At 43.3% G+C, this 57,671-nt stretch carries 55 protein-coding genes, 4 tRNA genes and 6 pseudogenes (1 of these 65 running past the window's edge); 42 read left to right on the top strand and 23 right to left on the bottom strand.

The genetic code is table 11. The features are described from left to right. The first annotated feature begins 576 nt into the window (after window positions 1–576). The 7 genes from ACO6VG_RS20255 to ACO6VG_RS20225 all read left to right on the top strand — a co-directional run bounded on the left by ACO6VG_RS20255 (window position 577) and on the right by ACO6VG_RS20225 (window position 5,341). A complete protein-coding gene (locus ACO6VG_RS20255; RefSeq protein ID WP_422138118.1) occupies window positions 577–954 on the top strand; it encodes a hypothetical protein in 378 nt (125 codons plus the stop codon). 553 nt (window positions 955–1,507) lie between these two features. Further along, window positions 1,508–2,479: a hypothetical protein gene (locus ACO6VG_RS20250; protein ID WP_422133967.1), complete on the top strand. Its 972-nt coding sequence runs from the start codon at window positions 1,508–1,510 to the stop codon at window positions 2,477–2,479. Next, the gene (locus tag ACO6VG_RS20245) at window positions 2,476–2,961 is read left to right on the top strand and encodes a Panacea domain-containing protein (protein WP_422133966.1); all 486 of its coding nucleotides are present in this window, start codon (window positions 2,476–2,478) and stop codon (window positions 2,959–2,961) included. The genes ACO6VG_RS20250 and ACO6VG_RS20245 overlap by 4 nt, the downstream gene beginning before the upstream one ends. Before the next feature lie 53 nt (window positions 2,962–3,014). After that, complete coding sequence (locus tag ACO6VG_RS20240; protein ID WP_422413940.1) at window positions 3,015–4,037, top strand: class I SAM-dependent methyltransferase; 1,023 nt, start codon at window positions 3,015–3,017, stop codon at window positions 4,035–4,037. A gap of 134 nt (window positions 4,038–4,171) precedes the next feature. Next, a complete protein-coding gene (locus ACO6VG_RS20235; RefSeq protein ID WP_422133964.1) occupies window positions 4,172–4,426 on the top strand; it encodes a type II toxin-antitoxin system HicA family toxin in 255 nt (84 codons plus the stop codon). Next, window positions 4,423–4,755: a type II toxin-antitoxin system HicB family antitoxin gene (locus ACO6VG_RS20230; RefSeq protein ID WP_257282032.1), complete on the top strand. Its 333-nt coding sequence runs from the start codon at window positions 4,423–4,425 to the stop codon at window positions 4,753–4,755. The genes ACO6VG_RS20235 and ACO6VG_RS20230 overlap by 4 nt, the downstream gene beginning before the upstream one ends. Window positions 4,756–5,092: 337 nt before the next feature. Next, entirely contained in the window at window positions 5,093–5,341 is a 249-nt protein-coding gene (locus ACO6VG_RS20225) for a hypothetical protein (protein ID WP_422476334.1), read from the top strand. 91 nt (window positions 5,342–5,432) lie between these two features. On the opposite strand, the pseudogene ACO6VG_RS20220 reads toward ACO6VG_RS20225, so the two are convergent. Further along, window positions 5,433–5,621, bottom strand: a pseudogene (locus ACO6VG_RS20220) (RING finger domain-containing protein); the annotation flags it as partial. A gap of 112 nt (window positions 5,622–5,733) precedes the next feature. Next, complete coding sequence (ltrA, locus tag ACO6VG_RS20215) at window positions 5,734–6,951, bottom strand: group II intron reverse transcriptase/maturase (RefSeq protein ID WP_422133963.1); 1,218 nt, start codon at window positions 6,949–6,951, stop codon at window positions 5,734–5,736. Window positions 6,952–7,701: 750 nt separating this feature from the next. Between ltrA and ACO6VG_RS20210 the strand changes: the two genes are divergently transcribed. From ACO6VG_RS20210 to ACO6VG_RS20190, 5 genes are all read left to right on the top strand, one after another. Further along, window positions 7,702–8,340 carry an FMN-binding negative transcriptional regulator gene (locus ACO6VG_RS20210; protein ID WP_422475302.1) on the top strand — a complete coding sequence of 213 codons (639 nt, stop codon included), beginning with the start codon at window positions 7,702–7,704 and terminating at the stop codon, window positions 8,338–8,340. 58 nt (window positions 8,341–8,398) lie between these two features. After that, window positions 8,399–8,803, top strand: a complete 405-nt coding sequence (locus ACO6VG_RS20205; protein ID WP_422133961.1) for an ACT domain-containing protein — start codon at window positions 8,399–8,401, stop codon at window positions 8,801–8,803. A gap of 102 nt (window positions 8,804–8,905) precedes the next feature. Next, window positions 8,906–9,610 (top strand): aspartate/glutamate racemase family protein, encoded by a 705-nt coding sequence (locus tag ACO6VG_RS20200; RefSeq protein ID WP_422138106.1) that lies wholly within the window; start codon window positions 8,906–8,908, stop codon window positions 9,608–9,610. Window positions 9,611–9,613: 3 nt separating this feature from the next. After that, window positions 9,614–10,042, top strand: coding sequence for a hypothetical protein (locus ACO6VG_RS20195; RefSeq protein ID WP_422138105.1), 429 nt, complete (start codon window positions 9,614–9,616; stop codon window positions 10,040–10,042). Window positions 10,043–10,066: 24 nt separating this feature from the next. Further along, window positions 10,067–10,408, top strand: a complete 342-nt coding sequence (locus ACO6VG_RS20190) for a cupin domain-containing protein (protein ID WP_422133958.1) — start codon at window positions 10,067–10,069, stop codon at window positions 10,406–10,408. 261 nt (window positions 10,409–10,669) lie between these two features. Here the strand turns inward: ACO6VG_RS20190 and ACO6VG_RS20185 are convergent. Next, window positions 10,670–10,901 (bottom strand): annotated as a pseudogene (locus ACO6VG_RS20185) (transposase); the annotation flags it as partial. Window positions 10,902–10,968: 67 nt separating this feature from the next. After that, window positions 10,969–11,295, bottom strand: a complete 327-nt coding sequence (locus ACO6VG_RS20180; RefSeq protein WP_422475300.1) for a site-specific integrase — start codon at window positions 11,293–11,295, stop codon at window positions 10,969–10,971. A gap of 225 nt (window positions 11,296–11,520) precedes the next feature. On the opposite strand from ACO6VG_RS20180, the gene ACO6VG_RS20175 reads away from it, so the two are divergent. The 6 genes from ACO6VG_RS20175 (at window position 11,521) to ACO6VG_RS20150 (ending at window position 15,565) form a co-directional block, all read left to right on the top strand. Then, window positions 11,521–12,036 (top strand): GNAT family N-acetyltransferase, encoded by a 516-nt coding sequence (locus tag ACO6VG_RS20175; protein ID WP_422133956.1) that lies wholly within the window; start codon window positions 11,521–11,523, stop codon window positions 12,034–12,036. Between the two features lie 87 nt (window positions 12,037–12,123). Further along, on the top strand, window positions 12,124–12,660 hold the full coding sequence (locus ACO6VG_RS20170) for a hypothetical protein (RefSeq protein ID WP_422133955.1): 537 nt from the start codon (window positions 12,124–12,126) through the stop codon (window positions 12,658–12,660). A 199-nt stretch (window positions 12,661–12,859) separates the two neighbouring features. Continuing rightward, entirely contained in the window at window positions 12,860–13,045 is a 186-nt protein-coding gene (locus ACO6VG_RS20165; protein ID WP_422475298.1) for a type II toxin-antitoxin system mRNA interferase toxin, RelE/StbE family, read from the top strand. Window position 13,046: 1 nt separating this feature from the next. Continuing rightward, window positions 13,047–13,307: a helix-turn-helix domain-containing protein gene (locus ACO6VG_RS20160; protein ID WP_422138103.1), complete on the top strand. Its 261-nt coding sequence runs from the start codon at window positions 13,047–13,049 to the stop codon at window positions 13,305–13,307. Between the two features lie 171 nt (window positions 13,308–13,478). Beyond that, complete coding sequence (locus tag ACO6VG_RS20155) at window positions 13,479–13,997, top strand: GNAT family N-acetyltransferase (RefSeq protein WP_422133952.1); 519 nt, start codon at window positions 13,479–13,481, stop codon at window positions 13,995–13,997. A gap of 146 nt (window positions 13,998–14,143) precedes the next feature. Further along, window positions 14,144–15,565 (top strand): ATP-binding protein, encoded by a 1,422-nt coding sequence (locus ACO6VG_RS20150; protein WP_422133951.1) that lies wholly within the window; start codon window positions 14,144–14,146, stop codon window positions 15,563–15,565. A 289-nt stretch (window positions 15,566–15,854) separates the two neighbouring features. On the opposite strand, the gene ACO6VG_RS20145 is transcribed toward ACO6VG_RS20150, so the two are convergent. Genes ACO6VG_RS20145 through ACO6VG_RS20125 form a run of 5 tightly spaced genes read right to left on the bottom strand, consistent with a single transcriptional unit; the run spans window position 15,855 to window position 19,028 of the window. Next, window positions 15,855–16,085: a group II intron maturase-specific domain-containing protein gene (locus ACO6VG_RS20145; protein WP_422475295.1), complete on the bottom strand. Its 231-nt coding sequence runs from the start codon at window positions 16,083–16,085 to the stop codon at window positions 15,855–15,857. A gap of 55 nt (window positions 16,086–16,140) precedes the next feature. Further along, window positions 16,141–17,691, bottom strand: coding sequence for an IS66 family transposase (gene tnpC / locus ACO6VG_RS20140; RefSeq protein ID WP_422472703.1), 1,551 nt, complete (start codon window positions 17,689–17,691; stop codon window positions 16,141–16,143). 5 nt (window positions 17,692–17,696) lie between these two features. Next, window positions 17,697–18,080: an IS66 family insertion sequence element accessory protein TnpB gene (gene tnpB, locus ACO6VG_RS20135; protein WP_422452200.1), complete on the bottom strand. Its 384-nt coding sequence runs from the start codon at window positions 18,078–18,080 to the stop codon at window positions 17,697–17,699. 2 nt (window positions 18,081–18,082) lie between these two features. Then, window positions 18,083–18,391: an IS66 family insertion sequence element accessory protein TnpA gene (tnpA, locus tag ACO6VG_RS20130; RefSeq protein ID WP_422452199.1), complete on the bottom strand. Its 309-nt coding sequence runs from the start codon at window positions 18,389–18,391 to the stop codon at window positions 18,083–18,085. Window position 18,392: 1 nt separating this feature from the next. Beyond that, window positions 18,393–19,028 (bottom strand): reverse transcriptase domain-containing protein, encoded by a 636-nt coding sequence (locus ACO6VG_RS20125; protein WP_422475293.1) that lies wholly within the window; start codon window positions 19,026–19,028, stop codon window positions 18,393–18,395. A 258-nt stretch (window positions 19,029–19,286) separates the two neighbouring features. Between ACO6VG_RS20125 and ACO6VG_RS20120 the strand changes: the two genes are divergently transcribed. Beyond that, complete coding sequence (locus tag ACO6VG_RS20120) at window positions 19,287–19,553, top strand: hypothetical protein (RefSeq protein WP_422413476.1); 267 nt, start codon at window positions 19,287–19,289, stop codon at window positions 19,551–19,553. 25 nt (window positions 19,554–19,578) lie between these two features. On the opposite strand, the gene ACO6VG_RS20115 is transcribed toward ACO6VG_RS20120, so the two are convergent. Continuing rightward, a protein-coding gene (locus ACO6VG_RS20115) for an IS3 family transposase (protein WP_422475291.1) occupies window positions 19,579–21,140 on the bottom strand; the annotation gives its coding sequence in 2 pieces (ribosomal slippage) (window positions 19,579–20,678 and window positions 20,678–21,140; 1,563 coding nt in all). A 93-nt stretch (window positions 21,141–21,233) separates the two neighbouring features. Between ACO6VG_RS20115 and ACO6VG_RS20110 the strand changes: the two genes are divergently transcribed. Continuing rightward, window positions 21,234–21,617 (top strand): hypothetical protein, encoded by a 384-nt coding sequence (locus tag ACO6VG_RS20110; protein WP_422441838.1) that lies wholly within the window; start codon window positions 21,234–21,236, stop codon window positions 21,615–21,617. 45 nt (window positions 21,618–21,662) lie between these two features. Here the strand turns inward: ACO6VG_RS20110 and ACO6VG_RS20105 are convergent, their stop codons facing one another. The 7 genes and pseudogenes from ACO6VG_RS20105 to ACO6VG_RS20075 all read right to left on the bottom strand — a co-directional run bounded on the left by ACO6VG_RS20105 (window position 21,663) and on the right by ACO6VG_RS20075 (window position 25,630). After that, entirely contained in the window at window positions 21,663–22,064 is a 402-nt protein-coding gene (locus tag ACO6VG_RS20105; RefSeq protein ID WP_422133949.1) for a type II toxin-antitoxin system VapC family toxin, read from the bottom strand. Then, the gene (locus ACO6VG_RS20100) at window positions 22,061–22,303 is read right to left on the bottom strand and encodes a FitA-like ribbon-helix-helix domain-containing protein (RefSeq protein ID WP_422133948.1); all 243 of its coding nucleotides are present in this window, start codon (window positions 22,301–22,303) and stop codon (window positions 22,061–22,063) included. The genes ACO6VG_RS20105 and ACO6VG_RS20100 overlap by 4 nt, the downstream gene beginning before the upstream one ends. Before the next feature lie 144 nt (window positions 22,304–22,447). Continuing rightward, a pseudogene (locus ACO6VG_RS20095) lies at window positions 22,448–22,807 on the bottom strand (group II intron maturase-specific domain-containing protein); the annotation flags it as partial. A 257-nt stretch (window positions 22,808–23,064) separates the two neighbouring features. Further along, complete coding sequence (locus ACO6VG_RS20090; protein ID WP_422133947.1) at window positions 23,065–23,238, bottom strand: hypothetical protein; 174 nt, start codon at window positions 23,236–23,238, stop codon at window positions 23,065–23,067. 317 nt (window positions 23,239–23,555) lie between these two features. Then, window positions 23,556–24,179 carry a hypothetical protein gene (locus ACO6VG_RS20085; protein WP_422413857.1) on the bottom strand — a complete coding sequence of 208 codons (624 nt, stop codon included), beginning with the start codon at window positions 24,177–24,179 and terminating at the stop codon, window positions 23,556–23,558. A 93-nt stretch (window positions 24,180–24,272) separates the two neighbouring features. Then, window positions 24,273–24,779, bottom strand: a complete 507-nt coding sequence (locus ACO6VG_RS20080) for a helix-turn-helix domain-containing protein (RefSeq protein ID WP_422138098.1) — start codon at window positions 24,777–24,779, stop codon at window positions 24,273–24,275. 47 nt (window positions 24,780–24,826) lie between these two features. Then, on the bottom strand, window positions 24,827–25,630 hold the full coding sequence (locus tag ACO6VG_RS20075; protein WP_422138097.1) for a group II intron reverse transcriptase/maturase: 804 nt from the start codon (window positions 25,628–25,630) through the stop codon (window positions 24,827–24,829). Here ACO6VG_RS20075 and ACO6VG_RS20070 point away from each other — a divergent pair. The 3 genes and pseudogenes from ACO6VG_RS20070 (at window position 25,629) to ACO6VG_RS20060 (ending at window position 27,422) form a co-directional block, all read left to right on the top strand. Beyond that, complete coding sequence (locus ACO6VG_RS20070; protein ID WP_422133943.1) at window positions 25,629–25,781, top strand: IS66 family transposase; 153 nt, start codon at window positions 25,629–25,631, stop codon at window positions 25,779–25,781. The two genes, ACO6VG_RS20075 and ACO6VG_RS20070, sit on opposite strands and share 2 nt — an antisense overlap. Continuing rightward, window positions 25,711–26,190 (top strand): annotated as a pseudogene (locus tag ACO6VG_RS20065) (IS66 family transposase). The gene ACO6VG_RS20070 and the pseudogene ACO6VG_RS20065 overlap by 71 nt, the downstream one beginning before the upstream one ends. A 617-nt stretch (window positions 26,191–26,807) precedes the next feature. After that, window positions 26,808–27,422 carry a hypothetical protein gene (locus ACO6VG_RS20060; RefSeq protein ID WP_422413910.1) on the top strand — a complete coding sequence of 205 codons (615 nt, stop codon included), beginning with the start codon at window positions 26,808–26,810 and terminating at the stop codon, window positions 27,420–27,422. 212 nt (window positions 27,423–27,634) lie between these two features. Here the strand turns inward: ACO6VG_RS20060 and ACO6VG_RS20055 are convergent. The 3 genes and pseudogenes from ACO6VG_RS20055 to ACO6VG_RS20045 form a co-directional block, all read right to left on the bottom strand. Continuing rightward, window positions 27,635–28,228 (bottom strand): annotated as a pseudogene (locus ACO6VG_RS20055) (IS91 family transposase); the annotation flags it as partial. Window positions 28,229–28,407: 179 nt separating this feature from the next. Continuing rightward, window positions 28,408–28,530: a tyrosine-type recombinase/integrase gene (locus tag ACO6VG_RS20050; protein WP_422137113.1), complete on the bottom strand. Its 123-nt coding sequence runs from the start codon at window positions 28,528–28,530 to the stop codon at window positions 28,408–28,410. A gap of 124 nt (window positions 28,531–28,654) precedes the next feature. Next, a pseudogene (locus ACO6VG_RS20045) lies at window positions 28,655–28,798 on the bottom strand (integrase); the annotation flags it as partial. Between the two features lie 313 nt (window positions 28,799–29,111). Between ACO6VG_RS20045 and ACO6VG_RS20040 the strand changes: the two are divergent. The 3 genes from ACO6VG_RS20040 (at window position 29,112) to ACO6VG_RS20030 (ending at window position 32,831) form a co-directional block, all read left to right on the top strand. Continuing rightward, entirely contained in the window at window positions 29,112–29,834 is a 723-nt protein-coding gene (locus ACO6VG_RS20040; protein WP_422475289.1) for a hypothetical protein, read from the top strand. A gap of 528 nt (window positions 29,835–30,362) precedes the next feature. Further along, on the top strand, window positions 30,363–30,689 hold the full coding sequence (locus ACO6VG_RS20035; RefSeq protein WP_422138095.1) for a hypothetical protein: 327 nt from the start codon (window positions 30,363–30,365) through the stop codon (window positions 30,687–30,689). A 759-nt stretch (window positions 30,690–31,448) separates the two neighbouring features. After that, entirely contained in the window at window positions 31,449–32,831 is a 1,383-nt protein-coding gene (locus ACO6VG_RS20030; RefSeq protein ID WP_422413653.1) for a Fic family protein, read from the top strand. 409 nt (window positions 32,832–33,240) lie between these two features. Here the strand turns inward: ACO6VG_RS20030 and ACO6VG_RS20025 are convergent, their stop codons facing one another. Then, window positions 33,241–33,540 (bottom strand): hypothetical protein, encoded by a 300-nt coding sequence (locus ACO6VG_RS20025; RefSeq protein WP_422475287.1) that lies wholly within the window; start codon window positions 33,538–33,540, stop codon window positions 33,241–33,243. A 590-nt stretch (window positions 33,541–34,130) separates the two neighbouring features. Beyond that, on the bottom strand, window positions 34,131–34,349 hold the full coding sequence (locus ACO6VG_RS20020) for a hypothetical protein (RefSeq protein WP_422133938.1): 219 nt from the start codon (window positions 34,347–34,349) through the stop codon (window positions 34,131–34,133). 825 nt (window positions 34,350–35,174) lie between these two features. Between ACO6VG_RS20020 and ACO6VG_RS20015 the strand changes: the two genes are divergently transcribed. From ACO6VG_RS20015 to ACO6VG_RS19980, 8 genes are all read left to right on the top strand, one after another. After that, entirely contained in the window at window positions 35,175–38,141 is a 2,967-nt protein-coding gene (locus ACO6VG_RS20015) for a death domain-containing protein (protein ID WP_422475285.1), read from the top strand. 356 nt (window positions 38,142–38,497) lie between these two features. Then, the gene (locus tag ACO6VG_RS20010) at window positions 38,498–39,454 is read left to right on the top strand and encodes a hypothetical protein (RefSeq protein WP_422441834.1); all 957 of its coding nucleotides are present in this window, start codon (window positions 38,498–38,500) and stop codon (window positions 39,452–39,454) included. A 784-nt stretch (window positions 39,455–40,238) separates the two neighbouring features. Beyond that, on the top strand, window positions 40,239–43,154 hold the full coding sequence (locus tag ACO6VG_RS20005) for a hypothetical protein (RefSeq protein ID WP_422475283.1): 2,916 nt from the start codon (window positions 40,239–40,241) through the stop codon (window positions 43,152–43,154). Continuing rightward, window positions 43,151–43,396: a hypothetical protein gene (locus ACO6VG_RS20000; protein ID WP_422413639.1), complete on the top strand. Its 246-nt coding sequence runs from the start codon at window positions 43,151–43,153 to the stop codon at window positions 43,394–43,396. The genes ACO6VG_RS20005 and ACO6VG_RS20000 overlap by 4 nt, the downstream gene beginning before the upstream one ends. A gap of 389 nt (window positions 43,397–43,785) precedes the next feature. Further along, window positions 43,786–46,803, top strand: coding sequence for a hypothetical protein (locus ACO6VG_RS19995; protein WP_422475281.1), 3,018 nt, complete (start codon window positions 43,786–43,788; stop codon window positions 46,801–46,803). A gap of 211 nt (window positions 46,804–47,014) precedes the next feature. Continuing rightward, complete coding sequence (locus tag ACO6VG_RS19990) at window positions 47,015–48,142, top strand: hypothetical protein (protein WP_422475279.1); 1,128 nt, start codon at window positions 47,015–47,017, stop codon at window positions 48,140–48,142. Between the two features lie 163 nt (window positions 48,143–48,305). After that, window positions 48,306–49,409 (top strand): hypothetical protein, encoded by a 1,104-nt coding sequence (locus tag ACO6VG_RS19985; RefSeq protein ID WP_422475277.1) that lies wholly within the window; start codon window positions 48,306–48,308, stop codon window positions 49,407–49,409. Between the two features lie 170 nt (window positions 49,410–49,579). Further along, window positions 49,580–50,683 (top strand): hypothetical protein, encoded by a 1,104-nt coding sequence (locus ACO6VG_RS19980; RefSeq protein ID WP_422475275.1) that lies wholly within the window; start codon window positions 49,580–49,582, stop codon window positions 50,681–50,683. 91 nt (window positions 50,684–50,774) lie between these two features. Here ACO6VG_RS19980 and folD read toward each other — a convergent pair whose 3' ends face one another. Next, window positions 50,775–51,629 (bottom strand): bifunctional methylenetetrahydrofolate dehydrogenase/methenyltetrahydrofolate cyclohydrolase FolD, encoded by an 855-nt coding sequence (gene folD, locus ACO6VG_RS19975; RefSeq protein ID WP_422133929.1) that lies wholly within the window; start codon window positions 51,627–51,629, stop codon window positions 50,775–50,777. 359 nt (window positions 51,630–51,988) lie between these two features. Between folD and ACO6VG_RS19970 the strand changes: the two genes are divergently transcribed. The 8 genes from ACO6VG_RS19970 to lon all read left to right on the top strand — a co-directional run. Continuing rightward, window positions 51,989–52,065 (top strand) — tRNA-Pro (locus ACO6VG_RS19970). 54 nt (window positions 52,066–52,119) lie between these two features. Continuing rightward, window positions 52,120–52,196 (top strand) — tRNA-Arg (locus ACO6VG_RS19965). Between the two features lie 33 nt (window positions 52,197–52,229). Then, window positions 52,230–52,305, top strand: a tRNA-His gene (locus ACO6VG_RS19960). 70 nt (window positions 52,306–52,375) lie between these two features. Continuing rightward, window positions 52,376–52,460 (top strand) — tRNA-Leu (locus ACO6VG_RS19955). A gap of 230 nt (window positions 52,461–52,690) precedes the next feature. Further along, the gene (gene tig / locus ACO6VG_RS19950) at window positions 52,691–54,049 is read left to right on the top strand and encodes a trigger factor (RefSeq protein WP_422133928.1); all 1,359 of its coding nucleotides are present in this window, start codon (window positions 52,691–52,693) and stop codon (window positions 54,047–54,049) included. Window positions 54,050–54,213: 164 nt separating this feature from the next. Further along, entirely contained in the window at window positions 54,214–54,852 is a 639-nt protein-coding gene (gene clpP / locus ACO6VG_RS19945; RefSeq protein ID WP_422133927.1) for an ATP-dependent Clp endopeptidase proteolytic subunit ClpP, read from the top strand. Window positions 54,853–55,178: 326 nt separating this feature from the next. Further along, window positions 55,179–56,468 carry an ATP-dependent Clp protease ATP-binding subunit ClpX gene (gene clpX, locus ACO6VG_RS19940; RefSeq protein WP_422133926.1) on the top strand — a complete coding sequence of 430 codons (1,290 nt, stop codon included), beginning with the start codon at window positions 55,179–55,181 and terminating at the stop codon, window positions 56,466–56,468. Window positions 56,469–57,029: 561 nt separating this feature from the next. Further along, window positions 57,030–57,671: the beginning of an endopeptidase La gene (gene lon, locus ACO6VG_RS19935; RefSeq protein WP_422137112.1), read on the top strand. The gene runs 1,752 nt beyond the window's last position; only the first 642 of its 2,394 coding nucleotides appear in the window; the start codon lies at window positions 57,030–57,032; its stop codon lies off the right edge, out of view.

Raw genomic sequence — 57,671 nt, 5'->3', positions numbered from 1 at the left:
AAGAAAGCTGCTAAACCTCTGCATCATTCACCATTTGCCCTTGCGGGTGGGCTGCCATGCTAACAAGTCGCTGGTGTCGCCCCTAAAGGGGCTGGGACGCCGCTGTGCGGCGCCTCACAGCATGGCGTTATGTGCATAAGTTGCTTGAAATTTAAACAACAGCCCCAATAGATAGTTTTTAAGCATCTTAAGGGCTATTAGTATGTCAAAAATATATAGAAGTGTTAGTCATGTAGATGGCTGGCAAGGTTTACCCCAATATGAGATTAAAGGAAGCGAAATCTTTCGGTCCGTATCGCATGTGGACGGTTGGTTAGGTTTACCTCAATATGAAATTAAGGGTAATGAGATTTTCCGGTCAGTTTCACATGTGGATGGTTGGCTAGGTTTACCTCAATATGAAATTAAAGGGAATGAAATCCATCGGACAGTTTCCCACGAAGACGGCTGGTTAGGACTAGCCCAATACGAAATACGGTCCACATAGCCGCACATAACAAGGGCAGGCAACGGACCTCCGCCAATCGCCTCCGGCCGCTGCTGCCGGCGTTATGTGCCAAATCAAGTTAAGTTACTATGAATGAGATCCACTTTCTTAACATAGATCTAGATATCGAATCGTCGATTGATATATCTCCCATCATCGAGGAATGGGGGGAGCGTGTTTGCGTGTTTCGTAATGAAGAGATTGATGGTATTTATTATGGATCCTTTGAAACAGCCTGTAGCGGGATCGATGAGATAATTGCTGAGTATGTTTCTTTAATTGATGGTTTGTCCAAATCATCAAGAGATATCTGGGACAAAGCACTAAGGAGAGATTTTGACTTTGGCTATGAAAGTGGGACTACACCAAATAACTTTCATTCAAGAATAGAGTCAGATGCAATAAAAAAATTGGCTGGGGTCGGCGGTAGTGTTGTTGTTACTATTTATCCAGTACCCGGCACATAACAAGTGCAGGCAACGGACCGCCAATTTTGTCTGCCGATGCTGCAGGCGTTAGCCGGCAGCAGTGTGCAAGTTTTTTCTATTTTTTTAGTGGACGAGTCACGAACCAAAATCCATGCTAGCAACCAGCCTGTTCAAATCCAGTTCTGAGTAGTTCTCAGCAGTGCATGTCTTTGGGTTCTGTGTCAGTCGCTATGAAATCTGCGGTGTCTTGTTGGGCATGTCAGCGTGGGTTCACGGTGTTTATGAGTATTTGGTCCGGCGCACTAAACCAGTTAAAAGTTGTATCAGCATTGGCGTTACCTGCAAGTTTTCCAGCGGTAACTTTTATGCTCTTCAATCGGTGCTGCAGGTGCAGGTTTTACTGAAGCTCCTCTGCAATAATCAACATTGTCCCAGGCGGCAGGGCTGCCGGGCTAACAAATACAGGCAAAGGGATGGCTCACTGCGTTCGCCACCCTTGCTGCCAGCGTTAGGGCGCTACACCAGCTCAAGAACTAGTAAATACATTAAAACCAGTGTATATTCATCCAGTTAAATAGGAGGGTGTGCATTAGTGGTCGAACGAAGAAACAGAAGCAGTTTAAATGTTTTTGAACGGGCTGGAGCGTTCCTTGATGGAGCATTTTATAGCCTTGCGACCCCTATTGGTGCCTTTATCATGACATTGGGAGGCGCATTCCTTGGCTCTTATGACCACAGTAAGGCATGGGCTGTTGTGGACTCTAGTGCTAGTTTTATAGCGTATCTACTGACGAACCCTTACGCAGCTTTTATCGTTGGTTTTCCTCTAACGGTGTTCGGTGCCAAAGGTGTGTACGATGAAAAGAAACAACTGACCAAAGAAAACGATCAGTTGCGCCAAGAAAATATTAAGGTAAAAGATCTTGAGGCTGAATTGGAAGCCTCTCAAGAGGATGGACAAAGCCTTCGCTCTGATATTTACCGTGTCCATCAAGACCTTGTTGGAACATGGTTAAAAGGTGTGTCTAAACAAATTAACTTGGACTCCTATTCTAGGGTTTCAATTTACTATGAAAACCGAGAAAGCTTTTATCTGTTATCAAGGTATTCAATAAATCCTAAGCTTGCTAAAGTGCATAAACCAAAGTTTGGACTAAACGAGGGTGTTATTAGTCAGGCTTGGCAGCATGGCGAGCACTCTGAAGATAATAGCCCTGAGTTTGCTTCAGACAAAGATGGATACTTTGAGTATATGATGCAAAATTATAGCTATAGCCGTGAAATTCTTGAATCTATTAATATGAAAAGCTGTAGGTATTTTGCAGTGGCTATAACTGAAGCTGGAGATAACATTGGAGTGATACTTTTTGAAAGCGAAAGAAAAGATTCATTTCCTAATGAAGTTAAAATACAAATAAGGGATTATTGCAGTGATTATCAAAGCCATCTTTGTAACTTTGTAAAAGATGGTATTTTGTATGATAAATCAATTGATTCTAACAAAGCACCAGCGACAGTCGATAATGATGCTGATGTATTGAATATGTTGGGAGGCTTAAAGTGACTAGGTTACAGAATATAATTGCTTACTTTTGCACCCAATATCCACATAAAGGTGAGCTATCTAAAGCTAGGCTGACAAAACTAGTTTATTTGGCTGACTGGTTTAGTGCTTTAGCAGATGAAAAACAGTTAACATCAATTAAGTGGCTGTTTAATCACTATGGGCCATATGTTGATGATGTTTTCAATGCAGTAAAAACTGGCGATGGTTTTACAATTGCGCACGAAAAAACCATGTATGGCTCTGATAAGCTTTTGATTGGGTTTGATGGTAATATTGAGCCTGTTGAACTATCTCCTAGAGATAAGCAGATATTAGATGCTGTAATCACTAAAACAAAAACATTATATTTCAATGATTTTACAGACTATGTCTATTCAACTTTCCCTGTCGTATCTAAGGATAGATATTCCTATCTTGATCTCGTAGGTCTAGCTCAAAAATACAAGGTAGAAAGCACCCTAACAAATGGTTCCAGGTGACGCCTACGGCGCACCTGATGCAAGCGTTATGTGCCAAATCAAGTTAAGTTAATATGAATGAGATCCACTTTCTTAACATAGATCTAGATATCGAATCGTCGATTGATATATCTCCCATCATCAAGGAATGGGGAGAGCGTATTTGCGTGTTTCGTAATGAAGAGATTGATGGTATTTACTATGGATCCTTTGAAACAGCCTGTAGCGGGATCGATGAGATAATTGCTGAGTATGTTTCTTTAATTGATGGTTTGTCCAAATCATCAAGAGATATCTGGGACAAAGCACTAAGGAGAGATTTTGACTTTGGCTATGAAAGTGGCCCCACAGCATGGCGTTATACGGCAGAAAAAATCAAAGAGCTATACCACAAGAGAGTTTTTATAGTGAAGTTAGAAAACGTTGTTCCTTGGGGACGTACACTCGAAGAGTATGAATTGATGTTTTCTTTGAGTGATAAGGATAAAAGAAAGAAAATACTTGGCTGTGGGGATGGGCCAGCAAGCTTTAACATGGAAATCAAAAAGCTTGGAGGTAGTGTAGTTTCAGTTGATCCGATATATCAGTTTTCAAAGTCTCAGATAATCACAAGAATCAAAGAAGTTCGTTCCCTTATTATGGAACAAATATATCTAAATAAAAATGAATATGTTTGGAAAAATATCAAATCTCCTGAAATGTTAGAGTCAGTAAGAATGTCAGCAATGAATGCATTCCTTAGTGATTACGATAGTGGTAGACTTGATAGTAGGTATATTTATGCTTCATTGCCAAACTTACCTTTCCAAAACAATGAGTTTGATTTAGCAGTTTGCTCACATTTTCTATTTCTTTACAGTGAACACTTTTCTGAATCGCAGCATATCGAATCGATACTTGAATTAACTAGAATTGCAAGAGAAGTAAGAATTTATCCATTACTAACATTGGATGGTAAAGAATCAAAGCATTTGCCGGTAGTAATAGAACATTTAAGGAAAAATGGAATTGAAGCTTCTCTCAAAGAAGTCAGCTATGAGTTTCAAAAGGGAGCAACTCAGATGCTAATCGTGAGAAGCCGTATAACAAAGCCCTAGAGTACGTTCCTCCCTAAAGGGCTCCACCCGATGCTGCCTTCGGCGCGCGGCTCAGGGCGGCGTTATGCGCTTCGATTCATCATAAATCATAACGTTGATACCATTTTATGATACTATGCTCTATAGTGCCTTCTATGAATGCTAAACACCGTAAAACGCTCACAGCGATATTCAAAGATCCAACCCCAAAACAGTTGGAATGGAAGGCTATAGAAGCCCTCTTGATTGCTGTCGGAGCTGATATTATCGAGGGGCGCGGGTCACGTGTAAGATTCTATAAAGATGGGGAAATCGGAACTTTTCATAGACCGCACCCAAAAAAAGAGGCAAAGCCCTATCAGGTTAAAGATGCACGAGATTTTCTAACTAGAATTGGAGTTAAACCATGAACACAATGACATACAAAGGCTATGCAGCTAGCATAGAATACAGTGACGATGATGAATGCTTTATTGGTCATATCGCAGGCATTAAAGATCGAGTTGGTTTTCATGGTGAGTCAGTAACAGAATTAAAAGATGCTTTTCACGACGCAGTTGAAGATTATCTCGAAACTTGTGCCTCTGTGGGCAAAGAGCCTCAGAAACCATACTCTGGAAAATTGATGCTACGTATTCCACCAGAACTTCATGCAACCATTGCAACAGCAGCTCAGGTTAGCGGTCAAAGTATCAACCAATGGATTTCAAGAGCCTTAGTTCAAGCTTCTCGCATATAAACCAGCGCATAACAAGTGCGTGGTGTCGCCAGCAAGCTGGCTGGGACTGCCGCCTGCGGCGTCAGCCCCACACGCAGGCGTTATGCCTTTAATCCTCAACAGTGCTATTACCACTATTATCTCTGGTACATATTCTTACTCGATATTCTTACTCGCACACATCCATCTTTTGATTCAGTAGTTATTTGTGTAACAGAGTTGCCATGGTTTATTTGCTGCAAAGTTGCTGTTTGATCTTCTGAAGGTAAACTAATTTGAATAGGATCTCCCTCCTGTGTGCCATAAATGAAAATTCCTTCTCCACGCTGTTGAAGCTGAATAGAAATTCCACTGCTATGTGACAAATCTGGCATTGGAGGCATTGGAGGCATTAGAGGCATTGGAGGCATTGGAGGCATTGGAGGCATTGGAGGCATTGGAGGCATTGGAGGCATTAGAGGCATTGGAGGCATTGAGGGTATTGGAGGCATTGAGGGCGTTGCCGGTAAAAATTGTGCCGACATTGATAACCCATGTGCTCCAAATGTGTATGGAGCATATCGTTGACGACGTGAATGTCGTGGGTGACGTGATTCTTCATGGTTAGACATTACACAAATAACATCAACGCATTTATCATGCTCTTCAGTACTGTACTCTGGAGTATGAATACAAGCTTTCTGCATGCAATTCGGGCATGTATCATGGGCCTCAAACCAAGGGGCTATACAAGTGGCATGATATAAATGCCCACAACAAAGTTGTTGTACATTGTCACTATCTTCTAAAACTTCCAGGCATAAAGAGCAAGCCTCTTGCGCTAATGCTTGTAGAGGGATTATGAATAAAGATACGGTCAACAACTTAAAGATAAAAATTTTGTTCATGATGGAAGTCTATGCGCCTCAGCCCAGCTCAGTATAGGCATAAATCGGGTAAGGACTGGTCTTTCTCCAGCCCTCCCCACAGCACCCGGCATGCGGGTCCGCACCGGGCGGTTCACCGAGGATAGTGAAACCTGATCCATAACTCTTTCAGGGAAACAAGCCCAATATTTGCAAGATAACTGTCGTTGAGTGCCTGCTGTGTTGCAAAGGTTTTGCTCAACCGATAATACCCTTTGCTGCTGGCTGCAATCGAAGCGGCCTTGATATGATCAACGCCTAACTTGACTAAATTTCGATAACGGGTTTTCGGCTTGCGCCACTGCTTAATAAAACAGCAACGGATGCGCCGACGTATCCATTGATCCAGCAGCGGTATAGGACGGTAATATTCGGTTATTCTGAAATAACCCATCCAGCCCCGGATATATTCGGCAAGCTTTCGCAGGCGGTAGCCCATCGAGACTCCCCAGCTGCGGCTGGTGAGTTTGATGATTTTCCGCTTAAAGCGAAGCAGGCTTTTCTGTGACCAGCGGACTCTCTTCCCTGTGAAGGTAAAACTCAGGAACTCGACCTCAGTGGATTTCACCACCTTGCTTTTGGTCGGGTTGATTGTCAGTTTCAGTCGACGCTCAAGGTACCGGGTGATGCTTTCCATCACCCTTTCCCCTGCCCGTTGGCTGTGAACCACTATCACGAAGTCATCGCAATATCTTGCGAAACAGTGACCCCGATATTCCAGTTCCTTGTCCAGGTCATCAAGAAGTACATTCGACAGCAGCGGTGAAAGTGGACCGCCTTGTGGCATACCCACCCGTGTCGGGTAGCATTGCCCATCAATCATGACGCCAGCACGGAGGTAGCAACCAATCAGTTTTAGAAGACGCTTGTCGTTAATCTTACGGGCGACTCTCGACATGAGTACATCATGGCTGACGGTATCAAAGAACTGACTCAGATCAACGTCAACCGCCTGATGCAGCCCCTGTTTGATATAGCGTTTAACCTGTTGCACAGCATCATGTGCAGATCTTCCCGGTCTGTAACCAAAGCTGCTGTTTGAAAATCCGAGATCAAAGATGGGGGTTAACACCTGCACTATGGCCTGTTGTATAACCCTATCCTGAACGGTAGGAATTCCAAGCAACCTTTCTCCTCTATCGGGTTTCTCAATGACAGCCCGAAGCACCGGAGACGGTTTATATGTTCCATCCAGTAAGGCTTGGCGCACTGAAGGCCAATGCTGTTTAGCAAAGTCAGGGTAGGCCTCAATGGTGACTCCATCAATACCGGGAGCACCTTTGTTGCTTCTGACCTGTTTCCATGCCTTCAATAAGTTGGCAGGCTCCAGTGCACAACTTAGTAGATCGTGGTTCAAAGCTGGTTAAAGATTCTGTCGCCAGACACAGTGTTTCGCCGGACGGCTGCACTGCGCTGAGGGAATCAGTCTCCTCTTTGTCATCGGTGTTCAGTCCTTCGCTGACGATTCCTGTCGAACAACTACGCGGTAACTGCTCCTGCGTTACTCTAGCTCCTGCATCCATGCAATCGTATGACGTCTGCTGACTTCTGTTCAATCACCACACAGGATTACTCCTTTGGGCGCTATTGGTTGTCATCGGGTTTGCTCGAACAGGGTGATGAATCTTGCTCGCCGAGCCTGTTGTAACTAGTGGCTGAGAACTGGGAATAACCAATCGCATGTTGAACAGACCTCGCCGGATAAGAACATGAACTGTCAGTGCACAACCGCCGCATTTACCGTGTCTCTCAAACCAGAGGGCTTTGTGATCATTGGCTCACTCGCCCACGAGACTCGGCCTTGTATGCGATTTCTGGGGGACGCCCAGTCTACGTCGGCTCGCACCTTTGCAGTCAGACTGCCTCCGCACAATCCTTCGCGGGATTGCAATTGCCTTAAGCTAGTGGTTATCATCGGTTGGCTTATTAGGCGCAAGATCCGATGCTGGTTTACCCACAGGGGACTTTCACCCCATAAGTTCATGCCCATGCCGGGCGTACCAAGTGCTTCAGGTGAAGCCTATGGTGTACCTGATGCAGGCGTCAGCTGCTAAGAGTAAATATGCACATTCCATCAAAATTTAAAGAAGAAAACTTGGATAAATTGTATGAGTTTATTCAAGAGCATCCGCTTGGCACTCTAATAGTTTCAGCTGAAAATACTTTGGATGCTGACCATATTCCGTTTTATCTTCAGAAACGAAAGAATGCACAGGTAATACTTCAAAGCCATATTGCAAAAGTAAACCCTTTATGGAAAAAGGTCTCAGACGGTCAGGAGGTTCTGCTTATCTTTCATGGACCAAACGCTTATATCAGCCCGAATTTATATCCATCAAAGAAAGAAACGGGTAAAGTCGTTCCAACATGGAATTACTCTGTCGTACACGTTAGAGGTCGAATTTTTTTCAGACATGAAAGTGACTGGATTATTCAGCTGCTCAACAATATTTCTGACTTTCATGAACTAAACCAAACCCTTCCTTGGTCAGTTTCAGATACTCCGTTTGAGTTCACTAAAAAACTGATAAATGCTGTTGTTGGTTTGGAGGTCGTTATTGATGATATAGTTGGTAACTTCAAGTTAAGTCAAAATAAAACAGCATCAGACTATTCAGGTGTCGTAAACGGTTTGGCGGCTTCAGAAAACAATACAGATATTTCTGTGTCCAAAAAAATGCAACAATCAGAACGCAGCTAACTGTCTGGGACGCAGCCTGCAAGCGTTAGCCGTCATAATAACATCGAGAAGTATCGTAATGTCAGGAATAGTAGATCTTGGAAAACTTCTGGAAAGTATGAACCCAGTGCTAGTTGAGGATGAATTTGTATTTTGCAATGTATCAGGTCAACTGTCCGAGTATATTAATTTAAACCCTCTTGCTACTTTCAATGAATCAGAGGGCTTAACATTGGTTTTACCAAAAAAATCTGCTGAAAGTGCTGGCATTAGTTTTGAAAATACCTACAAGCAAATCACTTTAACTGTGCATTCAAGCTTGGAGGCTGTTGGCTTAACAGCAGCAATATCAAACAAACTTGCGTCAAAAGGTGTCAGTGCAAATGTAATTGCAGCATATTTTCATGATCATGTTTTTGTTCAATCTGAAAAAGCTCACGCCGCATTAGCTGCTTTGCACGAAATATCGGGGAAAAACGGCTAACAAGCACATGGTGTCGCCAGCAAGCTGGCTGGGTCGCCTACGGCGCCCCACATGTAGGCGGTTATGTGGCACAAATCAACAATTGAGTAAAACGAGAAAAATATGAGAACTATTGGTCTGCTTGGAGGAATGAGTTGGGAATCTACCGCAAGCTATTACAAAGCAATAAATGAAGGTATCAAAGAAGTACTTGGTGGCTTACATTCCGCCAAAATCTGCCTCTATAGTGTTGACTTTGATGAAATAGAAAAGCTGCAACATTCTGGTTGCTGGGATAAGACAGGAAAAATTCTTTCTCAAGCCGCTCAATCAGTTGAAGCGGGTGGAGCTGATTTTATCCTCATCTGTACAAATACAATGCACAAGGTTTCAGAAGAGATTCAATCTTCTATTTCAATACCACTTGTTCATATTGCAGACGCAACCGCAGAAAAACTTATCACTGATGGAATAAAGCGGGTTGGTTTGCTTGGTACAAAATTCACAATGGAGCAAGATTTTTACAAAAATCGAGTTTCAGAAAATTATGGTATAGAGGTTATTGTTCCAAACGATCAAGATCAAAACATTATTCATCAAGTAATTTACAATGAGCTGTGCCTTGGTGAAATTAATGATGAATCGAGAGAAAAATATCTCGAAATTATCAGCAACTTATATTCGCAAGGAGCAGAAGCGGTAATTCTTGGTTGTACTGAAATTGCGTTGCTTGTTCAACAGCAGCATACAAATATCCCGCTATACGACACAACACAAATTCATGCAGCACAAGCTGTGAAGTTGGCAACCAGTCAAAGTGCCGCATAACAAGTGCGTGGTGTCGGCAGCAAGCTTCCTGGGACGCCGCTTGCAGCGGTGCCGCACAGGCAGGCGTTATGCCCTTATACCAAGAAAACAAATTACAATCTGACCGGTGAGAAAAATATAATGGCTAAAAAAGAATCACTCCTAAAACTCATAGAGATCATTGAGTCCCACAAGGCAAACCGAACAGATATGATGTTCAGAAATTATTTTTCTTTAGCATGTCATTTATCCCTTCAAGGGAAAGACGAAGCTTCGAGAAAAGTTCTCAGGAGCCTTTTTGATTGGCTTGGATATGAGAATAGGAAAACATATTTCAATAACATAATTCACACACTCCCACAATACGCTGAAGATTATGCTTGGGAAATATCAGCAAATTGTGAATTTAATGAGTTAGTTCAGGAAATTACTAGAAGCAAAGAACCAGCATAAGTTAAAAAAAGGCAAGCAATGAAAGTGGTTTCTATAGATACTGCCAAGCATTACAAATGGGGCGAAAAGTGTGATGGTTGGCATCTCGTAAAGTCTGCCATGCTCAGTGTAATCCAAGAGCGTGTTCCCAGTGGCTGTAGTGAAATTCGACATTTTCACCAAAAGTCAGAGCAGTTTTTCTACATATTATCTGGTAACGCAGTTATTGAAGCTGATGGAGTGGTTCATTCGTTGATTACAGGACAAGGCTTGCATATTCCGGCTAAAGTCCCACATCAGCTTAAAAATACAAGCTCTCAAGATTTGGTTTTTGTTGTCACATCTGTTCCGCCGAGTCATGGTGATCGTATCGAAGCACGGGCATAACGAATAAGGATAGATTGCGCCGAGCCGCAATCTTATCCTGTTGTTGCACAAGCCCGGGTTGAATTCTGGTAAGAAAGGTCTATTGAAGTTTACTTTTCTGGCGGACCTTGAATCAAAACGTTTTTTCTGAACGCTATTTATTCAGGATGAGTGTCTCCAGACCACTGCATTACGGTAGTCTTGGATATGTCGGATCTGTCTGGCTGGGCTTACATTTCCTCCTTGCTTGTGAATGGCGGTTTTTGTTGATGTGGCAATAGCTCAGGTCGGTTTCAGGAAACTGAACGCAATGTGTTTCATAGACTCACCGCAACGCCTGCATGTGAATTTCGGGCGAATCACGGGTTCGAATGCTTTGACCATCACATTTAAAACCAGTTGCACCAGTGATAATTGTTTTTTTGCGTTGCTGTAAAAATCCGTAATCCCGCGATCGTCGAAGTCGCCTGGGTAATACATGTTTCAGTACCAGCCACAGGAAGTCTTCTCCTGTGTCAACAGAATGGTGTAATAGCGCAGTTTCCGTGCAGTATTGAGCAGTCGTTCTACCTCTGCAGGCTTCAGGATAACGGGCAGTCGCTTGACGGTCGGTGGTTTGATGATTTCAACAAAGCCACAGGGTTTCCCAGAACATGTTTCCAGAAAAACTGCAGGCCATTACAATCGGTTTTGACCTTGCTCCAGGAATGGCTTTCCAGAAGGGCGGCAAAATAGGTTTTTAAATCCTCAGGGCTGAGTCTGTCAGGAGAACGATCAAAGAAGGTTGCCAGCCGCCGAATTGGCCTGCTGTATAGATCAATGGTTGATTTTCTTTTGCCCTGAAGCTTCAGGGTGGTGATGTGTTTTTGATACAGTTTGTCAAACCGGATTTGCTCAGAACGTTCCATGTTGCTTCCTTATATAAGCCGCGCCGGAGTGGTACGGATATCAGGAAGTATTGGCAATGTTGGGGTGGCTGGGATGAACGGTATTTTTTTGCCGCGTTAGCGGCTTGGTTCAACAACAACGATCATGGTGTATCAAACAGACGCATGAAAAAAATTCAGGTGACGCCTACAGCACACCTGATTTAGGCGTTATGTTGCATACAAATCAAAGGAATCATTCATCAAATGGACTTTCTCCCCAAAGTGTTGGAAGCAGAGAGATTAATTCTCAGACAATTCGAAGACGGTGATTGGGTTGATTTGCACAAATATTATTGTGACTCAGTAGCTACAAAATTCACAACTGGTCGCTCTTTTACAGAGGGTGAAACATGGAGAGCTATGGCAGGAATGATTGGCCATTGGCAACTACGAAGTTATGGCCCTTATGCTGTTGTAGAAAAGTCCAGTAACGCTGTACTGGGTCCAGTAGGCTTCTGGTATCCTAACGACTGGCCATCTCCAGAAATAAAGTGGGCACTGGCTCCGGAGTTCTGGGGACATGGCTTTGCAAAGGAGGCAACTCTGATTGTTCAAGCAACTGGCAAAAAAATTATGCCAGATTTGTCTTTGATAAGTTTTATTCATTCAGAGAACTTGGCATCAATAAAGCTAGCGAAATCTGTAGGTGCAAATCTCGAAAAAGAAACAGAGTTCAGAGGTGGGCTCTGGCAAATCTACCGCCATCCACATGCAACATAACAATTACAGGCAAAGGGATGGCTCACTGCGTTCGCAACACTTGCTGCAAGCGTTATGCTACGTACGTTTATAATAATAGGATTTAATATGTTAGATAAACTAAACAACAAAGTACTAATAATATGTTCATTGATATCTACATGCATTATGTTTTCAATTGTCATGTTTTATGTAAATCCATTAATTGATGGTAAAAATGGGTTTGAAGTTATTGGCTTGCAGCTGGCTTTTAATAAATCGGTTGGTATCGAGTTGGTGAGACATTGGGGGGATTCTGGTATAAACAATTTTAAATCATTGATATTTACTGACTATATCTATGCTGTATCTTACTCTTTGTTTTTTTCATCATTATTGTCATTTCTTATTTTCAAGAACAACAAATCTAAGCACTTTTCTTATACTTGGGTTGTATACCTAGCTTTTCTAGCAGGAATACTCGATTGCATTGAAAACACTATTGAACTTCGTTTTTTAGAAAATACTGCAATTTTTTCGGATGATATATTTTTAATCCATTCTTGGCTTGCTGTTTTTAAGTGGGCCACCCTTCCAGTCATATTAGGCTATGTTTTAGTTTTGTCTGTGCCGAAAAAAAATACTATGACGATAGAAAAAGCATAACAAGGCCAGTCAGTCGGAATCGCTACGCTCTCCGCTGCTGGCGGCGTTAAACCGCATTACCTATCATTGACATACTATAAATGATATATATACTATATTTGGTATGTGGGAAATATACGAACATAAGAAATTGGCTGGTCAGCTTCGAAAAATTCCGAAGGATGTCTTGCAAAGGTATGAATAATGGAAGGATATCGTAATGATCTCAGGCCCTGGAGGCCTAAAACAGATTCGTGGGTTTAATGATGAGGCCCTACGTGGAGAGTGGAAGGGCTTTCGATCATCACGCCTAAATATGCGATATAGAGTGATTTACAAAGTTGAGAAAGACAATGTTCTTGTGCAGGTCGTAAAAGTAACTCCACACGACTACAGGAGAAAATGAAATGAGCGAATACAGGAAAGCTAAACGTCATGTAGAGGTGTCAGTGGGCGATTCGGTTCGGATTGTACGAGAGCTTCAAGAGCTCAGTCAGAATGAACTTGCGGAAATAACTGGGATACCGCAGTCTACACTTTCTGCAATCGAAAATAATCGAGTCAATCTTGGAGTTGAAAGGGCCAAGATCTTAGCTCGTGCTTTAAAATGTCATCCAGCCGTTCTAGTCTTTCCTGGTTGGGATATTAATCAAGAATCAGCGGCTTAATTGCTTTATATCTCAAACATGGCTTTCAAGCATTACATCAAGCAGAGCAGAATTCTGTAACAACAACGATCATGGTGTATCAAACAGACGCATAAAAAAATTCAGGTGACGCCTACAGCACACCTGATTTAGGCGTTATGTTGCATACAAATCAAAGGAGTCATTCATCAAATGGACTTTTTTGTCCCCAAAGTGTTGGAAACAGAGAGATTAATTCTCAGACAATTCGAAGACGGTGATTGGGTTGATTTGCACAAATATTATTGTGACTCAGTAGCTACAAAATTCACAACTGGTCGCTCTTTTACAGAGGGTGAAACATGGAGAGCTATGGCAGGAATGATTGGCCATTGGCAACTACGAGGTTATGGCCCTTATGCTGTTGTAGAAAAGTCCAGTAACGCTGTACTGGGTCCAGTAGGCTTCTGGTATCCTAACGACTGGCCATCTCCAGAAATAAAGTGGGCACTGGCTCCGGAGTTCTGGGGACATGGCTTTGCAAAGGAGGCAACTCTGATTGTTCAAGCAACTGGCAAAAAATATATGCCAGATTTGTCTTTGATAAGTTTTATTCATTCAGAGAACTTGGCATCAATAAAGCTAGCGAAATCTGTAGGTGCAAATCTCGAAAAAGAAACAGAGTTCAGAGGTGGGCTCTGGCAAATCTACCGCCATCCACATGCAACATAACAGTTACAGGCAAAGGGATGGCTCACTGCGTTCGCCACCCTTGCTGCAAGCGTTAGCCCTCCTAAATCTAGCTAAGATCAATCCCTTGACTTTATTTGGCTCCAGAGTAAACTTAAAATCAATAAATTGATCTTATAGTAATTTTCATGTTAACTATATCTGGCAATGAAATAATAAAGCGCCTCTACTTTGATAACCCATGGTGGGAAACCTCCAATATTGAATCTAGGTACCAAAATTATCCCAAGAGGTTTTACTTTACTCCTTTCTTTGAATTGGTTAGAGAGTCATCTATAAATAGAGCTGCTGTCTTAATGGGGCCTAGACGAGTTGGTAAAACTGTTATGGTTTACCATACAATTGGAAAGTTACTTGAAGAAGGTGTTAGTCCGACCAGCATTCTTTATGTTTCTTTGGAAACACCTATATATACGGGTCTTTCGCTTGAACAAATTTTAAATTTTTTTAATGAAGAATTTAAGCATAAGAGAGATAGCAAACTCTATATAATTTTTGATGAGATACAATATCTTCCAAACTGGGAAGTTCATTTAAAATCACTTGTTGATTCATATGCATCTCATAAGTATATTGCCACAGGTTCAGCCGCTGCTGCTCTTAAATTGAAAAGCCGTGAATCAGGTGCAGGTCGGTTCACAGAGTTTCATCTCCCATCTCTAACATTCGCTGAGTACATTTCGTTTATCAATAAGTCAGATAAACTCATGAGCTATGATGATGAATTTTGGGAAGCATTAGATATAGAAGAACTAAACAAAGAGTTTGTAAACTATCTTAACTATGGTGGTTATCCTGAAGCTGTATTTTCATCATTGATACAAGAAGACAGCTCTAGATATATAAAGAGTGACATAATTGATAAAGTGCTTTTAAGAGACTTACCAAGTCTTTATGGGATAAATGATGTTCAAGAATTGAATAAACTTTTTAATGCTATAGCCTATAACACAGGTAATGAAATAACTTTAGAGTCATTGTCAAAGTCGTCAGGTGTTTCAAAAAATACCATAAAAAAATATATTGAGTATTTAGAAGCTGCTTTTCTAATAAAGATTATTCATCGTGTAGATATTAGTGCAAAAAAATTCAAAAGGGCAACAACGTTTAAGGTATATCTTACAAACCCTTCAATGAGGGCCGCTCTTTTTGGCCCTGTGGAGGGAAACCATGAAGCAATGGGAACCTTGACAGAAACAGCAATCTTCAGTCAGTGGGTACATAATCCCAATATAGAAAACTTACACTATGCTCGTTGGAAGGCAGGCGAAGTTGATATTGTGTGGTTAAATCTTGCAACTCAAAAGCCTTACTGGTGTGTTGAAGTAAAGTGGTCTGATTTACCATGCTCTGACTCTAGAGTTCTAAAGGGGATTATCGCATTTATAAAGCAGCATGATTTAGATGATGGCTTAGTAACCACAAAAACAATAACTCAGAAACAAACCGTTGATGGTGTTAAGCTACGATATAGGCCTAGTGCTGCTTACGCATACACCTTGGGGGCAAATATACTCGGAGGGCTAAATCGGGTAGCCGGAGGATACTAACCTCCAACCCCCACCCCACGTAGCGTGCGGATCCGTACCGGGCGGTTCACCGAGGATGTTGAAACCTGATCCATAAGTCTTTCAGAGAAACAAGCCCAAGGTTTGCAAGAAAGCTGTCGTTCAATGCCTGCTGCACTGCAAAGGTTTTGGCCAACCGGTAATACCCTTTGCTACTGGCTGCGATCGAGGCGGCTTTGATATGGTCAACGTCTAACTTGATCAGATTTATATAACGGGTTTCCGGCTTACGCCACTGCTTGATAAAACAGCAACGGATGCGCCAACGTATTCATTGATCCAGTTGCGGTATGGGGCGGTAATATCCGTTTATCCTGAAATAACCCATCCAGCCCCGGATATATTCGGCATGCTTTCGTAGTCGGTAATCCATTGACACTCCCCAGCTGCGACTGGTGAGTTTGAATATCTTCCGTTTGAAGCGTTGCAAGCTCTTCTCTGACCAGAGGATTCGCTTCCCTGTGAAGGTAAAACTCAGGAACTCGGCTTCAGTGGCTTTCACCACTTTGCTTTTGGTGGCGTTGACGGTAAGCGTTCAAGCAGGGTATAGACTCCCCCTACTTATCGAGATCGGATTTTAACGGATTGGCCCCGAATTTCTCTTTCCAGATTCGTGGGATTAGCTCCCGGATATCTCGAGCCGGATGGTAACTGATGCGCTGAAGCACATCGACGAAGTACTTGTATGGATCAATGCCTGCAAGAAGACAACTGACGATTAACGTCTGGAACACGGCAACATTGTCTGCTCCTTCTTCTGTCCAGCAAAAAAGCCAGTTTTTTCTCCCCATCGGGATACACCTGAGACTTCGCTCCAGGTGATTCGTATCAATGGCGACATCCGGATTATCCAGATAAAGCCGTAGCTCTTTTTCCCGTTTGTTCACGTAGCCAAGAGCCTTGCTCAATGGGTTGCTTTTCACCAGATTCAGGCGACGAAGTTGTTCTTCATGCCAGTTAAAGAACTGATCAACCAGTGGCTTGCCATTCTGTTGGCGGTATTCCCGCTTTGCTTCGCCTTGCAGCTCAGCTTTGCGGATTTCGTCTTCGACTTGATAGATCGCACCTATGCAGTCCAGCGCCTCTTTTGCGGCTTCTGGCTCGACCTCTTGTGACTTAACGAAGTATCTCCTGCTATGTGTCCAGCACTGGGCATGGATGATTTTGGGGTATTTCATGCACAGGCGGTCGTATTCCGAATAACCATCGGTCAGCAAGACCCCCTTATACTCTTTCAGATAAGGTTCTACGACCCTGCCAGAACGAGTGGTGGAGAAAGTAAAAGCTATCTCATTCTGGTCTCCGTAAAAACACCAGAAGTAGCCTCTTTGCATCTTGCCCTTGCTTTTACGGCCCGCTTTTCCGGGCGTTTCATCCAGAGTGAGGACACGACTTTCCAGACAGCTGTTGAGCACTTCGTCAGCGATGGGTTTGAGTAAGTGCCCGGCACGCTGCTCAAGATGTGTCAGGGTTCCACGGCTGATAGTAATACCACTGGACTCAAGTTTCTGATGCTGGCGGTAAAGCGGTGCGTGAAAGCGGTACTTCTCTACCAGCAGACCTGCGATAAAGCTGACATCGGCAAAGCTGCGATCAAATAATCCTGATGGTGCGGCTACCGTTGTTAGCGTCTGGCTGGGCTTATGGCGAACGACTTCGCGCTGATATTTCAGGATGACATAGCTGGCAGGGCGCTGCGCCAGCCGATAGGTGTACTTGTAGTCAATGATTTCGTACTGGTCTGCGTCTTCACCCTTCATTTCTGCAGCAGGCATCGGGATGAGTTCAACCGGTACATCTTCAGTAAAGCGCAGCCCCTGATCGGTCACACAGTCTTCAGGGCGATTCTTTTTCCGCCGTTCGTAAGTGATGGTTTCTGTGGGAGTTTCCTGCTCTTCAGGCTTGTCCTGAAGGATTTCTCCCAGCGCCAGCTGGTCCGGATTCTCAATCAGGCGCTTTTCGGATTTTTCACCAAATAGCTGATGTTTAAACCAGGCCAGCTGATGTTTAAGAGAAGCTATTTCCTGATCACGCTCCGACAGCAAGACCAGGATCTGCTGGAGCAGGTCCTGGTCAGTGGTGCCGGGGGTCGAAACAGGTAATTTCATGGCGGTTAAAGATAGACCTTTGACTCTCCTTTTGTGTAACGGGACGGTTGATGTTTGTAGCGTTTATATTGCTGAACGCAGCGGGTATCAATGCCTTCAAGGATGAGCTTCAGATCTGTCCACGCCATTGTTTGCTTGATGGATTTGCCTGCATGAGTATGAAACTGACCCTGTTCCAGTCGTTTGCTCCAGATACAGTATCCACTGCGATCAAAATACAGCACCTTGCACTGGGTTTGTTTGCGGTTGATGAAGACAAACAGCTGGCCGCTGAGTGGGTCTTCTTCAAGTTTGTTTCTCACCAGGGCAGACAGGCCGTCGTAGGATTTACGCATGTCGGTGGGCCGGTTGTAGAGCCAGATCCGAACCTGAGATTCTGGAAAAAACATGATCAGCGACGCATACGAAGAATAACACCACCGGGCAGCTCAAGTTCCAACTGCCAGTTTAAGCTGGCTGGAGGTTCAGTCAGCCCGTTTGGGACTTCAACCCATTCCGGGGCAGAAGCCTGAGCGATATCAAAGGAGTCAGTGTTGTCGTTATCCCTGAGTTTGCGCTTCCAGTTTGTGAATGTTGCCAGGCTTATGTTTTGAGTTTGGCAAAAAGCTTTCTGGCTCAAGCCACTGGCTATTTGCTGATCAATGATCTGTTGCCACTGCTCAGGGTTGAGACGGGTAAAGGGTTTTGTCAGTTGCTTCACGTTAGGTATCTCCTGCGTTGTTTGCAGGGGAAAGGCTGGCAGTCAGGTTGTGATTTTTGAAGACGTCCTCAAATGAGCGGTTACCGTTGACGGTCAGTTTTAATGGGCGCTCAAGGTAACGGGTGAAACAGTGGCCCCGGTATTCCAGTTCCTTGTCCGGGTCGTCGAGAAGTACATTGGACAGCAGCGGTGAAAGAGGACCGCCCTGTGGCATGCCTACCCGGGTAGGGTAGCATTGCCCATCGATCATGAAACCAGCGCGGAGGAAGCGGCCAATCAGTTTTAACAGGCGCTTGTCGTGAATCTTACGAGAGACTCTTGACATGAGTACATCGTGGCTGACGGTATCAAAGAATTTACTCAGATCAACGTCAACTGCCTGATGTAGCCCCTGTTTGATATAGCGTTTAACCTGTTGCACGGCATCTTGTGCAGACTTTCCTGGTCTGTAGCCAAAGCTGCTGTTGGAGAATCCGGGGTCAAAGATTGGGGTCAACACCTGCACTCTGGCCTCTTGTATAACCCTGTCCTGAACCGTTGGAATGCTCAGCAGCCGTTCTCCTCCACCGGGCTTTTCAATAACAACTCGAAGAACCGGAGATGGCTTATATGTTTCATCCAGTATGGCTTGGCGCACTGAAGGCCAGTGCTGTTTGGCAAGGTCAGGGTAAGCCTCAATGACGACGCCATCGATACCGTTGGCAGTAATGGAAAGGTTAGATATGGTCAGGCAAGCATCAAACTTTGAGCATCCAGCCTAACCTGTTGGCCACAAACTCAGAGAGCACGGATTAAACAATCACGTTGGGCAGCAACCGCCTTTTAACAAGTGCAGTCAAAGGGAGGCTCACTGTGTTCGCGCCCTTGCTGCAGGCGTTATCAGTAGGGATACATTATGAGTAAATCAACGTTTGAAAAAACATCGATCGGTTCGGCTTTTGAAAGCCTTTTTGTTTTCCTGGTTGCGGGAATGCTATTGGTTGTTCTGGGTGGCTGTTTTGTAGATCTTAGTGGGGACTTGCCAGGTTGGTACTTAAATTTGATTCAAGAACCTATCTCGATCGGATACTTCTTTATATTGAGTATTCTAAGTCTATTGGCTACTGCTTTAGTTACTTGGGGAGGGACTAAGAACCATAATGAAAAGTGGTGGTTCCGGTAACTTTCAAGGTAGATGTCGCCTCAACTTATGCAGCTAAATCACAATGCTGCTGATTCTCTGATCGCTCAGGGTTAAGCCACACCTCTACCGGTAATTGCCAGTTTCTGGTTTCACGGCTTCCCCATCGCTCAGGGTGTTGCTCTTTTGCTTTACGGTAAACTCTTTCACGATTCAGAACCTTTTTCTGAGCCTTCCCTGTGTGTCTGTCGTAGGGGGTCTGGAACTTGATGCCACTGTGCTTATGCTCCATGTTGTACCAGTTTACGAACCCATACACCCACTCTCTGGCTGACTCCAGACTGGCGAAGTGATTCGGATACCCGGGACGATATTTCATGGTTCTGAAGCCTGACTCTGAGTATGAGTTATCGTTACTCACGCGTGGCCTGCTGAACGATGTCTGTACACCCAGCTGCTGAAGAGTACTCAGCATGGTCGCCCCTTTCATTGGGCTGCCATTATCGGAGTGCAGAACCAGTGGTTGCTCCTGAAGGCTGATTTTATTCTGCATGAAGGCTTTGCGGATCATCTGAGCAGCCAGATCAGAGGACTCCCTTTCATGGACTTCCCAGGTCACAATCATGCGGCTATAGACGTCCAGAACCAAATAGAGATAATAATATTTACCCCTGATGGGCGACCCCAAGAATGTTATATCCCACGACCAGAGCTGATTCGGTGCCGTAGCCCGATGCGATGTTGGCTTCCGCTTTGCGGGCTTCTGACTGCGACCGCGGTGATGCTGTTGATTATGGGCCTTCAGCACTCGATAAAAGCTTGACTCAGAAGCTATATAAACACCTTCGTCGGCCAGTGTCGGTACAATCTGGCATGGCGACTTACTTTTGAATCGCTCGCTGTTACAGACTTTCAGAATCTCGTTTTGCTCACTCTTGGTTAGTTGGTTGGCAGGCATTGGCCGGTCTGCGTATTGACGCTGATCTTCCCGCACCTGTTCTACATCTTTTTGCCAGCGCTGAACCGTGCGTATCGACAGGTTGAGCGCAGCACAGGCTTTCACTTTACGTGCACCCTGTGAAACAGCTTCCTGGATTAAAGCAACGGCTTCCTTGCGATCAGGGAGAGGAATCAATCGTCCTCGCGCTCCCCCCAGATCGCGTTTGCCTTTTTTGTTAGAACCAACAGTGCTGCGGTTTCAGCAAGTGCTTTGTCTTTGCGTTTGAGTTCTTTTTCCAGTTTCTGGATGCGCTTCTTGTCATCTCGTCTGGCAGCGGCCTGTACCTGACGGGATTCAGCAGGCTTTGTGCTGCCTGCGATAAAATCAGCTTTCCACTGCTGCAGGTCTTCATAGTAGAGACCCTTCTTACGACAGTATTCGGATAGCTCTGTTGTGTTCATGTTGGCGGTTTCCATCAGAACCGCGAACTTGTTTTCAGCACTCCACTGCTGAGGATTCTTACCATCACCGGGCACGACTACACCTTGCGCTTTTGCCTGTTTGCGCCAAGTATACAGGGTCGCATCAGTAATGCCGGTTTCTCTTTTAAGCTGAGCCACGGAAACATTATTTGGCGGCATCATCTTCTGGATAATGGACTCTTTCATTTCTTTGGAGTAGCGAGTCATAACAGCCTCTTTCTAAATGCTCTCAGTTATTGAGAGTCATGAATCAAAAGAGGCGACATCTATTCTGACACAGAGGGGTTCGAAAAAATCTTTTTGGCTCCTTGTAGAGCAGGAATAAGTTGCGGCTTTATCGCAAGCGGTATGCTCGTTGGTATTGGGTTAGGATTGTTCATAGTTACCCGTGGGGTGCCTGATTCAGAACTCGCAAATACCTCACTAGCTTTTATTGCGTTGGGTGTATACTGCTTTGCTGTAGCTTATCCTATAGCACTGCTGATGCTTTACTTGATCAATCAGGATGCAAAACATAACTTTGTAATCGATCTGTTTGGTGCTCTATACATAGCTTTAGTAATCTTTGCAGGCTTCATGTTTAAAGAATATATGGATTGGGTTGGTTTGGGGGCGTGCTTTGCAATATTAATTATTTATGCATTTGTAGGTCGAATATGGTTGCGCAAAACTGATAACAAATAAATCAGCCTGTTGCCTGGCGGCACAGGTTATTAAGGCGTTAGGTGCTCACAACTTCACATCGCGCAATGGCTCTGCTATCAGAGGAAATTCAGAAATTACCTTCTTGTCCATCGTGAACAGTTTTGTCCCAAGGTTCATAGCCAAAGAAACATATTCGCAGTCGTATGCTGAGCAGTTGCTCTGATTTACAAGAGATAACACGTTCAGTGATTTGATGTCATATTCATTACCAGACATTAATGTTTCAGCTTCATTCTGTATCTGGAGAGCTTTGTCGTAGGTAACAAGCTCCTTTCTCAGATAGAGTGCTAAAACATTTCTAAATTCGCTACGCCAGAGGTGAGGAGCAACCCACAACGGGTCAATTTCGAGAAGCTTTTCCGCATGCGGGGTGTATTTCGTTGGCAAGTACAAATAAACGAGTACATTGGTATCAACAACAATCATGCTCTGCCTTTATTAATCGCATCTTGGATATCGTCAATATCAACCAGATTGGCATCAATCCCTCTACGTAGCTCTCTGGCACGCTGCAAGTGCTCGGAAGGGTTCACTCGCTTAGGCAAAAGCATTTGCTCAAGACAATGAATTAACTCACTATTTATGCTTCTGTGGTGGGCGGAAGCCGCTTCTTTCAACCTGTTATAAAGAGTTTCGGGTATGTTTTTAACCGTAATGGCTGGCATTGCTTAACCTCCTGAAATGTCATAATGGTTTCATTATGGTTGCAAAGTGTCAATCAGTCAAACAACGCACCAAAATCGGGTAGCCGCAGGTCTCTAACCTCCAGCCCCCATACCACCACGGCGTGCGGATCCGCACCGGGCGGTTCACCGAGGATGGTGAAACCTGATCCATAAGTCTTTCAGAGAAACAAGTCCAAGGTTTGCAAGAAAGCTGTCGTTCAATGCCTGCTGCACTGCAAAGGTTTTGGCCAACCGGTAATACCCTTTGCTACTGGCTGCGATCGAGGCGGCTTTGACATGGTCAACGCCTAACTTGATCAGATTTATATAAGAGGTTTCCGGCTTACGCCACTGCTTGATAAAACAGCAACGGATGCGCCGACGTATCCATTGATCCAGTTGCGGTATGGGGCGGTAATATTCGGTTATCCTAAAATAACCCATCCAGCCCCTGATATATTCGGCAAGCTTTCGTAGTCGGTAATCCATTGACACTCCCAGCTGCGACTGGTGAGTTTGAGTATCTTCCGTTTGAAGCGTTGCAGGCTCTTCTTACGAGAGACTCTTGACATGAGTACATCGTGGCTGACGGTATCAAAGAATTTACTCAGATCAACGTCAACTGCCTGATTTAGCCCCTGTTTGATATAGCGTTTAACCTGTTGCACAGCATCTCGTGCAGACTTTCCTGGTCTTTAGCCAAAGCTGCTGTTGGAGAATCCGGGGTCAAAGATCGGGGTCAACACCTGCACTATGGCCTGTTATATAACCCTGTCCTGAACCGTTGGAATGCCCAGCAACCGTTCTCCTCCATCGGGCTTCTCAATAACAACCTGAAGAACCGGAGATGGCCTATATGTTCCATCCAGTATGGCTTGGCGCACGTCAGTGCACAAAGCTTCCGCGTCCTGCATCCATGCAGACGACCGCCGCATTTACCGTATCTCTCAAACCAGAAGGCTTTTTGACCTTTGGCTCACTTGCCCACGAGAGTCGGCCTTGTATGCGATTTCTGGGGGACGCCCAGTCTACGTCGGCTCGCACCTATGCAGCCTAGACTGCCTCCGCACAATCCCTCGCGGGATTGCACTTGCCTTAAGCTAGTGGTTATCATCGGTTGGCTTATTAGGCGCAAGATTCGATGCTGGTTTACTCACAGGGGACTTTCACTCCATAAGTTTATGCCCATGCCGGGCGTACCAAGTGGTTCCAGGTGACGCCTACGGCGCAGCTGAACCAAGCGTTAGGCACTTCAATCAATATGCTCAACTGACATAAAATCAGCTTTATTTAAAGCTAAGCTTTTTTTCATGTTGGTACATTCAGAGTTTTGTGTAATACTGCCATCTTTAAAGGTAAGCCCGCTGAGACTGGGTGTTTCTCTGAGCGCAGACATCGAATATAAAAATTGTTTTTTATGAAGAGCAACGTCAGTCGTATCTACATTATGCCTTGTTAAAACTTTCCCTAAGAAATCAGAAAGCTTTGCTCTATTTACTTTGATATGGCAGTGCCAACCGTCTAACTTGTGATTTTTACTAGTAGGATTTTCTGGCTTATGTAACTCTGCTTTATGGTCTGGATGATAACTAAAAATCATACTTCCACTATCATAACCCAATGCATTTTGACATTCTCCAAAGCTAAAAAAAATTTTACCTGGAGGATAATATATTGTTAATACATCTTGCTGAGCAGCCTCTCTTTCCGTTAGCTTTACAGCTGAAATGAAAGCTTGGCTTTTAGGAAAATAAGTAAAGCTCAGCGATGTACTGGTTATAGATTTACTAGCAAATTTACCTGACGAAAGGTTTTCTTGGTTTGATGCGTCTTGCGGACTTGGTTGTAATAAGTTTACCTGATCTATTCCTTGCACTTTATCCTCCTTAATAATCAATTTAATTACTAATCTGACAATGCTGCTGCCAAGTAGTTCTACCAATACAAACATGTGTGTTAGCAATACTAACTATTCGAGACCAGTGCATAAATCGGGTAAGGACTGGTCTTTCTCCGTAACCTTGAATGTCTTTTCCAGGTGAGGCTTGAGGCCATATGCATGCCATATCCGGCGAACACTTCTCTCACTGATACCGCTAACAGCAGCCATAGTTCGGGTGCTCCAGTGAGTGGCATTTTCCGGAAGGGTGTTTGTGGTCAGACTCACAATCTCAGCAGCATCAATCTGCTTTTTACGGCCACTGCGAGCTCGATCCTGTTCAATCCCGGAGAAGCCTTCCTGGGCATATCGGTCACGCCAGCGGCTGACCTGATGACGACCGATCTTCAGTATTTGCGCAATCTCAAGATTGCTTTTTCCTTCTGCAGCGAGAAGAACAATCTGAGCACGGCGGGCCAGGCGAACAGGGCAAGTATTTGACGAAGTAATCTTTCTGAGTCGTACTTCTTCAGAAGCATCAAGTATTATCTCTGTGGCAACTCGCATAGTAAAAACAGGCAGTGGTTGGAATAACATCCATAGTAGACCGTTAGGAGTCTTTATGTATTTTTAATTAGGTCGCACTACACTAGTTCCGACAGCTTCATGCCGTCGTACTTTCCGTCATAAACTTTCATGTGGCAGTCACGACAGACCGGTATTTGCTTCCGGTTGATTTGCGCCATTACCTTGCTAAAGCCTTTGGCTTCCTGACCCATCTTGCGGGTATGCCGGACATGATGCATCTCAATATCATCGGGTTTACCGCAAATTGCACAGTGACACCCCAGCTTGCTCCTTGTTCGCTGGTTTATTCGCTTCAGGTACAATTTCTCAGGATCAAGACCTTTGCCGCTGACATTAAATGCTTTTTGGTTCACCTTCAGGGACAGGTTATTGCCGTATCCATTAAAATTAACCTGTCGTATACCATCTTTAGTTGTCTTCAAGGCTGTAATCTTACCGTTGCCTTTCTTCAAAACTTGCCGGGTTGAACAGCGCCTGCTGCTCGCTAATGTATGCATCAGTGATCTTTGAAGCGTGTATACCATCCAGCTCATTTTTGACCTGTTGGCAGCGAAAGAGTAATAGTTTAGAACTTCTCCCAAGACCGAGTTGTAGTACATGACTATTTCCCATTCCTGTCTCGGGATTAAATCTCTACGCGCTTTTCCCTTAAAAGACCCTTTCTTAGCAAATCCATCCTCAACCAGTTTGCCCATCAGCTCCATGATCGGAGCTTCGAGCCTTATGGTGCCCGCACCAGTACGTGCAAGTGTTGCCCGTTTCGCATGGCCACTTTTATGTTTGGAAGTGTGCCCCTTGGGATCGGATTTAATATACGTCCCAAGAAATTTCACTTTTGCCTTGTCGGGTCTGGCGATCATGGCGGATGAAACAACCCTACAAGTGCTGAAAGAACCAGGGCGAGAGGCGGCCAGCAAGTCGTATATGTGGCTATATCGCAATGGTGCTTACAGTAAACCCATTGTCATCTACGAATACCAGCAGGGGCGTGGATCTGAACATTTTAGCTGACTATCAGGGGACTCTGCACTGCGATGGCTACGCCATAGAACAGAGAGTGCGGGACAAAACACCGGATGAGCGACGCCTGGCGAGGCAAAACGACGCCGGTCCGGTGATGGACAAAATCAAGGTTTGGCTGGAAAAACAGGCGCTGAATGTCACCCCCAAAAGCAAGCTGGGTGAGGCGATTCGCTAAATGCAGAACCAGTGGACGTACCTTGTTCGCTAACTGGACAATGGTCTTGTGGGCATTGACAACAACGCATCAGAACGGGCGATCAAACCCTTCGTGATGGGGCACAAAGGCTGGCTATTCTCAGACAGTATTGCTGGTGCACGCAGCAGTGCGGTTCTGTACACACTGGTGTATGCACAAGCCTGTCAGTCTGCTGTTTCTAGAGATCCTCATGACCTGTGATCAGCTAAAGCGGGTTGGTCGTGAGATGTTTGCTATTGATGGTCGTAAAATGTCGTCCAATGCCCGCAAGGAATGGAGTGGGACACATAACATAAGGAACTGCCCAGTAAACAGAAAAAGCTCGAGCAGATGATCGCCCATCTGATGAAAAAGCATCAGAAGCACGACGTTCAGGAAGCACAGAACGAGCAGTATCGTGAGGGCGATGAGAAGCGTATTCAGACTCTGCGTATGGTAGCAATCTCCTTTTTCTACAGATTCGTTATGCTTTTATGAAGGAAATTGAAAATGCAAAAATATGTGTCAAACTGCCTATGTATTTCTCGCTCTTTGTGATGGTGAGATGATGTTCTTGGAACCTAGCAGCCTGTCGGACTTAAGACTGTTCTACTGCGGTTGCAATAAATTGGTCTAAAAATCTCTGTTTCTTCGTCAAATAGCTCGCTATTCTCCTCAGAAACAGAGATTTTTATCCTTAATTTCTTGCAATCCTCGCTACGGACGCTTAAGTCCGACAGGCTCCTAGGCTATTGAGGTGAAGTATGAAGGTTCGGAGTATTAATGAATGTCGGCTTGTGCAATCTATTGCAATCTCTCTTTTTTCCTGTTCAGTGTGTATGGCTAATCCTGTACCAACATTGAGTGACAAAAATGGAACTGAACCGACGGTTGATATTGAGTCATTTTCCCGGCTAGTGGATGATAAAAGTGCTGACGACGTGCTGGAGTTAGCCAAGAAATATAATGTCCCCATTTATGAGGGGGAAATATTACTTGATGAGGTGACAGGCAATATTTCATTAGAGACCAAACCATATGATATGAGTCTTGACTCACATGATGATAAAGCAAATGAAACGCGAGGGTTAGATAGAGAAAGAAGATCTATCGATAGTACTGATAGCAATAATGGGGATTGTCATCTTGAAGATCTTGAATTCGATGTGTCGAAATTTGATATTTTGAAGGGTGATATCAGCGAATTCTGGAGCGCAAAAAGAATAAACATCAAGCAGGCTGTTGGCAGTTGCTCTAATATAGATTCCATGAGAAAGGCCAGGCAGCACACTATCGCCAAGCAAAAATTATACGAGCAAAACCACCTTGTACAGCCAGCAAGGTGCGTACCAATCAGTTTTAAAAAACGAGCCTTCGTAGTCAAGAATAGCCAGGGACATTTATCTATTGTGGAATTGAGAAAATTTATCGCAACTGAAGCTGGGTGTCGTTAGAAAAAGAACGTATATTAAACGCATTTTTCGGACAAGGTGTTACAATAAAATCCAGTTGACGTCAACGGCACATATAGTTTTGTGCGTGTGTGCCGGGCATAGCGCTTAACTTGAGACATGAAAGTCCTCTTACCAGTTATTGGCAGAGTCGAAGGTTAGCGAAAGGGCACGGGCGTTGTCGTGTTGAGTGAGTTTGAGACCTTTTTTATCGGTCAGGTGAAACCTGTGAACCGGAATGCTACGGCTTTCATATCGCAGCCACAGGTTCTGCAGGCGTGTTTGGGTCGGATGACGGGTTACAGAGGTTCCAGCATGACTTTCAAGATCAGCTGAATCAGGTAAGTCTGCCTCTCCCGACAGTACAGGAATCCGTAGTCACGGACTCGTCTCAACCCTCTGGGCAGAAAATGTTGTAAAACCAGCCAGATAAAGTCTTCTCCTTTTATGGTTCGCTGCTCCATTGCACCGGTTTTACTGTTCCGGTAGATGAAAGTCACTTGTCCGTCATCATGACCTGTAATCTGCCGGTCAGTGAGAACGTCCCGGTAGAGATCTCTGGACAAGTATTACAAAGCAGGTTCGCCTTTTCCGACGTGCTGACAATTCACCACCCAGAGTTCGGGCGATGACTTTTTGAGCGTTGGTATCAGTAAACCCGCTTCTTTCGAGGCTTTCAACAATCGTCCCCGGAAGACTCTGGCCAGGTTGTTACTGTTGAACAGGTATTTACCCTTGAGCTTTCGCCATTCACGACGGCGGGTATTAATACCACCATCCGGAACTACAAAGTGCACATGAGGGTGATATCACGGCACTGGTAGGCAAGTGCATTTCTCATGGCTCTTTGGGGTAACGAGCGATTCATCGGCTTTTGTGCCAGGTGTTTTTCTGCTTTATCCCGGTCTTGTGGAAAAACCCAACGTGGATTTCGGTGGGTTTTCCAATGGGTTCTCAGGGCCCCGAGTGCTTGGGTTGGCAGTGGGACCTAACGATCTTTACCGCCTTTGCACTGTCTTAAATGAACACTCATTCTGTCTGAGTCAACATCGTTGACAGTGAGGCTCAATGCCTCTCCTAACCTCAGTCCCGAACTGTAAGTAACGAGAATAAAGTTTTTGAATATTGGATTCCTGGCAGCTGTTGAGCAGCCGGGCGGTCTCTGCTGAAGTCAGGATATCCGGCAGTCGCCTGACTGAGAGAGGCTTGAAGATATCAATGAATTTCCACGGTTTGTTGATCACATGTCCATAGTAGAACTGGATACCGTTGCGATCTGTTTTTAATATACTCCATGAGTGGCTTTCGATCAGATCCGCAAAATAGGTTTTAAGGTCATCCGTGTTGAGTGCATCGAGGCAGCAGTTAAAATAGCTGGCAAGACGTCTAACGGGCGGCTGTAGAGATCAATGGTGGGCTTGCTTTTGCTTTGTAGTTTGAGTGCGGTCAGGTGTTTTTGGTAAAGTTCTTCGAACTGTTTTTTTCGATTGAATTCATGTTTGGTATTCCTGTTATTCAGACACATCAGAATTGATGTGGTATCAGGAATTATTAGGCAATATTGTAAGTTTTTTTTCCGTGTAGCGGCTTGGTTCAACAACAGGCTCAACTGGGACGTACATATTGTGCGCCCGTCAGTTTTTCGGTTTTGCGCTGCCAGCAATCAGTTAAAGCCAGTTAGACGGGTAGGTTTTGGTCTATGATTATTTTCTTATTAATCACTTGAATGATGACTTAAAAGTGAAAAAGTTACTAAAGACAGTATGTTTATTCTATTGTTTCTCAGACTGTGCCTGCTCACAGACTGGAAAAGGTTTCATTGATGTTTTTTCAAACTCTTCAATTGTTCCAAATATTTTAAAATATTTAAGCTTTCAAGGCATTTCTTCATTTCGAACTGCGGTTGGTTGTGACTCATCTCTTTTGGGTTTGTCTGAATTAATACAAAGCTCGGGTCTACATGTAATAAGAACTATAAGTCGAAATAGGTGGCTGAATTACGCGTATTCTTCCTATTTAAGTGAAGATGGGGATTGGGAAGTGCGTGGAACACCTCAAGCAGGAATGCTGGAGTATTCTACAGACAGGGAGTTTGAAATTAAAAAAGTGATTTCATATTCAGAAGGTGAAAGAGATGAAGCTCCATGGGTCATGTTTGGGGAACTACATGATGGCTCAGTATTTTACTTTATTGCTAGCTGTGATTATACTGGTTTTGATTGCCAAGGAAGTGGAGTGATAACGTATGCGCCAAGTTGGGTCAACTTACTCAATAATCTTAGCCCTCGCGCACTAAATTACCTGATTAGCAATTTAAATACATCTGATGAGTTTATTGTCCTCCTTCTAAAAAACAAAGACTGCCCTGAAATACTTATACGTCTTTTTATTCAGGCACTTTATCAAAAAACGTAATAATTCATTCAAGTACGATCATGCGCATAAAAAATTTCCAGCAGACTACGCCTGCGGCGGAGCAGTTGAAAATGACGTGTGTGCCGAGCATGGCACTTAACTTGGGAGGTGAAAGTCCTCTGACCAGGTATTCGCAGAGCCGAAGGTTGGCGAAAGGGCATGGGCGTTGTCGTGAGGCGGGTTCTACGCGACCGGTCTACGCGACCCGGTCTACGCGACCCGGTCTACGCGACCCGGTCTACGCGACCCGGTCTACGCGACCCGGTCTACGCGACCCGGTCTAAAGGAAGCTCGATGCAATACTCAAAGATGTCTCTTATTTTAAACAGGTCAGAGTAGCTTTTAGCTCAGTAGAATGGCCTAATGATCAAGATTTCAGCAAGGATACTCTTTATCTTCTCGGCGTTTCAGTGAGTTCAGCTCAAAGAAAACATTGACAACGCACCTTAAAAGAGAATCCGGCGGCGCTAGATGCACCGCCGCTTATAGGCTAGGCGTTAGATGCTCAAACCGAGCAAGGAGACTGGTATGAAAATCGAAGAAAAGGGAGTTATACCTGATTCAATTTTTTGGGTAGGAATTGGTAATATTTCGATATACTTGATCATATATTTTCTCGGGTGCTTAAATTCTGGATGGACATGTTCTGGTGATAGCATGGGCGGAATAATGATGGTTTACGCATTGACCATTTTTATTCCTCAGTTTCTACTGTTTATTTTCTTAACAATCTACTTTATTCGTAAATTAACTTGTATATTCAGAAAAGAAGAAAATGAACGACCAAGTAGAAGAGACTGGAGAAAGTTCATAATCTATTCTTCGTTATCAATGTTTGCTTATTTTATAGGGTGATTATTACTCCATATCTTAAACATAAAGTTTCAACAAAACCATGAGTTTGCGAATAGATATTATTCATAATTTTTATTAAACATTTCAAGAGCAGATCTAGCAAAATCGCCGTAAACCCTCGTCCAATCGAGGGTGTCGTAAAAGCCAAAATTCAAATACAGTAAAGCTCTCTCCTTTGCAAAGTATGAGGCTTTACTGAGTTTCTTTTCCGACTGACCCATTTTCTATCAAGTAACCAATATTTTTCAAAAAGCCAACAGAGAAGCTTGTTTAGCCACAAAATAGCGTAAATAACGGCTTTTACAGCCCTGCTCAGGTTGTAAGCCAGCAGATGCAAGCCAAACACCAATTTAACGTTCTCAAGCCCACTGCGACGGAAGCGACTTAACCCCTGTATCTCAAGAAAATCCATGGTTATGGCGGCGGAAAGTTGCTACAACGAATGGAGAAGATCAAAAAAGAAACGCTGAAACGACTTTGGTCGGTATTTATGTGAACAGCTTGCCCCGCCAGAGGCGCCTGCAGTGTTCTGAACGGTTCTCAGGCTGCTAATAAGCCAGAATGGAAAAATACAAATTAACCGCGAATCTGAAGATCAGTACTCGCTAATAACAGTAACCGCAGGTTTACGGCTTTGTTTTTGGGTTTTTCTAAAGGCTCGTTAGCTGTTCTCTCCACATCTCAAAATACGACATAATTGAGACAAACTAGAAATATTGAGTTAGAATATCTCAATATCACACTTTTTTGAGATATATTATGTTCAAGGCACCACCACCTGAAGGCCTAAATCCAAATGTATTTGAGGAAATCTCCCAATATAGTCCAGAGAAATTTGGAGATTATCTTAGTTATTACAAGCCCTTAGATGGAAAAGGTCGCTATTTACCCTTTGATGAATTCCGATATCGAGTAAAGAAAGGCTTAGATGTAGCTATTGCATGGTCCTTAACAAAACTGTCTAGAAACAGCCAGTATGTAAACTTGCTGCCTGTAGGTGAACCAACCGGACTATGTAGCCTAATACTTACGCCATCGATTCAAAAAACGATCTCACACACTGATCGGAACGCAACTACAGCTGCACTAGAGTGGATGAGTAGCAAAATTGGGGAAGAGCAACATTTTGAATATCTTCTAAATGATCTCATTGAAGATGAAGCAATTAGTAGTAGCCAGTTGGAAGGGGCAGCTACAACGACTCTTGTAGCAAAAGACATGCTCAAGAGAAAGAGAAAACCAAGAACATCAGATGAAAAAATGATTCTTGGAAACTATAAAATGATGAGATTTGCATGGGACAATAGAGATGAGCCTCTGACTATTGATTTGATATGTGACATGCACAGGATTGGTGTCAGTGACATTGATGATGATAAATATACGCCAGGTGTATTTAGACAAACTGATGATGTTGTCGTTGTAGATAGTGATGGTGAAACCGTCCATACACCGCCTTCTCATAAAGGGATAAAGAAACGGTTTAAACTTTTATGCGACTGGATAAATCAATGTCATGATGATGAGGATAGCTCAGACTACCTCCATCCACTAGTCAAGGCAATTTCATTGCACTTTTCGATTGGTTTTGAGCATCCATTTCGAGATGGAAACGGAAGAGTTGCCCGATCATTATTTTATTGGTTCATGTTCAAAAATGATTATGCAGCATTCAGATATATTGCAATAAGTGTTTTACTAAGAGCTGCTCCTGTAAAATATGGAATGTCATATTTATATACTGAGACGGATGATATGGACTTAACATATTTTATCGAATATCAGTGTGGAATTATTCATAAAGCAATAAATAATTTCAAAGAAGCATATAAAAAAGCATTAGATGATATTGAAAGTTTCAATCAATGGATTTGGTCTTCAGGACTTTATAAAAAGCTATCAGAAAAACAGAGGGTTGTGTTTCAGGTGGCAAAGAGTGGTACAGCAAGTGTCTTCACAGCATCTAGTGTAAGAGACAATCTTGGTTGCTCGTATAATACTGCTTCAACTGTACTAAACGGACTAGTTGATCTAAATATTTTTGAAAAAAAGAAACACGGTAGAGAGTGGCTTTTCTACATGATGGATAAAAATTCTATTCAGAAAAAATGGAGAACGCAGCTAACAAAAAAAACCAGGTGACACCTACGGCATACCAGATTTTAGTGTGTGTGCCGAGCATGGCACTTAACTTGAGAGGTGAAGTCCTCTTACCAGGTATTCGCTGCCAAAGGTTAGCGAAAGGGCAAGGGCGTTGTCGCGAGGCAGGGTCTGCGCGACCCGACCTGCGCGACCCGATCTGCGCGACCCGATCTGAACAAAGCTCAACGCAAAATCGCGGGACGACGAACAGCAACCCAATATGAGATGTGACGTATTCGCGGCCAGTGGGCACGTGATCATTAACCGCTCCATCTGCAATCTTTTGTTCATTTTTGATGGGCGGTTACTGGGAAATCTATACTTCGATCTTTCATGGGCATTACAACAATGATGAAACCGGTCGTTTAGCCTACGATCCAACCATGCTTTTAAAGGTGGTGTTGTTCGCCTATTCCCGATCCTCTCGCTCCATTTCATCCAATGTTTCCTGAAGCCAGCGTTTAGAACGATCATTAATATCTTCCTCGGAGAGAGCCGAATCTGTCTTCCTGATAGAATTACCAATAATTGTAATTGCTTCTTGCTCTGGTTGAGGACGTAATTCTGAAGGTACTCTGTTCCTATGGAGAGACTCGATGTGTTCTGTTAATAACAAATCTTCATTTGTGACTACAAGACAGTCACCAGGTTGTGCAAAAATTTTATACGTAACTGCTAGAAGTAATAGAACTATACGTTTAGTAATCATTTCAATATTCAGCTTTAAATAGTACGTTTTGTTCGGACAGTATAGGCATAATAGCTGTTAGCAGGCAGATGTATGATAGTTTTTCCGCTTTGTCAGTAGTTAAGTAATGTACCAAAAAAAGTGCCGACAATAAGTTCGATCAAAACCTGTTCGGAGTATTTTTTAGCGGTAGATGCCTGCTGGTTTTGAGCCAGTCTCCAATGATTCTTTAGTGTAATCTTGTGTCTGTCAGCGTTGGTTCCCAGTTTTTATAAGTACTTGGTCTGGTGCTCTATTACACTTTAGAGTAGTGTCATTATTGGTGTTGCCTGAAGGGTGTTAACTCCGTTTTGAATGACCTTCACCCACTGATTTGAGATGACCCGCTTTCTGTCGTGTTTTTGAGCTCGACTTAACAGTTAAGTTCAGGATCATTCTTTATCCGATTATTTATTTCGGTTGAGCCATTCAAAAGTGCAGTCTGTATGCTCCATAAATTAATGACCTTTATAGGTCGGCATTGATTTTAAATCAGGAAAGATGAGTTCGCATATTTAATAAGAGGGATGTAGAGATAGCAGTTGTGCTTATCTTATTTTTCTAACGGTTTCTCAGGTTTCATCCGGATACCCATACTCTGAGCAATAAAGATGGATATAATCTGAAATAGCCTCTATTTGTTCGTAATTTTCAAAAAAAGGGTTGGTCAGAACCTGTGACACATAAAGCTGAACGACTGGGTAAAGCTCAATGCAATCTTGAATTAAACGAGCTAAGTAAACGTTGTTGAACCAAACTAGCTCAAGAAATACTAGAATCGCCTGCTCCACAGTTGCTCCTTTTTTTACTTATTAAGTTTTATGTAGCTAAAGGATTTACGAATTTATTTTTTATAATGCAACAATAGCATAAAGAGTTTAAAGAGCAATGGCACCTTTAGGGATGAATGCAACCAGCCACTAATAAAAATCAAAATCAGTATGCCGGTTTCTTAAATCGTTAGCTTTTAGTTCAGGGACTAACTTTTCTGGCAAGCACATTTTTCGCCAAAATCCTTTGTGGCTTTAGTTTGATTTTGTCCAAATTTAGACAAACTCTAAGCCTTTGGCACATGGTTTTAATTTTAACTCTTTTCTTTGCTCAGTAGTGAATGGCCATATGGTTAATGGAGAAAGAAATTTCACCATTTCTGCATGATAGCTTTCACTCTTGCCGCTGCCTTGTGGGGGAATTTGTTCACATTCGCCATGTAATGGGCTTTCCCCATCTTGGAGTGCCAGGGAACTCCGCCAGCAAACTTGTGTGGTACGGATCACCGCAAACAGTCTACATGTGTCCTTGCTGTCTCTGCATACCACCTGATAAGCCGTTAAGGTGTTGGCAATATTCTTCAGAATAACGAGGCACGATACCTGCCTACTGCCTACTGCCTACTGCCTACTGTTGACTTCTGGACATGGCCTGATCGATGTGACACTACATCACCCGCCCGAGGTGAATAAAAACATGCAAGGCAGGGTAAAAAAATGTCCGGAAAATCCTTGCCACATCAAGTTTTTCAGACAGGCACTGAATAGATGGGAATAAATAAAGCATTTTCAAATTTAAGGTCTATTGTTATGCCTCGTTGATAAGATCTTTAGGCAAATCCAATCATGAAAACAGTAAAACTTCTGACTATGATTCGCTTGTTTATGTTATTCATTCTGGCTGTGACTTTTCCTCTTGTTGGTCACAGTGCTGCTTTTTCCAACCTGTTGAGCTGGACAGCTTGGATGAGTTCCTCCAAAGCCATTGAAAAAAGGAGTGAGACATTGGAGGGGATTAGCAAACTGTCGTTTATAGGGCACAGTCCGCCGCTTCATCTCACTTATGATAGCAAGTCAAATGTCGAGATCGATAAAACAATTTCTGAACTGGATAATAATCAGCTTTATATCATTTTGAATGGCCTACCAAATGACTGGTTTGTTTTTTGTTTCAGGACACCTCCAGTATTCTCGTCGGAGAATATTCCTTCTCCTCCGGTAATTACAAAGTCTTTAACGGATAAGGGTTTGCCCGATATACAAGACGTGAGATTGAGACTGTTGGCATCGACACCAGGTACTGGTCGCTGGCAGTATGAGTACACGGCCCGATGGCGTTTGCCCGCAGGTAATCACTCGCTGGTTCTGGCCGTTGAAAATAATGGTAATGAATGGCTTATAGAACCGGAATGTAGTGGTATTCTTTCAGAACTCACCCGTTCTCCGTCGCCTTTGAGAAGCAATACTTTCGATGGCAAAAAAGCATCATTTGTTGATATTTTTTATCGTAATAAACAGGCTGTAAGAAATGAGCCTGTCAGTTCTGACGACAATAGCCGTACCAGTGGGCCTTTAGCAATATCTGCAGCACCTGATACTATCGATAACAGCGAATCATTCACAAGGTCTGGTGGTGGCGGTTTTGGTGGTGATGATTTAGACGATTTATTCAAGAAAAGGCCGGGAAATGGGTTAACGCCTCTTTACTCTTTTGAATGGATGAGTGACCTGGTCAGCAGAATAATCCTTGTACCTGTCCCTGACGCTGATGGCGAAACCGTAAAAAAACAGATTTGGGATACCCGGATTCTTCTCAAAATCAAACAGGGTTGGAATGAGCAGGCGATTATTATTTCGCAGGAACTCTGGCGTAAAATAAAGGGTGCAAATTTTGAAAGGAGTACGGGACTTTTTCTGGCATTGTCCAGAAATCCCGATAATCCGGAAGTTGCATTCGATCACTACCTGAGCAGTAACCCGGCACAACCCTTACAGGCAGAAGACTATCGTCGCTATACGCAGCAAGATTTTATTTTAAGTCCCAAACAATTACTTAGTGTGTCTGTTTTTCCGGGCCATTGCCCCACTGGGATCGGTTGCTCTGGAGGAACCGGTCAGGTTGAAAAGGAGATGGCAGACCTTGGCGCGAAACCTCCCGGCTATAGCCAATCTCAAAGAGACGATGATCGGCACCATCAAGGAAGCCAAGGTAGAAGAGGGAGTGGGGGAGATGATGGATCCGGTAGATCACCAATCAGTGGACTATGCAAAAATTGCAATAAGCCTGTTGTTGCCTTCAATAAATGCCGTGAATGCCTGAATCGTGAATCTAATTTATTTGAGCAGGTAGCTAATAAAGAGCTCTCCTCTTCAACAGATCAAAATAGCGAAATGCCACTGTCTGAAGCAAAAGATTTTAATGCTTTAGCAATTGATGTATTTCAGTGGTTTCAAACTTTGAGATCAAATGAAAAGGAGGCAATACATTATTTTCACCATAATGACTACTATAATCTACCAGAGCTTTATAAGCTTTTATCTCATCGCTTTTATTTAGACAAGAATAATCTAAGTAAATTTCATTCAAAATGGGTTGAATTTACAAAAGGAAATCTGGCACTTTACTCCCTTATTTCAGAAGTCGGTGAATTGGCTAAATCCCAGGGAGTCGATGATTATGTTGAGGTGATGAGAATTATACAAGCGCTCGCATTAAAAAGGGAGGTATATGAGAACGAAATTTCTTTAACACTATTCAGAAGCAAATTGATAAACTATCTAGCGAGCAATAATCTTTTGGTATCTGATGAATCGGATCAAATTTATTATTCAAGATTGCATTGCCATAAGAAAGCAGAATTGATTAATTTTATTTATCAGTTATTTAAATTGACTGTTCCCTTGGTAAAAGAAGAAACTGTACCATTGGGATATGAAGTAATGGTAATGTTAAATAGCTTTGCCAGAGAGATTTATGCTGAGTTTTTTTTTGGTCTTCCGGATGTTGATGATGACGGTTTATTCGACGTTATTATGTGGGGTTATGCAAATCACAATCAATATTCTTTTCTAACTCCAAACAACAGGGATAATTTTCTTGAGGTTAACAGTCATCAATCACTTCAAAATCTGGCATTGTTTGTTTCTGCTGATGGATCATCAAATGCTGAAGAAGTTAGCACTATGTTTACGGCTTTGGCTATTGTAAAATCAATGTTTTCAGAACGTTTGACAAAAGTTTTTCCGGAGCATGCTCTTTTAATAAAAGGTATTCCCTATAAGCAACTTGATTTTTTAAGGACTTTTACTTCTAAAGCCAGAGAGCAGCTTTTTGAAGTGCTAAAACTTAGTGGGGAAGAAAAAAAAGATGAATTCATACGTAGTATGCTTTTGATCTTTGGTATGGTTCCAAAAGAACTATCTGATGAATTGTCTAAAGAATCGGATTCCGAACTTTATCCATTATCGCAAGTTGCTTCTCACGCAGTAGCACATCCTCAGCATCTGTCATCAAAAATAAGAATACCGCAGTCTGTAAGTTTGGACTTTGCTTTACCACAAGGGGTACTCCAGAATATTGGATTTAAGCTGGACGAAGATTGGGAAAATTTTGCCAAAAGCTCTTTCCTTAGTAATGCTGATGTAAGAAAGATTGATGCTGATAACGAGAGAGTTGAAGATAAGGCAATGGCAATGCTAGAACTATGGCAACAATTGAAAGTCCGAATTACCTTTGTAGATTTACTGATTGTTCTTGAAAACATCGGACGAGATGATCTTGTAGACGATATAATGGAACTTTATGCTCTTTGAAATCATTAACTTTTTTATCGAAAGTCGTCTCAATTCAGTGATTTTGGAGCATTTTATGGCAGCGGTAAAACAACAGTGGGCATCAACAGTCGGGACAGCCAATTTTGGTATTTTCATCTAACCATGTGATCTGTTTCTGAGGTGTTTCATAAAATTTAGTGCACCGCGAAAAACCACGTCCCATGGACGTGGTCATGAATTGTTGGCTCTGCCTGCAATGAACGGAGCTACCCATGCTACAGCGAGGCATAAGGCTCATGCCCATTGATTTTGGCAGTTTTGGGACAGAGTGACGCGGTCGTTTATAGTAGCCCGACTGTGCAATTCAATAGTGTTTCTGAGAAATATCAGAATAGGTGAGAATAAATGCCGGTCACAGTGCCACCCATATCAAATGGAGTTCAGGACTTTTTCTGACATTGTCCAGAAATCCCGATAATCCGGAAGCTGCATTTGAACAGTACCTGAGCAGTAACCCGGCACAACCTTTACAAGCAGAAGACTATCCTCATTATGCAAAACAAGAATTCATTTTAAGTCCTAAACAATTACTTAGTGTGTCTTTTTTCCCAGGCTTCGTTCCCAACGGGACGAGCCACTCCGGGGGAAGCAGTCAGGCTCAAAAGCAAATGACAAACCTTAGTGAAACCCCACCCGCCGACACCCAATTTAAAAAAGACTATGGTCGTCAAAATCGGGGCAGCCGTGATGGTGGAGGGAGTGGGGGAGACGATGGTTCAGGTGGATCACCAAACAGTGGGTTATGTCAAGTTTGTAAAAAACCGGTACCAGCTTTCAATAACTGCAAAGAATGTCTGGATCGTGAACCCAGTGTAGCTGAGCAGGAACTGACTAAAGAACTGCCTTCTGTAATAAGACAAGATAGAAAAACAGCTGTATCAGGAACAAAAAATGCTGACACATCAGCAATCCATGTATTTCAATGGTTCAGAACTTTAAAATTAAAGGATAGGCAGAGAGGAAATTGCTTTCACGAAAATGATTGCTATAAACTTCCACAACTTTATAATCTTTTAACTCAAAGTTTTATGTCAGATAAAAATACGCTTAGTAAGTTTCATTCGCATTGGGCTAGGTTCTTAAATTACAGTATGTCGATTTACGAGCTTATTTCAGAAGTCGGTAGATTGGCAAAATTAAAGGGAATTGAAGATTATGTTGAGGTAACAAGGGCAGTTAAAGTACTTGCTTTTTATAGGGATGAGTTTGAGAACGAAACTAGTTTTAATAAATTCGGAAACGACTTGCTGAACTGCCTAACGAGTAATAATATTATTGCCTCTGATGACTAAGAACAAGTTTTTTATTCAGGGCTGGATCGACAAAAGAAAGTAGCGTTAATTAAATTTCTTTATTGTAGCAGAACAGGAACTCCTGAATATTGGTTCTAAACTTGACATCGATTGGCAAAAATTTGCAAAAAATACGGGTGTTCTCAGTGACGATCAACTAAGAAGTATTAATGTTGATAACGCTAGATTTGATGATAAAGTAAAGGCAATGATGGAAAAATGGAAACGAATGAAAGGCTGGATTACCTTCAATGACTTACTGGATGTTCTTGCAGAAATCGAACGATATGATCTTATAACCGAACTAATAGATCGTTATCATCTTTAACACTATAGACTTTATACCTGGTTCCTGAGAGAAGTAAAATGGGTATCCCTATATTTGACTAATCGACTTGATATAATAATCTTTTCCTGCTTCCGATTTTTACCGCTTTATCAGGAAATCCCATTACTCGAACTCGTAGCAGCCTATTTTAACTGATTCAGCTACTGCCTGAGCGCTCAACCAACAACACCTACCCCGCAAGGCTTGGGTGGGGTTTATTAAAAATTCTGGTTTGATCTTCATTGGCAACAGGTGTTCCACATTCACGTCTTTTTCCGGGGCCGACAGAGTTGTCAACATAGTGACAGAAGAGTGATGCGACGTTTATAGTAACTTGGCTGCGAATTTTAAAGGTTTTTTCGATAGATATCAGAACAGGTGAGAAAAAATAAAACAACTTCAAATTTAAGGTCTATTGTTATCCCTGCTTAATAAAATTTGTAGGCAAACCCAATTATGAAAACGGCAAGGCTTCTCGCTATGACACGCCTGTTTCTTTTATTCATCCTGTCTGTCATTTTACCATTTGCTGGTCACAGTTTTGCTTATAGTAACCTGGTGCGCTGGCCAGATTGGGGGAGTTCTTCCAAAGACATTGTGAAGCGGGGCGAGGTATCAGGGATAATTAACAAACTGTCGTTTATCGGGAGCAATCCGCCCCTTCTTCTTACTTATCATCGCAAGATGCTTGAAGAGAGCGGTCAAACAGTTTCTGAACTGGAGAACAATCAGCTTTATATTATCCTCGATAGCCAACCGGGCGACCTGTTTAATTTTTGTTTCAGGACGCCCCCCGCATCTTCGACTGGAAATTTTCCCTCCCCTCCTGTAATTAAGAAGACTGTATCTCATCAGGGTATGACGGATATACAAAATGGAAGAATGAGACGGGTCGAATCGGCACCAGACAGTGGTTTCCGGCAGCATGAGTACTCGGCCAGATGGCGTTTACCGGCAGGTAATCAGTCTTTGGTTCTGGCCATTGAAGACAATGATAATGGGTGGGTTATAGAACCGGAATGTAGCGGTATTTTTTCAGAAAGCGCTGCTTTTAAGTCGTCATCGGGCAGCAGCACATTCGATAGCAAAAAAGCATCATTTGTCGATATTTTTTACCTTAATAAACAGGCTGTAAAACATGGGCCTGATATTCCTGAAGGCAGCAGCCGTTTCAGTGGGCCTTTTGCGATACCCGGAGCCTCTGATACTGCTGATAACAGCGAGCCATACATAAGCTCTGGCGGTGGTAGTTTTGGTGGTGGCGATAATTTAGACGATTTATTCAAGAAAAAGCCAGGAAATGGGATGGCTCCTCTTTACTCTTTCGAAGTAACGAGTGAGCCATTCAGTAGAATGATCCTGATGCCTGTTCCTGGCGCAGTCGGCCAGACCGCAAAAAAACAGATTTGGGATAACCGGATTGTGCTCAAAATCAAGCAGGGTTGGAATGAGCAGGCGATCATTATTTCGCAGGAACTTTGGAATAAGATAAGGGGGGCAAATCTTGAAAGGAGTTCAGGGCTTTTTCTGGCGTTGTCCAGAAATCCTGATAATCCTGAAGCTGCATTTTATCATTACCTGAGCAGTCACCCAGCACAGCCTTTGCAGGCAGAAGACTATCGTCGTTATGCACAGCAAGAGTTCATTTTAAGTCCCAAACAATTACGCAGCGTGACCGTTTTTCCGGGTACTGTTCCTACAGGGATAGGCCATTCTGGAGGAACCGGAACCAGTCAGGCTGAAAATCAAAAGGGTGACGTTAATAGGACTCCGCCTACCAATACGCAGTTTCAAAGTGGCGATGGTCATCAAGATCAAGGCAGCAGAGGTGGAAGTGGGAGTGGAGGAGACGATGGGTCAGATGGATCACCAGACAGTGGGTTATGCCAAAATTGTAATAAACCGGTACTGGCTTTCGATAAATGCAAAGAATGTCTGGATCGTGAATCCAGTGTACTTGAGCAGGATCCGATTGAAGAACTGCTTCCTGCAATAAGACAATATGAGGGAAAGCCTGTGTCAGGAGCCAGTGTTGTTGAGCTGGTATCGACTGGAGAACTGCTTCCTGCAATAAGTCAAAATAGGGAAGTACCTGTATCAGGAACAAAAGATGCTGATACTTCAGCAATCCAGGTATTTGAATGGTTCAAAATGTTGGAATCAAATGAAAGTCAGAGAGAAGATTGTTTTCGCATTAATGATTACTATAAGTTCCCAGAGCTTTATAGACTTTTAACTCAAAGTTTTATGTCAGATAAAAATACGCTACGTAAATTTCATTCGAAATGGGTTGAGTTTTTAAATGGCAGTCTATCTCTTTATCACCTTATTTCAGATGTGGGGGAATTGGCAAAATCTCAGGGAATTGAAGATTATGTTGAAGTGGCAAAAATTGTTAAAGCACTTGCTGTTTACAGGGATGACTTTGAGAACGAAATCGGTTTGAAACAATTCAGAAACGAATTGCTGAACTACTTAATGAGAAATGATTTTTTCGCTTCTGATGACCCAGGTAAAGTTTTTTATCCAGGATTAGGTCGCCAGGAAAAAGCAGAGTTAATTAATAATATTTATCAGATATTTGAAAAAACGAGTCGACCTCTACAGAGTGAAAGATTTCCATCGAGATTTACAACAATATCAATGTTAAATAAATTTGCCAGAGATGTTTATGCTAAGTATGGTTTTGGTCTTCCGGATCTGGAAATGGAATATGAGGACACACCAGGAATTCTTATGTGGGGCTGTGGGAGTAGTGGTGAATATTCTTTTATTACTCCATATAACAAAGATTTTATAAGTGGAATCATTAGTCAATCACTTCATATGCTGGCATTAGGAGTTACTGCCAATGAATATTTGGATTTTGGTGCTGTTGAAGCTATGATTACCGCCTTTGTTCTTATAGGATCAATGCACGGACAACGTTTAAATGATATGTTCCCTGAATATGCCAGTTTTACGAAAGATTTACCCAGTGAGCAACTTGAGCTTTTAAGCGCTTTTAGCATTAAAGCCCATGAAGCGCTTGTTAAGGTTCTGGAACAGGCTGGATCAGAAAAAAAAGACAAATTTATACGTAGTATGTTTATGATCTTTGGTATGGTTCCTGAGAAGCTATCGGATGAGCTGTTAGATGAATCATTGGATCCCGAACCTGTTCCGTTAACGCAAGCCGCTGCACATGCAGACGCATATCCACAGGATCATGAATCAGAAATAAGCGCGCTACAGCCTCTAACCTTGAATTCTGATACAGCGGAAATCCTGGATGTGTGTTCCAGACTCGATATCGATTGTTCCTCATTTGTCAAAAAAAGCACACCACAGTCTGTAACTTTGGACTCTACCGTAGCCAAGAGGAACTCTTGAATATTGGTTTTAAAATAGATATTGATTGGCAAAAATTTGCCAGAAATACCGGTGTTCTTAATGAAAAACATATAATAGAGATTGATAAAGCTAACGTTGGGTTTGATGATAAGGCAGGGGCAATGATGGAAAAATGGAAAAGCATGAAATTTCGGATTACCTTCAATGACTTGCTGGATGTTTTTGCACTAATCGGACGATTTGATCTTATAACCGAGGTAGTAGATCGTTATCATTTGTGAAATTGTTGACTTTTTATCCGGCTGGCTCCCCAAGAGAACTAAAATGGCTATCCCTGTATTTGGCTAATCGACCGGATATAATAATCTTCTCCTGCTTCCGATTTTTACTGCTGTAGCAGGAGATCCCATTACTCGAACCCGCAGCAGCCTGATTTGACTGATTCAGGTACTGCCTGAGCTGTCAAGCAACAACATTGATTTTGTTAGTTTAGGGGCAAAGTGATGGCGACGTTTAATAGTAGTTTGGCTGCTAATTTTAAAGGTTTTTTCGAGAAATATCAGAAAAGATGGGAATAGATAAAACAACTTCAAATTTAGGGTCTATTGTTATCCCTCCTCAATAAAATTTGTAGGCAAAACTCATTATGAAAACGGCAAGGATTTTCGCTATGACTCGCTTGTTTCTGTTGTTCATTCTGTCTTTTATTTTGCCACTTGCAGGTCACAGTTCTGCTTATACCAGCCTGTTGACTTGGCCAGATTGGGGGAGTTCTCCCAAAGACACTGAGAAGTGGGGTGAGGCATCAGGAGAGATTAACAAACTGTCGTTTATAGGGAGCAATCCGCCCCTCCTTCTTACTTATGATCGCAAGACGCTTGAAGAGAGCGGTAAAACAGTTTCTGAACTGGAGAAAAATCAGCTTTACATCATCCTCGATAGCCAACCGGGTGACCTGTTTAATTTTTGTTTCAGGACGCCTCCTGCATTATCGACAGGAAATTTTCCCTCCCCTCCTGTCATTAAAAAACCTCTAACGGGTCAGGGTATGATGGATATACAAAATGGGAGAATGAGACGGGTCGAATCGGCACAAGACAGTGGTTTCCGGCAGCATGAGTACTCGGCCAGATGGCGTTTACCGGCAGGTAATCAGTCTTTGGTTCTGGCCATCGAAGACAATGGTAATGGATGGGTTATTGAACCGGAATGTAGCGGTATTCTTTCAGAAAACGCTGCTTTAAAGTCGTCATCGGGCAGCAACGCATCTGATAGCAAAAAAGCATCATTTGTCGATATTTTTTACCGTAATAAACAACCTGTACAAAATGGGCCTGGTAAGCCTGATGGCAGCAGCCGTTTCAGTGGGCCTTTTGCAATACCCGGAACCTCTGAGACTGCGGATAACAGCGAGCCTTACATAAGCTCTGGTGGTGGCGGTTTTGGTGGTGGCGATGATTTAGGTGATTTATTCAAGAAAAAGCCAGGAAATGGGATGGCTCCCCTTTACTCTTTTGAATTAACGAGTCAGCCGGTCAGTAGAATGATCCTGGTGCCTGTCGCCGGCGGGCAGACCGTAAAAAAACAAATTTGGGATACCCGGATTGTGCTCAAAATCAAACGGGGTTGGAATGAGCAGGTGATAATTATTTCGCAGGAACTTTGGAATAAGATAAGGGGTGCAAATCTTGAAAGGAGTTCAGGGCTTTTTCTGGCATTGTCCAAAAATCCCGATAATCCGGAAGTTGCATTTGAGCATTTCCTGAGCAGTCAACCGGCACAGCCGTTACAAACGGAAGACTATCGTCGTTATGCACAGCACGAGTTTATTTTAAGTCCCAAACAATTACGCAGCGTGACCGTTTTTCCGGGCCATGTCCCCACCGGGATCAGCCGCTCCGGGGGAAGCAGTGAGGCTGAAAAACAAATGGCCGACCTTAGTGAAACCCCACCTGCCAATACCCGGTTTAAACAAGACAATGGTCGTGAAAGTCAAGGTAGCCGAGGTGGAAATGGGAGTGGGGGCGACGATGGGTCAGGTGGATCTTCAAACAATGGGTTATGCCAAAATTGTAATAAACCGGTATTAGCTTTCAATAAATGTAAAGAATGTCTGGATCGTGAGTCTTGTGTACTTGAGCAGGAACCGGCTAAAAAACGGCTTCCTTTAGTAGGAAGAGTTAGGAAAATACGAGCGTCAGGAATCAAAGTGGTAGAACAGGAGGCGACTGAAGAACAGCCTCTTGCCACTAGACAAGATAGAGAAATACCGGTGTCAGGAACAAAAGATGCTGATACTTCAGCACTCGAGGTATTCCAATGGTTCAAAAATTTGAAATTAAATGAAAGGCGCAGAGCAAATCTTTTTCACACTAATGATCACTATATTTTCCCAGAAATTTATAACCTTTTAACTCATAGTTTTTTTTCAGACAAAAAAACTCTTAGTGATTTTCATTCGAAATGGATTCGTTTTGTAAAGAACAACTTGTCACTTTATGATCTTATTTCAGATGTTGGTGAGTTGGCAACATCGCAGGGAGTCGAAGAGCATCTCGAGGTGACGAGAATTATTATAGCGCTTGCATTATATAGAAATGTATATATAGACGAAGTTGCGCTGGTGCGATTCAAAAACGAATTGCTGAACAGCCTGGTGGATAATAATCTTTTGATATCTGATGACTCAGACCAAGTTTTTTATTCAGGGTTAGTTCGCGAAAAGAAAGTGGTGCTAATTAATTCTATTTATCAGCTTTTTAAAAAGACGGGGCGTCTACTACAAGAAGAAACTGTTCCGTCGGGATTTAAAACAATAGAAATGTTAAATAAATTAGCCAGAGATGTTTATGCTAAGTATATTTTTGGTTTTCCGGTTATTGATGGCCGAGGGTTTGACATTATTATGTGGGGCTATCCGAGCCAAGGTCAATATTCTTTTATTACTCCATCTAACAAAAATAATTTGCTTGAAATGCCTGATCATCAAACACTTCAGGGACTAGCATTAAATGTTTCTGGCGATGGATCATCAAAATGTGAAGATGTTAGGGGCATGTTTACTGCTTTAGTTCTTATAAGATCAATGTTATCGTATCGTTTAAGTGGTATATTTCCTGAACATAGTCTTTTGGCTGAAGAGCTACCCAGTAAAGAACTTGAGCTTTTGATGGATTTTACCCTTAAAGCCAGAGAAAAGCTTGTTGAGGCATTGGAGCTTAGTGAGCCAGAAGAAAGAGACGAATTCATTCGTAGTATGTTTTTGATCTTTGGTATGGTACCCAAAGAATTATCTGATCTATTGTCTTGGGAAGTTAATCACGAATTTTTTCCGTTAACGCAAGCCGCTGAGTATGTATCGAAACATCCGCGGTATCATCCATTTAAAACAGGCACTCCACAGGCGGTAATTATGAAAGCTCCTTTACCACTGGGAGAATTGCTGAATATTGGTCTTAAACTAGGCAAAGATTGGAAGAATTTTGCCAGACAAACGGGGGTTTTTAGTAATCACAACCTAAGGAGTATTGATGATGATATCGATGAAGATGATGGAAAGGCAATGGAAATGCTGGAACGATGGAAAAAAAGGAAAGTTGGACTTACCTTTAAAGACTTACTGCTTGTTCTTGAAAAAATAAAACGAAATGATCTCAAGCGCGAAGTAATGGATCGTTATGGTCTTTGAAACTATTGGCTTTTCAGCTTGTTCCCATGCTTTTTGGCTCTGTAGCTTGTAGCGTGGGAACGAGTTGTTGTAGTTTTGTGACAGTCTTCAGAACACGGGGTTAAGCGGCATATCTGATAAAGAATCTGAATGTTTTTGTCAGGATTTCTTGCGAAGATGTTAGTAAGAATATTGAACAAATATCAAAACTGAGACTCTTAAATAGTCTGAGATGAAAGAGTTAGAGGGTTATACAATGTACTCAAACATAAATATGGAGGCTAGTGGCTCCTTTGCTGCTACAAATAATTGTCCAAATAACCAGGCAAAAGAGCCGGTAACGTATCAGGGTCATACCCTAGTCAGTGTGGAGTCTGTAGTCGGCTCTGATTTACCAGGGGTGAGTGCCTGTCAGCAAACCTCCATCAGGTTAAGAAAATACACCGCTTATGATCATCCTTTAAGTCATGTCTTTAAACATATTCAAGATGTTATTTCAAAAAAATATGGAATCACTGTTGGAATCAATAAAGACAGGCTTGTTTTTGATTTAACTAAAAAAATCAATGAAGAACAGGATCTGCTTTTAGAATTTGGTGAATATCATCCTTTAGTCTTAAGTGCCTTCAATGGTACGGATATTCCTGATTTAATCAGAGCTGAAAGGCTAATTCCTATTGTTCTGAAAGGTGATAGTAAAAGTCAATTCATTTTAGAGTTTAAGTATTTTCCTGGGGCCTACGTGCATACTCTTTATGGAGAAGAGACGCCACTTAAAACACTATCTATTATGCCCTTTTATAATCCTGAAGCATTAAACGATGTTGATAGTTCTATGTTAAGGCTGGATATGTTTGATGTGGGGTTCATAGATGGCTCGCCACGATACATTTTTACTACAGGCATTTACCCCTGCATTTGTGTTGCTTTTTTTGATAAATCTCTAAATAAGGTGCTACTTTGTCACTTCGCTGGTACAGATTTTTTATCTGAAAAACTATCAGAAATTTTTGATTTTTGCGATCAGCAGAAAATGAAAAGCCTTGAATGCCATATTGTTGGTGGAGAATGTGAGTTTCTAGGTCAGAAATACGGTTTTTTAGATTTAATTGACTTTATATCCGCAAAAGGTGTTCCCATAAAACAGATGTTTGTTGGTGATAGTAAAGACCGTCCAAAATCGGTAGTTATAGACACCAGGGATATGAGCTTGTATGGGCTTCCTTTTAGTGATCTTGATTTTCCTGCAAGCAGCCAAGACATGTATGTATCGAAAAAGAAACTTAGGCGTATAGCAAAGATGCCTCTCATAACGAAGAATCATAGCCTTTCATTATTAACGGCTGGTCTGGATGCCTGATTTAAACTGAAACGAGTGGAAAGGGCAGCCTTCGTGACACAGTATGTTCAAAGACTGGAGGGTATTGTCGGCCTTTCTTGCAATGTTGTTAGTAATAAAAGTGAACGATTCTCGAAATAAAGTCTCTAAAATAACTGAGTGATTTAAGATTGAGGAATTATATATGGACCCAAGAACAGGCTTGCATGAAAGCTGTGTGTTTGCTTCCATAGATCACACTTCAAACAACCAAATTAAAGAGCAGGGAAATAATAAGGGGCATACTGTTTTGAGTGTTATGCCTCTGGTTTCGTCTGGTTCCTATGGGATGAGTGCCTGTCAGAAAACTCCTGTCAGTTTAAGAAAATACACCGCTTATGATCATCCTGGGAAACAAGTCTTTAAACACATACAAGATGTTTTTTTAGAAAAAACCGGAATCCCTGTTGTCGTCAATAAAGGAAGGCTTGCTTTTGATTTAACTGAAAAAATCATTGATGATCAGGATGGCTTTTTTACATGCTCAGGGTGTTATGCTAAATTAGGACATCTATTTGATGGCACAGATATCCCTGATTTAATTAGATCTGAAAGACTAATTCCTGTTGTTCAGAAAGGTGATAGTGAAAATCAAATGCTTTTAGAGTTTAAGCATTTTCCTACTGCCTATGTCCATACTCTATATGGAGAAGAGACGACTCTTAAAACACTACCAATTGCACCTTTTTATAATTCTCAAGCTTTAAATGACGTTAATACTTCGATGCTGAGGGTAGATGCGTTTGAAGTGGGGTTTAGCGATGGCTCACCACGATACATTTTTACTACAGGTCTTTACCCCTGCATTTGTGTCGCTTTTTTTGATAAATCTCAAAATAAAGTGGTACTTTGTCACTTTGGTGGAACAAGTATTTCACCCAAAAATCTATCAGAGATCTTTGATTTTTGTGATGAGCAAAAAATGAAAAGCCTTGAGTGTCACATTGTAGGCGGTCAATATAATTATCTAGGTCAGAAAAACGGTTTTTTAACTTTGATAGATTATATATCTTCAAAAGACGTACCCATAAACCAGATGTTTGTAGGAGATACCAAAGATCGCCCAAAATCTATAGTCATAGATACCAGAGACATGAACTTGTATAAGCTTCCTTTTTGTGAACTTGATTTTCCAGTAAGCCACTATGAAATGGATTCAACAAAGGAAAAGTTCAGGCATATGGCAACGATGCGTCTCATAACAAAAAAACACAGTCTTTCATTATTGACAGCTGGTTTGGATTCCTGAAGTGAATTGAAACTGATACAAGTCAAAAGGGCACCCTTAGTGGCACGCTAAGGATAAAAAAACTGGAGGTGTAACTATGTCAGACATAGTTGCAAAGTTGTTCGTAATGAGCGTGAACGACTGCCGAAATCAAGTCGCTAAAGTAGCCGAGTAGTTTAAGGAATTGTATTATGGACCCAAAAGTAGGCCTGGATGCAGACCTTGTTTTTACTTCTATAAAACACACTTCAAATAACCAGTTAAAAGAACAGGTAACACATCAGGGGTATTCTGTTGCGAGTGTCGAGCCTGTAATCTCCCATGGCGATCAGGGGATGAGGGGTTATCAACAAACACCTGTCAGTTTAAGAAAATACTCTGCTGATGATGATCGTAGAAGTCATCTATTCAAAAAGATTCACGATATTGTTTCAGGAAAAAAAGGAATTACTGTTAGCATGAATAAAGATAGGCTTATTTTTGATTTGACTAAAAGAAATAATGTGAATCAGGACAACTATTTTAAAGATGGTGAATATCACGCTTTAATCGGAAATGCATTCGAAGGTACAGATATCCCTGATATAATCAGAGCGGAAAGGCTGATTCCTATTGCTCGGAAAGGCTATAAGGAGAAACAATTAACTGTAGAGCTCAAGGTTGCTCCTGAGGCCTACGTCCATACTTTGTATGGTCAGGAAGTGCTACTTGAAACGAAGCCTTTTACCCCTTTTTATAATCCCCGGGCATTAAGGGGTGCTGATACCTCTATGTTAAGAGTCAATATGGATGAATTGGGGTTCACAGATGGTTCGCCACGATATATATTTACCACGGCTCTCGCTCCCTGCATTTGTCTTGCTCTTTTTGACGGGTCTCAAAGTAAAGTGCTACTTGGTCATTTTGGGGCTGCTGATTTTTCATATGAAAAGCTGTCAGATATTTACGAGTTTTGTGATCAACAACAAATGAGAAGCCTCGAGTGTCATATTGTCGGTGGCTGGTATCAATATTTAGGTATGGAAAACGGTTTTTTGAGCTTGATCGATTTTGTATCTTCAAAAGGTATTCCCATAAAACAGTTATTTGTCGGTGACACCCCAGATCGTCCAATGTCCGTAGTTGTAGATACTAAGGATATGAGTCTGTACGGGCTTCCTTTCAAAAGCCTGGACTTTCCGACAAGTATTGTAGAAAGGTTCAGAGCAAAGAAAGAACTCAAGCGCTTAGCCAAATTGTTTCTCCTGACAAAAGATCATAGCCTTTCACTATACACATCTGGTTTGGATGCCTGATGCGAGTTAAAAGTGAAGTGCGAAATAAGGACATTGATACAGAGTAAAGAAGCTCCGGCCTGTTTAACGGAGCTTTTCAAACGTTGCGCGGTCAGTCGTGGAGGTGTTCCGCTGCGTAAAGTGTGTTTTCCAGCAGAGTGGCCACGGTCATCGGGCCCACACCGCCTGGTACAGGCGTGATCCAACTGGCTCTCTGCTGTGCCGTTTCGAACTCGATATCACCTACCAGTCGACCGTCGTCCATACGGTTAATGCCGATGTCGATGACTATTGCACCTTCTTTAACCCATTCACCTTTGACCAGTCCTGGTTTGCCAACGGCAACCACCAGAATCTCGGCTCCGCCTACAACCTCTTTGAGGTCGTGGGTAAAGCGATGAGCTGTTGTTGTTGTGCAGCCTGCCAACAGTAATTCCATGGTCATGGGGCGGCCAACGATGTTGGATGCGCCAACGATCACTGCATTTTTGCCGCGAATGGCTTCACCGGTACTCTCCAGCAGGGTCATAACACCTTTTGGTGTGCAGGGGCGCAGCATTGGGATGCGTTGAACCAGACGGCCAATATTATAAGGGTGGAAACCATCTACGTCTTTGTCAGGACGAATGCGTTCTAATACAGGGTCGCAGTTGATGTGCTCTGGCAGTGGCAGCTGAACCAGGATGCCATCAATGGCCGGGTCCTCATTCAGCTGGTCAATAAGGCCCAAAAGGTCTGCTTCGCTGGTAGAAGCAGGCAGGTCATGAGAAACAGAGTGAAAGCCAACACGTTCACAGTCACTTCTTTTTTTGCCTACGTATACCTGGGAGGCAGGGTCGTCACCCAGCAGAACGACAGCAAGACCCGGTACCCTGAGTCCCTGTACAATCCGTTGTTTGACGCGTTCAGCAATGGAATCTTTCAGTTTTTCGGCAATGGCCTTGCCGTCAATGATTCTAGCGGTCATGGTTCTTGGTGGATGCCTGTTAAGCGGACGAGTTGCCCATTTTATCATGGAAGTTCTTTATTGTTCATGAATTGAATAGGTCGAAGATACCTATAGCTATTAGATGGAGTTCTCCTGGAGTGCCGAATGACCCGGGTGATTGTTTTCGGCTCAAAAAATGAACGTTTCGAGTCTGGTCAGTCTGGTACTCCTGTGTTAGATTGTTTGCCGTTGGAAGCAAGGCGGAGCTCAAGTCCGGCGACTCGTTGATGGCTCAGATGATTGAATTAAATCGACGTTGACGAGACACTCTCTTCTGGGTAATATTCGCCGCGCTGCAACGATCAGCACATTGGATTAACAGAAAGTTATCCATAACTCGGGGTATAGCGCAGTCTGGTAGCGCGCCTGCTTTGGGAGCAGGATGTCGGGAGTTCGAATCTCTCTACCCCGACCAGATTAATCACTGGTTAAAATGTTCTTAATGTTTAGACGAGTGATGACTTATGATGCGCCCGTAGCTCAGCTGGATAGAGCATCCGCCTTCTAAGCGGATGGTCGCAGGTTCGAATCCTGCCGGGCGCGCCATAATTAACTGTCTCGAAGAGTCGGTTATTGCTGGTGGGCGTAGCTCAGTTGGTAGAGCCCCGGATTGTGATTCCGGTGGTCGTGGGTTCGAACCCCATCGTCCACCCCAGTATGAAAAAAGGGTTTAAGCCCGATATTTGGTTTGTCAAGAGTTAAGCAGCATCAGTAAAGTGCTGTAAGCGGATGTGGTGGAATTGGTAGACACGCTGGATTTAGGTTCCAGTGCCGTGAGGCGTGAGAGTTCGAGTCTCTCCATCCGCACCAGTGAACGATACGGGGATAAGCTTGCTTATCCCCGTTTTTGTATTGGAGAAATAGCCTGTTTGAGCCGGGCATTCTCTCTGCAACTAGTCCGCAGTCCCAGCTCGCTGGTGAGGCGTGAGAGGGGCAGGGGTCTGTTTGTATGATCCGGGGTGCAACCTATAAGTACTTTTGCTAGTCTATGCGCCTTTGTTCCATACGTACTGCAACTCAGGTTTTATTGAGGAACGCAAATGCAAGTCTCCGTAGAAACGACTTCCGGTCTGGAGCGTCGCCTGACAATTACAATCCCAGCCGACAAGATCGATGGGGAAATCAACAAGCGACTGCAGGATCTGTCTCGTCGTGTTCGCCTGGATGGTTTCCGTCCCGGCAAAGTGCCTATGAAGGTCGTTAAGCGTCGCTATGGCCTGGGTGCACGTCAGGAAGTGCTCGGTGAGCAGATGCAACAGGCGTTTGTAGAAGCGATAACCCAGGAAAATTTGAATCCTGCAGGTGCGCCCCGTGTTGAACCCAAGAATGACGAAGAAGGCAAGGATTTTGAATTCGTAGCCATCTTCGAGGTTTATCCGGAGATTGTAGTGGGTGACTTCGCAGGTGTTGAAGTTGAGCGCCCGGTCGCTGAAGTTTGCGATGCTGATATCGATGAAATGGTAGAAACTCTGCGTGCTCAGAGCAAAACCTTTGAAGATGTAGAGCGTGCTGCTGAACTGGGTGACCAGATCGTATTTGATTACGTGGGTTCCTTTGCTTCAGGAGAGAAAGACGGTGAAGAGTTTGACGGCGGCAAGGCTGAGAATGCCACTCTGGAGCTGGGCTCTGGTCAGATGATTCCGGGCTTTGAAGACGGTCTGGTTGGTGTTTCAGTCGGTGAAGAGAAGACGCTGGAACTGACCTTCCCGGAAGACTACCACGCTGAAGAGCTGAAAGGGCAAGCCGTTAAGTTTGCCTGCAAAGTGCACCAGGTGCAGGCTGCCACTCTGCCAGAACTTGATGAGGCATTCTTTGAGCGTTTCGGCGTAGCTGGGGGTGGCGAAGAAGCTTTCCGCACTGAAGTTCGCAAGAATATGGAGCGTGAACTGCGTCAGGCTATAAAGAGCAAGGTTAAGAATCAGGTAATGGACGGTCTGCTGACTACTCACGAGATTGAGGTTCCTTCGCCACTGGTAACTCAGGAAATCGACCGCATGCGTGAACAGGCTGTTCAACGCTTTGGTGGTGCTCAGGGTGGTTTCGATCCCAGGCAGTTGCCTGCTGAACTGTTTGAAAAAGATGCCAGGAAGCGTGTAGCTCTGGGTCTGCTGATTGGTGAAATCGTCAAGCAGCGCGAAATCAAGGTTGATGACGATCGCGTTCGCGCCATGATTGAAGAAATGGCCTCTGCTTACCAGACACCACAGCAGGTTATCGACTGGTACTACAGCAACGAAGAGCAGCTCTCTGAAGTGAAGTATGTTGTTCTGGAAGAGCAGGTAGTAGATACTGTTCTGGAAGCAGCCAAGGTTTCTGATAGCGAATGCAGCTACCAGGATGCAATCAAGCCAGCTGCTCCTGCTGAAGAAGCCGAAGCTTCCGAAGAACAGCTGGCCTGATCAGGGCGTCGTCTAAGGTTTTGACGCGCGCTGCCGTATTAACGCCTTGTGTGCGTCGATAATGTTAGTCACTGTATCACTACAGTGGTTAAACCATGACACGTTTCGCGACCCGCTCTATGCGGGTCGTTCCTCTTCGACTTGGCAAGGAGTTAAGACAGGACATGTCCAGACTGATCGAAACGCAATCCGTGGCAATCACCAATTCCGGCCTGGTTCCAATTGTCGTTGAGCAGTCCGCCAGAGGTGAGCGTTCTTACGACATATACTCAAGGCTACTCAAGGAAAGAGTTATCTTCCTGGTGGGTCAGGTTGAGGATCACATGGCCAATCTGGTTGTGGCTCAGCTACTGTTTCTTGAGTCAGAGAATCCAGACAAGGATATCCATCTCTATATCAATTCTCCGGGTGGGTCGGTTACTGCCGGTATGTCTATTTACGACACCATGCAGTTTATTAAACCGGATGTTTCAACCATGTGTATCGGGCAGGCCTGTAGCATGGGCTCACTGCTTCTGGCGGCAGGTGCTAACGGAAAACGTTATGCACTGCCTCACTCCAGAGTGATGATTCATCAGCCGCTGGGTGGTTTTCAGGGACAGGCGTCTGATATTGCTATTCACGCCCAGGAAATCATGACCATCAAGGAACGTTTGAATCATGTGCTGGCCAAGCATACCGGACAGCCCATGGAAGTGGTTGAGAAAGATACTGACCGTGATAACTTTATGAGTGCCGAACAGGCAATGGAATACGGCCTGATTGACAAGGTTCTGAGTAGTCGCATTCCGACTGACAAGTAAAAGCGTGGAGTTTGAACGAAAATAGCCTCGAGCTGTCTATTCTTGTTCAGACTCCCGAGTACCATCTGGCAGAAACAGATTAAAATCAGGCAAAGGTGGACAGTGAGTGCTTTTGTGGAGGCAGTCTCAGTATTGGTAACAGATTGCCCCAATGTGAAGGAGTAAATTGAATCCATGACAGTTTCTGCCTGAGGCATGAAAAATAGGTCTGACTAACCTCTCGTAGACCATTTTTCTGTAATTTCTCCTGTTTGACACTTGAAAATACGTCCCAATGCCTGCATCTTGTTTTTATGACAGGTGTTGTTCCTCCAACAGGTAATCGAATGACCGACGAAACTAGCGGCAAGGGTGAAGATAACGGCAAGTTGCTGTACTGCTCTTTCTGCGGAAAAAGTCAGCATGAGGTGCGCAAGCTCATTGCCGGCCCTTCCGTATTTATTTGCGATGAGTGTGTTGATCTGTGCAACGACATCATCCGTGAAGAAATTCAGGACAGTGAAACAGAGACTTCCTCTGACAAGCTGCCGACACCCCGGGAAATCAAGGATATTCTCGACGAATATGTGATCGGTCAACCGCGCGCTAAGAAAGTGTTGTCGGTTGCTGTATACAACCACTACAAGCGCCTGCGATATGGCGATAAGAAAAAAGATGATGTAGAGCTGGGCAAGAGTAATATCATGCTGCTCGGGCCTACCGGCAGTGGTAAGACATTGCTGGCCGAGACACTGGCAAGGCTGCTAAATGTGCCCTTTACTATTGCCGATGCCACCACTCTGACCGAAGCAGGTTATGTGGGTGAAGATGTTGAAAATATCATTCAGAAGCTGCTACAGAAGTGTGACTACGATGTAGAGAAGGCCCAGGTGGGCATTGTTTATATTGATGAAATTGACAAGATTTCCAGAAAGTCTGACAACCCCTCAATTACCCGTGATGTATCCGGTGAAGGTGTTCAGCAAGCCCTGCTCAAGTTGATTGAAGGTACCGTTGCTTCCGTTCCGCCACAAGGTGGTCGCAAGCATCCTCAGCAGGAGTTTCTGCAGGTAGATACCTCCAATATCCTGTTTATCTGTGGTGGTGCCTTTGCCGGTCTGGATAAAGTGATTCGGGACCGCACTGATAAAGGTGGTATTGGTTTCTCGGCGGAAGTGAAGAGCAAGGATAGCAAGAAGGATCTGAGTGAAATCTTTAAAGAGGTTGAACCGGAAGATCTGGTTAAGTTTGGTCTGATTCCGGAGTTTATTGGTCGTCTGCCAGTGATTGCCACGCTGGAAGAACTGGATGAAGCTGCTCTGGTTCAGATTCTGACCGAACCAAAGAATGCTCTGACCAAGCAGTATTCAAAGCTCTTCGAAATGGAAGATGTCGATGTCGACTTCCGTGAAGACGCTCTGCGTGCAGTGGCTAAGAAAGCTATGGAACGAAAGACGGGTGCCCGTGGTCTAAGGTCCATTCTCGAAGGTGTTTTGCTGGACTCCATGTACGACATACCGTCAGAGAGGACGGTTTCCAAAGTGGTCATTGACGCTTCCGTGATTGAAGGCAAGTCTGAACCGCTTATGATTTATGAAAACACTGGAGCACAGATGGCAGCATCTGACGACAGTTGACTATAAGTTCGCATTTTTACAGAACCGGGAACCCTGTCAAATGGCAGGGTTTCTTTTTCCTGGGAGCAAATCCACAACCGACCAAAATAGCGGGATTCTGGTAAAACGCTTATTGCTTTATTTTTTCAGTGTTGGATTACATAGGCCCAGCTCTGATGGGGATGACAGAAAAATACAAGAGATACATTGCTCTTGACAGACTTCAAAAACTGTTACATTAACGAATTTGGTCAGCGTTATTGTGGTACTAAGGTCTATAAATTTTACTTGCCGGGTGGGTAGAGAGTCTTGTAAAAAATCAGATCAGTGGCTGTATAGAGAATTGATCGAAAGAAGTTGCGAAGATAAGCTTCTCAATCATGAAAATCTACCACAGTTGGAAGCAATAAACACTATTGTAATTTCCACAAAAAAGAAGCATCTTAAACCTTAAGCCAACGGTGCTGCACGTTTACAGGATGTTGCCCGTTGTGAGCCGTTCCGGAACATTATAATACCGGAGTCATGTAAGTAGAAATGCCGTAAGGGGACTGAGTCATGGATAAAAACGATACTTTGCATCTGTCAGAGCCCTTTGAGCTGCCATTGCTGCCTCTCAGGGATGTGGTGGTGTATCCGCACATGGTGATACCGCTTTTTGTCGGGCGTGAGAAATCCATACAGGCCCTTGACCTTGCCATGGAGCAAGATAAGAAGATTCTTTTGGTGGCCCAGAAAAATGCCCAGGTCGATGATCCGGTCGTAGACGATATTTTTCAGGTGGGCACACTTGCCAGCATTTTACAGCTTCTAAAGTTACCCGATGGTACCGTCAAAGTTTTGGTTGAAGGTGAGGGCCGTGTCACTATCAATCGTTTGGATGAAAGTAATGATTATGTTACGGCGGAAGTTCAGGAATTCATTGAGCAGGAAGTCAGTGAGCGCGAGTCGGAAGTTCTGACCCGGTCATTAATGTCCCAGTTTGAACAGTATGTTCAACTGAGCAAGAAAGTGCCTTCTGATGTACTGACGTCCCTGACAGGAATCAATGTGCCCTCCAAGCTGGTTGACACTGTCGCCGCTCACATGCCCATGAAGATTGAGGACAAGCAGAAAGTGCTTGAAGTCGAAGATTTGGGTGAGCGGCTGGAATACCTGATCGGTATTATGCAGGGTGAGCTGGATTTTCTGCAGGTTGAAAAGAAGATTCGTGGCCGTGTCAAA

The organism is Endozoicomonas sp. ALB032 (assembly GCF_049310125.1).
Lineage (GTDB): Bacteria > Pseudomonadota > Gammaproteobacteria > Pseudomonadales > Endozoicomonadaceae > Endozoicomonas_A.
Note: the sequence above shows the minus strand (reverse complement) of the source record. Positions and strands in the feature narration are given on the sequence as shown.

Excerpts from the sequence above, each read along its gene's own strand:
- ACO6VG_RS20070 (WP_422133943.1), top strand. The coding sequence starts at position 25,629 with ATGGCGGATGAAACAACCCTACAAGTGCTGAAAGAACCAGGGCGAGAG.
- ACO6VG_RS20205 (WP_422133961.1), top strand. The coding sequence starts at position 8,399 with ATGTCAGGAATAGTAGATCTTGGAAAACTTCTGGAAAGTATGAACCCA.
- ACO6VG_RS20120 (WP_422413476.1), top strand. The coding sequence starts at position 19,287 with ATGAGTAAATCAACGTTTGAAAAAACATCGATCGGTTCGGCTTTTGAA.
- ACO6VG_RS20235 (WP_422133964.1), top strand. The coding sequence starts at position 4,172 with ATGAATGCTAAACACCGTAAAACGCTCACAGCGATATTCAAAGATCCA.
- ACO6VG_RS20175 (WP_422133956.1), top strand. The coding sequence starts at position 11,521 with ATGGACTTTCTCCCCAAAGTGTTGGAAGCAGAGAGATTAATTCTCAGA.
- ACO6VG_RS20180 (WP_422475300.1), bottom strand. The coding sequence starts at position 11,295 with ATGGAACGTTCTGAGCAAATCCGGTTTGACAAACTGTATCAAAAACAC.
- ACO6VG_RS20150 (WP_422133951.1), top strand. The coding sequence starts at position 14,144 with ATGTTAACTATATCTGGCAATGAAATAATAAAGCGCCTCTACTTTGAT.
- ACO6VG_RS20025 (WP_422475287.1), bottom strand. The coding sequence starts at position 33,540 with ATGATTACTAAACGTATAGTTCTATTACTTCTAGCAGTTACGTATAAA.
- ACO6VG_RS20080 (WP_422138098.1), bottom strand. The coding sequence starts at position 24,779 with ATGTTATTCCAACCACTGCCTGTTTTTACTATGCGAGTTGCCACAGAG.
- ACO6VG_RS20230 (WP_257282032.1), top strand. The coding sequence starts at position 4,423 with ATGAACACAATGACATACAAAGGCTATGCAGCTAGCATAGAATACAGT.
- clpX (WP_422133926.1), top strand. The coding sequence starts at position 55,179 with ATGACCGACGAAACTAGCGGCAAGGGTGAAGATAACGGCAAGTTGCTG.
- tnpC (WP_422472703.1), bottom strand. The coding sequence starts at position 17,691 with ATGAAATTACCTGTTTCGACCCCCGGCACCACTGACCAGGACCTGCTC.
- ACO6VG_RS20005 (WP_422475283.1), top strand. The coding sequence starts at position 40,239 with ATGAAAACGGCAAGGCTTCTCGCTATGACACGCCTGTTTCTTTTATTC.
- ACO6VG_RS20075 (WP_422138097.1), bottom strand. The coding sequence starts at position 25,630 with ATGATCGCCAGACCCGACAAGGCAAAAGTGAAATTTCTTGGGACGTAT.
- ACO6VG_RS20160 (WP_422138103.1), top strand. The coding sequence starts at position 13,047 with ATGAGCGAATACAGGAAAGCTAAACGTCATGTAGAGGTGTCAGTGGGC.
- ACO6VG_RS20165 (WP_422475298.1), top strand. The coding sequence starts at position 12,860 with ATGATCTCAGGCCCTGGAGGCCTAAAACAGATTCGTGGGTTTAATGAT.
- ACO6VG_RS20210 (WP_422475302.1), top strand. The coding sequence starts at position 7,702 with ATGCACATTCCATCAAAATTTAAAGAAGAAAACTTGGATAAATTGTAT.
- ACO6VG_RS20015 (WP_422475285.1), top strand. The coding sequence starts at position 35,175 with ATGAAAACAGTAAAACTTCTGACTATGATTCGCTTGTTTATGTTATTC.
- ACO6VG_RS19985 (WP_422475277.1), top strand. The coding sequence starts at position 48,306 with ATGGACCCAAGAACAGGCTTGCATGAAAGCTGTGTGTTTGCTTCCATA.
- ACO6VG_RS20170 (WP_422133955.1), top strand. The coding sequence starts at position 12,124 with ATGTTAGATAAACTAAACAACAAAGTACTAATAATATGTTCATTGATA.
- ACO6VG_RS20090 (WP_422133947.1), bottom strand. The coding sequence starts at position 23,238 with ATGCGGCGGTCGTCTGCATGGATGCAGGACGCGGAAGCTTTGTGCACT.
- ACO6VG_RS19980 (WP_422475275.1), top strand. The coding sequence starts at position 49,580 with ATGGACCCAAAAGTAGGCCTGGATGCAGACCTTGTTTTTACTTCTATA.
- ACO6VG_RS20035 (WP_422138095.1), top strand. The coding sequence starts at position 30,363 with ATGAAAATCGAAGAAAAGGGAGTTATACCTGATTCAATTTTTTGGGTA.
- ACO6VG_RS19990 (WP_422475279.1), top strand. The coding sequence starts at position 47,015 with ATGAAAGAGTTAGAGGGTTATACAATGTACTCAAACATAAATATGGAG.
- ACO6VG_RS20200 (WP_422138106.1), top strand. The coding sequence starts at position 8,906 with ATGAGAACTATTGGTCTGCTTGGAGGAATGAGTTGGGAATCTACCGCA.
- ACO6VG_RS19995 (WP_422475281.1), top strand. The coding sequence starts at position 43,786 with ATGACTCGCTTGTTTCTGTTGTTCATTCTGTCTTTTATTTTGCCACTT.
- ACO6VG_RS20255 (WP_422138118.1), top strand. The coding sequence starts at position 577 with ATGAATGAGATCCACTTTCTTAACATAGATCTAGATATCGAATCGTCG.
- ACO6VG_RS20030 (WP_422413653.1), top strand. The coding sequence starts at position 31,449 with ATGTTCAAGGCACCACCACCTGAAGGCCTAAATCCAAATGTATTTGAG.
- tnpB (WP_422452200.1), bottom strand. The coding sequence starts at position 18,080 with ATGTTTTTTCCAGAATCTCAGGTTCGGATCTGGCTCTACAACCGGCCC.
- ACO6VG_RS20105 (WP_422133949.1), bottom strand. The coding sequence starts at position 22,064 with ATGATTGTTGTTGATACCAATGTACTCGTTTATTTGTACTTGCCAACG.
- tig (WP_422133928.1), top strand. The coding sequence starts at position 52,691 with ATGCAAGTCTCCGTAGAAACGACTTCCGGTCTGGAGCGTCGCCTGACA.
- ACO6VG_RS20100 (WP_422133948.1), bottom strand. The coding sequence starts at position 22,303 with ATGCCAGCCATTACGGTTAAAAACATACCCGAAACTCTTTATAACAGG.
- ACO6VG_RS20240 (WP_422413940.1), top strand. The coding sequence starts at position 3,015 with ATGAATGAGATCCACTTTCTTAACATAGATCTAGATATCGAATCGTCG.
- folD (WP_422133929.1), bottom strand. The coding sequence starts at position 51,629 with ATGACCGCTAGAATCATTGACGGCAAGGCCATTGCCGAAAAACTGAAA.
- clpP (WP_422133927.1), top strand. The coding sequence starts at position 54,214 with ATGTCCAGACTGATCGAAACGCAATCCGTGGCAATCACCAATTCCGGC.
- ACO6VG_RS20060 (WP_422413910.1), top strand. The coding sequence starts at position 26,808 with ATGGCTAATCCTGTACCAACATTGAGTGACAAAAATGGAACTGAACCG.
- ACO6VG_RS20155 (WP_422133952.1), top strand. The coding sequence starts at position 13,479 with ATGGACTTTTTTGTCCCCAAAGTGTTGGAAACAGAGAGATTAATTCTC.